We start from the raw sequence: 56,067 nt of genomic DNA on the forward strand, positions 1-56,067 counted from the left end.
GCGCGGACGCGTTCACGGGCGCCAGGGCGCCCTCCACTTCGGGAGGGATACGTCCGCGCGCAGGAGCCTTGCCACCACGCTCGACATCCGTCTCACGGTCCCCGATACCTCGCCACCGCAGCCATGGGAGGCATTGCCGGCTCGTGGGCGGGGCGTGATGGGATGGCCTGGTGACTGAGACCTCCGAGCCCGAGCAGCCCGCGCTGCTCGGGCTCGACGACGTCCCGGCCCCGCGCGACTCCGGGTCGAAGGGCCGCCGCAAGACCGGGAGGACCGGGAAGGCGGGCAAGGCCGCCCTGGGGGCGACGCCCGTGGCCGACGAGCTGCCGGTGGCACGGGTGGTGCTCGACCTGCAGCCCGCGCACCTGGACCGCCCGTACGACTACCTGGTGCCCGCCCCCATGGCCGACGACGCCCGGCCGGGGGTGCGGGTGCGGGCCCGGTTCGGGCCGCAGGAGGTGGCGGGCTACGTCGTGGAGCGTCGGGAGACGTCCGACCACGACGGGCGGCTCGTGCCGCTCAAGCGACTGGTCTCGGCCGACCCGGTGCTGTCGGAGCCGGTGCTGCGGCTGGCCCGCGCCGTCGCGGACCGGTACGCCGGCACCCTCGCCGACGTGCTGCGCCTCGCGGTGCCGCCCCGGCACGCGCGGGTCGAGAAGGAGGTGCTGGCCTCCCTGGCGGAGCCCGTCGAGGAGGCGGGACAGGACGGCACGGACGACGCGGACGACGCGGGTGAGGCCCGGGACCGCCCCCAGGACGCCTCTGACGGCGCTCAGAGCGACTCCGGGGCGCCCGCCGGAGACCTGGCGGTGCCGCGGCCCGTTCGTCCCGTGGCGGCGGGCTCCGTGGCGGCGTGGGAGTCGTACCTCGGCGGGGAGGCGTTCTGCCGGCACCTGCTGGCCGGGCAGGCGCCGCGGGCCGTCTGGACGCCGCTGCCCGGTCTGGCGCCGCCGACCGACGACGGGCCGGCCCACGTGCCGCACTGGGCGGCCGGCGTCGCGCAGGCGGCCCGCGCCACCGTGGCCGGAGGGCGGCGCGCCCTCGTCGTCGCCCCCGACGCCCGGGACGTCGAGCGCGTCGTCGACGCCCTGGGCGAGGCCGGGCTCGACGACGTCGTGCGTCTCCTCGCCGACGACGGCCCCGCACCCCGCTACCGCGCGTTCCTGCGCGCCCGGCACGGCCTGGCGGACGTCGTCGTCGGGACCCGCGCCGCCATGTTCGCCCCGGTGCCGGACCTCGGGCTCGTCGTGCTCTGGGGCGACGGGGAGGACACGCTCGCGGAGCCGCACGCCCCCTACCCGCACGCCCGCGACGTGCTCGCCCTGCGCAGCGACCTGGAGTCCGCGGCGTACCTGCTGGCGTCGCCGGGCCGGACCGTGCAGGCGCAGGCGCTGCTGGCGTCCGGGTGGGCGCGCGAGATCGCCGCGCCCCGCGACGTGCTGCGCGCCCGCGCACCCCGCGTGCGCGCGCTCACGTCGGTCGAGCTCGCCGCCGAGGGGCCGGGCGCGGCCGCGCGACTGCCGACCGCCGCCTGGCGGGCCGCCCGCGACGGGCTGACCCGCGGACCCGTCCTCGTGCAGGTGCCACGCACCGGCTACCTGCCCGTCGTGGCCTGCGCGCGGTGCCGGACCGCCGCCCGGTGCGCCGCGTGCCACGGCCCCCTCGGCATGACCCGCACCGGCAGCGCACCGCAGTGCTCCTGGTGCGGCCGCCTCGCCGGCGGCTGGCGCTGCGAGGAGTGCGGCGACACCCGGCTGCGCGCCGTCCGCGTCGGGTCGGACCGGACGGCGGAGGAGCTCGGCCGGGCGTTCGCGGGCACGCCCGTGCGGGTGTCCGCGTCCTCCGCGCCCGCCGGGGTGCTCGACCGGGTCGGTGGGGAGCCGGCGCTCGTCGTCGCGACGCCCGGCGCGGAGCCCGTCGCCGACGGCGGGTACGCCGTCGCGCTCCTGCTCGACGCCGCCGTCGCGACCGCGGGCACCGGGCTCGCCACTGCCACGGAGGCGCTGCACCGCTGGCTCGCCGCCGCGGCCCTCGTGCACCCCGCCCGCGCCGGCGGGCAGGTGCTCCTCGTCGGGGACGCCGCTCCCGCCCCGACCGGGGCGCTCGTGCGCTACGACCCCGGGGGCCTGGCCGACCGGGAGCTCGCCGAGCGCCGCGAGCTCGCGCTGCCGCCCGCGGTCCGCGTCGCGGCCGTCTCCGGCGACCGGGGGGCGGTGGACGCGGTCGTCGGCCGCGTCGCGCTCGCGGGGCCCGACACCGTCCTCGGCCCCGTCGAGCAGCCTGACGCCGACCCGCGACGCGGAGCCACCCTCGAGCCCCAGGTGCGCACCGTGCTGCGCGTCCCCCTCGCCCAGGGGGGCGAGCTCGCCGCCCAGCTGCGCGCCTCCCTCGCCGTCCGGTCCGCTCGGCGCGAGGGTGGCGTGGTCCGCGTGCAGGTCGACCCGAAGGAGATGCTCTGATGGCCCTCGCCCCCGCCGGGGCCCCCGTCGACACCGTGGTGCTCGACTTCGGCAACGTGCTCGTCGGGTGGGACCCCTACGGGGCGTTCCCCGGCCGGCCGCGCGCCGAGGTGGCCGGCTGGATGGCGGAGATCGACTTCCCGGCGTTCAACCTCGCCCAGGACGCCGGCCGCAGCTGGGCCGACGCCCGCGCGACCCTCGACGACCGTCCCCACCTGCAGCCCCTCCTGGACGAGTACGTGGCGGGCTTCCCCGGGACGCTGACCGGCCCCGTCCCCGGCTCGGCGGAGCTCGTCGAGGAGCTCGGTGCCGCGGGCGTGCGCCTCCTCGGGCTCACCAACTGGTCCGCCGAGCTGTTCCGGCACGCCGCCGGCGCCGCCCCCGCCACGACCCGCCTGGAGCACGTCGTCGTCTCCGGGCGTGTGGGGCTCGCGAAGCCCGACCCGGCGATCTTCCGTCACCTGGCCGCGACGCACGACGTCGATCCCGCCCGCGCCGTCTTCGTGGACGACGGCCCCGCCAACGTCGCCACCGCCCGGCAGCTCGGCTTCCACGCCGTCCGCTTCACCGACACTCCGGCGCTGCGCGCCGCGCTGCGCTCCCTCGGGCTGCCCGTGCGGCGGTAGGCGGGCGCGTCCCGCCCGAGCCACGGCGCGTCGCCGCCCGACTACGATCGGGTGGTGCGCCTGCTCTTCGCCGGAACCCCCGACCCCGCCGTCCCGTCCCTGCGTGCCCTCCTGGCGTCGCGCCACGAGGTCGTGGGCGTCCTGACCCGGGCGGATGCGCCCGCCGGACGCGGCCGCCGCCTCGTGCCCAGCCCGGTGCGCCTCGAGGCCGAGGAGGCCGGGATCCCGGTCCTCACCGACCGCCCCCGCGGGGAGGAGTTCCTCAGCGTGCTGCGCGAGCTCGACGTCGACGCCGCCCCCGTCGTCGCGTACGGGCACCTGCTGCGCCCCGACGTGCTCGCCGTCCCGCGGCTCGGCTGGGTGAACCTGCACTTCTCCGTGCTGCCCGCGTGGCGCGGGGCCGCCCCCGTGCAGCACGCCGTGCTCGCCGGCGACGAGGTCACCGGCGCCACGACGTTCCTCCTCGACGAGGGCATGGACACCGGCCCGGTGCTCGGCACCGCCACCGAGACGATCCGCCCCCGCGACACCTCCGGCGACCTGCTCGGCCGCCTCGCGACCAGCGGCGCGGAGCTGCTCGTCGCCACCCTCGACGCGCTCGAGGACGGCACCCTCGCCCCCCAGGCGCAACCGGCCGACGGCGTCTCCCTCGCACCGAAGGTCACGACCGACGACGCCCGCGTCCGCTGGGACGACCCTGCCCTCGCCGTCGACCGCCGTGTCCGCGCCGTCACGCCCGCCCCGGGGGCCTGGACCACCCTGCCCCCCACCTCGGGGCTCGACGCCGCCCCCGGCGCCCGCCTCGGCCTCGGTCCCGTCACCCCGCGACCCGACGTCACCGACCTCGCCCCGGGCGAGGTGCGCGCCGGCAAGAAGGAGGTCCTCGTCGGGACCGCCACGCACGCCGTCGCCCTCGGGCACGTGCAGCCCGTGGGCAAGAAGCCGATGCCCGCCGCCGACTGGGCCCGCGGTGCGCGCGGCCTCTTCACCGGTGACGCCGGTGACGCCTCCCTGCGGCTCGGGCAGGACGCCCGATGAGCGCGGACCGCCGGGACGAGCGTCGCGACTCCGCCCGCAACAGCAAGGGCCGCCAGCGCGGCGCCGCCCGCTCGCGCGGCGAGACCCACCGCAGCGCCCAGGCGCCCGGCGAGCGCCGGCGTCGCACCGACCCCGCGCGCACGGCCGCGTATGACGTGCTGCGCCAGGTGGACGGCTCCGACGCCTACGCCAACCTCGTGCTCCCGCCCCTGCTGCGCGAGCGCCGCATCGCCGGCCGCGACGCAGCCTTCGCCACCGAGCTCGCCTACGGCACCCTGCGCCTGCGCGGTCGCTACGACGCGATCCTCGCCCGCTGCGTGACCCGCCCCCTGGACCAGCTCGACCCCGAGGTGCTCGACGTGCTCCGTCTCGGCGCGCACCAGCTCCTGGGGATGCGGGTGCCGTCCCACGCCGCCGTCTCCGAGACGGTCGCCCTCGCCCGTGACCGCGTGGGCGCCGGGCCCGCCCAGATGGTCAACGCCGTCCTGCGCGCCGTCGGGCGCACGTCCCTCGACGACTGGCTCACCCGCCTCGCCGACGAGGCGCCCGACGCCGTCACCGGCCTCGCCACGGTCGGCTCCCACCCCGTGTGGATCGCCCGCGCCCTGCGCGAGGCGCTCGCGGGCCACGGCCGCAGCCCGGACGAGGTCGCCGACCTCCTCGACGCCGACAACACCGCCCCGCGCGTCACCCTCGTCGCCCGCCCCGGCCTCGCTGGCCCCGACACGCTCCAGGAGCAGGCCCACGACGCCGACGTGCGGCTCGAGCCCGGCCGCTGGGCACCGACCGCGCTCGTCCTCGCCGGCGGGAGCGACCCCGCCGCGCTGCCTGCCGTCGCGGACGCCCGCGCCGGTGTCCAGGACGAGGGCTCCCAGCTCGTCACCCTCGCCCTCGCGGACGCCCCGCTCGAGGGACCTGACGCCCGCTGGCTCGACCTGTGCGCCGGTCCGGGCGGCAAGGCCGCGCTCCTCGCGGCGCTCGCGGGGGAGCGGGGCGCCACCCTCGTCGCCAACGAGGTGCAGCCGCACCGAGCGCGGCTCGTCGAGCGGGCCCTGCGCGCCGTGCCCGGCGGCGTCGTGGAGCGCGTGCGCACGGGCGACGGGCGGGAGGTCGGCACCGAGGAGCCCGCCGCCTACGACCGGGTGCTCGTCGACGCCCCCTGCACCGGGCTCGGCGCCCTGCGCCGTCGCCCCGAGTCCCGGTGGCGCCGCACGCCGGCGGACCTCGGCACGCTGACCGTGCTGCAGCGCGAGCTGCTCGGTTCCGCCCTGGACGCGGTCCGCCCCGGCGGCGTCGTCGCGTACGTCACCTGCTCCCCGCACCTGGCGGAGACGCGGCTCGTGGTCGACGACGTGCTCCGCCGCCGCGACGACGCCGAGCGAATCGACGCCCGTGCGGCGCTGCGCGGCGTGCTCGTCCCGGGGGCGCAGCTCGACCTGGGCGCCGGCGACGGGGGCGCGCAAGGGCTGGACGCCCAGCTGTGGCCGCACGTGCACGGCACCGACGCGATGCACCTCACGCTGCTGCGACGGGTCCGCTGAACCGCCGGTCGCTGTCAGAAGATCCTTGCAAACTCTGGAATGCCGGAATATCCTTCCTGAGAGTTCGGGAAGAATAATCCGACAACAGGAGCCTGACATGACGCAGCCCAGCCCCTGGACGCCGGCACGCAGCGCACGCGACCTCGGCCGCTTCGCCCGCACCGTCCGCCGCCGACGCGGCATCAGCCAGACGGCGCTCGCGGACGAGCTGGGGCTGACGCGGCAGTACGTCTCCGAGGTCGAGGCGGGCGTGGACAACCTGTACATCACGCGCCTGTTCGAGATCTTCGACGAGCTCGGCATCGACGTGCGCCTCGCGGAGCGGGGGCGGGACGCGTGACGGAGATCGACGCCTGGCTCTACGGGGCGCGGATCGCGCGCTTCGTCGCGCGTGACCTCGGGCGGGGGACGCCGCGGGTCGAGCTCGGGTGGGACGACGACGCGGCGCGGCGCTGGGGCGACGGCGCGCGGATCCTGTCGCACCTGCTCCCGATCGAGCCGGACGAGCGGCCCGCGCCGGCGCGCGTGGCCGCCTGGCTCGACGGCCTCATGCCGGAGGGGCGCGTCCGTGCCCACATGGCCATGGACGCGGGCGTGGACCCCGACGACCCGGTCGCGTTCTTCCGCGCCTACGGCGGCGACACGGTGGGCGCGCTGACGTTCGTCGAGGCGGGCGTCGTGCCGGAGGCGGAGTCGCGCCCCACCCGGCGTCTCGACGAGGCGGGCGTCGCCGCCCTCCTGCGCGAGAGCGTGGCCCGCGCCGGCGGGCAGGGGCGGGCGCAGCACCTCACCAGCTCCCTGCCGGGCATGGAGCCCAAGATCGGCCTCGTGCGCGACGAGCAGGGGTGGCTCCGGGCGTCACCCACCCAGCCCACGACGCACATCCTCAAGGTGGCGCGCGAGGCGGGCTCGCCCACGGCCGACCTCGTCGACACCGAGGCCGCCGCGCTCGACCTGGCCCGCCGCGTGGGCCTCACGTCGATCGACGCCGAGGTGGTCACGTTCGAGGACGTCCGGGCGATCGTCGTCTCCCGCTACGACCGAGTGCCCGACGCGGCCTCGCCGGGCGGCCAGCGGCGCGTGCACCAGGAGGACGCGGCCCAGGCCCTGGGCATCAACACCCGCGACCCGGAGCGCAAGTTCCAGCACGGCCGGACGCTGCCGTCGCTCGCCAGGATCGCCCGCGTGCTGCGCGAGGACGGTGCCCGGCCCGACCCGCTGCTCGCGCTCACCACCCTGAACCTGGCGGTCGGGAACACCGACGCCCACGCGAAGAACGTGTCGCTGCTGCGGCGCGAGGACGGCACCGTGGCGCTCGCCCCGGCCTACGACGTGTCCATGCACCTGCACCACGTGCACGCGTCGCGGGTCTTCGCGATGGACGTGTCCGGGGAGCGCGACATGGACCGCATCACGGCCGAGCACCTCGTCGCGGAGGGGGAGTCGTGGGGGCTGCCGCGCCGCCGCGCGCTGCGTGCCGTGGCGGCCACGCTCGACGGGTTGCGCACCGGCCTCGGGGAGATCGACCGCGACGCCCACCCGGGCGTGGGTCCGGACGCGTGGCGGACCGTGGAGGCCCGCACCGACGCGCTGCGCGCCGGGCTGCCCTCCTGAGGTGCCTCTCCTGAGGCGCTGTCCTGCTGAGGCGCGCGGCGCGCTCGTCAGGCGAGGGTGCGCTGGAGCAGCGTGGTGCTCACGGAGCGGCCGTGCTTGACGCCGACGTCACGCAGCACACCGGCGACCTCGAAGCCGAACCGGCGGTGCAGGGGGAGCGAGCCGGCCGCCGCGGGGTCGTCGGCCACGACCGCCACGACCTGCCGCACGCCGGCGCGCGTGCAGGCCTCCAGCAGCGCGGTCATGAGCAGCGAGCCGACACCCCGGCCCTGGGCCGCGGGGGCGAGGTAGATCGTGTCCTCCACCGTGTAGCGGTAGGCGGCCTTGGGCCGCCAGGGGGCCGCGTACGCGTAGCCGACGACGGCCCCGTCGACCTCGGCCACGAGGAAGGGCAGGCCGCGGGCGTCGAGGTCCACGAGGCGCTGTCGCCAGGCGGCGACGTCGGGGGCCTGCTCGTCGAAGGTCACGGCCGTGCCGGTGACGTACGGCTCGAGGATCGCCGCGACGGCGGGCAGGTCGCCGACGACGGCGGCACGCACGACGGGCGGTGCGGCGACCGTCGACGCGGTCGACGGCGACGGCTCGGCGGGGGAGGGGAGCGGTGGCACGGGGCGAGCGTAGTGGCTGCTCCGCCTACGCTGGGCGCATGCCTGCGCTGATCAACCCGAGCATCCTGTCGGCCGACTTCGCGAACCTCGAGCGGGACCTGGGCGCCATCGCCTCCGCCGACTACGCCCACGTGGACGTCATGGACAACCACTTCGTGCCGAACCTCACGCTCGGCCTGCCGGTCTTCGAGCGGTTGGCGCAGGTCTCTCCTGTGCCGCTCGACGCGCACCTGATGATCGAGGACCCGGACCGCTGGGCGCCGGCGTACGCGGAGGCCGGGGCGGCCTCGGTGACGTTCCACGCGGAGGCCGCCAACGCCCCGGTGCGCCTCGCGCGGGAGCTGCGGCGCCTGGGGTCACGGGCGGGCGTGGCGCTCCGGCCGGCCACGCCGGTGGAGCCGTTCCTCGACCTCCTGCCGGAGATCGACATGATCCTCGTCATGACTGTGGAGACCGGCTTCGGCGGGCAGTCGTTCATCGACGGGACGCTGCCGAAGATCCGGCGGGCCCGGCAGGCGGTGGGGGAGTCGGGGCTGGACGTGTGGATCCAGGTCGACGGGGGAGTGTCGCGCGACACCATCGAGCGGGCGGCGGACGCGGGGGCGAACGTCTTCGTGGCGGGTTCCGCGGTGTACGGGGCCGCCGACGTCCCGGCGGAGATCGAGGCCCTGCGCGGGCTGGCGTCGGGCCACGCCCACTGAGCACCTCTCGCGGCTCGGCACGCAACCGGCACCTCTCTCGACTCTCGGAAAAATAGTGTGCCAAGCGTCCTGAACACCCGGAGCTCGCCGTCCCGAGGACCGGAACCCTGCCCTGAGCCCGGGGTCCCGGCGTCTAGGCTGAGCGGGTGAAGACGTTCGACTCCCTGTTCGCCGAGCTGACCGAGAAGGCCACGACCCGCCCCGCCGGGTCGGGGACCGTGGCCGAGCTGGACGCCGGCGTGCATGCGATCGGCAAGAAGATCGTGGAGGAGGCGGCCGAGGTCTGGATGGCCGCCGAGCACGAGACCGACGAGGCCGCCGCGGAGGAGATCTCGCAGCTGCTGTACCACCTGCAGGTGCTCATGCTGGCCAAGGGACTGACGCTCGAGGACGTGTACGCGCATCTGTGAGCGCCCGGACCGGGGCCGCACCGTCACGGTGCGGCCCCGTCGTCCGTCGCGCGCGCCCTGCCGCCCGACACGTCCCGTCCTGATCAGAACGAGGTAACCGCAGTGCTCCGTATCGCCGTCCCCAACAAGGGCTCCCTCTCCGTCCCGGCCTCCGACATGCTGCGCGAGGCCGGCTACCGCCAGCGTCGAGACACCCGCGAGCTCGTGCTCGCCGACCCCGACAACGGGGCCGAGTTCTTCTTCCTGCGCCCCCGCGACGTCGCGGTGTACGTCGGCTCCGGCACCGTCGACGTCGGCATCACCGGCCGCGACCTGCTGCTCGACTCTGGCGCCGACGCCGTCGAGCACCTGCCGCTGGGCTTCGCCGCGTCGACGTTCCGCTTCGCGGCGCCGGCGGGCACGATCACCGACGTCGACCAGATCGCCGGCCGCCGGGTGGCGTCGTCGTACGACACCCTGGTCCGCTCGTACCTGCGCGAGCGAGGGATCGAGCCGTCGGCCGTGGTGCACCTCGACGGCGCGGTGGAGAGCTCCGTGCGCCTGGGCGTCGCGGACGTCATCGCGGACGTCGTCGAGACGGGCACGACGCTGCGCGCGGCGGGGCTCGAGGTGTTCGGCGAGCCGATCCTGCGTTCCGAGGCGCTGCTCATCCGACGCAGCGACGTGGGGGAGCCGGCCGGGCTCGACGTGCTCACCCGCCGCCTCCAGGGCGTGATCACCGCGCACGAGTACGTGCTCATGGACTACGACGTGCCGATGGAACTCGTCGACGCCGCGGTGGCGGTGACGCCCGGCTTCGAGTCGCCCACCGTGTCGCCGCTGCACAACGGCGAGTCGGCGGCGGTGCGGTCGATGGTGAAGCGCTCGGAGACCAACCGCGTGATGGACGCGCTGTACGAGGTGGGGGCGCGCGGCATCATCGTGACCTCCATCCACGCCAGCCGGCTGTGACCCGGCGGGTCGGCGCCCGCCGACCTGTCGAGCACGTGCGGGCGGTGGCAGCGTGGTGGGCATGAGCGCGTCACGCTTCCGCACCTTCCGGCCGCTGTGGGGCCAGGTCTCGGCCTGGTTCGTGTGGGTGGTCGCCGCGGTCGGCAGCGTGGTGGTCGGGCTCGGCTCGAACGGGCCGATGGGCGCGGCCGCGGTGAACAAGATCTCGTTCGTGGTCTTCGCGCTGGGCGTCACCTGGCTGCTGTGGCGGCTCGGCGGCGTGCACGCGGTGCCCTCGGAACAAGGGCTGCGGGTGCGCAACCTCGTACGGTCCCGGACGCTCGCGTGGCCGGAGATCGTCGAGGTCCGGCTGGGCCCGAACGACCCGTGGGTGCGCCTCGACCTCGCCGACGGCGGCACGATCGCCGTGATGGGCATCCAGCGGGCGGACGGGGAGCGCGGGATGGCGGAGGCGCGGCGCCTGCGGTCCCTGGTCGTGAGCCTCGGCGAGGCACCGGACCGCACCTGACCGCGCCCGCCCCTGCCGGGGACGACGACGCCCCGCGAGCCGTACGGCTCGCGGGGCGTCGCGGTGTCTCGGGCCGGTGCCCGACGTCGTCAGACCGTGCGGGCCGGACGACGGTCGGTGCGGGGCCGCTCCGTGCGCGGGGCGCGCCGCTCCGGGGCGCCCTTGTCGACGGAGATCCGGAGGGCCTTGCCCGCGACGTGGGCACGCCCGATGCGGTTCATGTCGGCGTCGTCGAGCGGTCGCGAGATGTCGACCAGCGAGAAGTTGCCGAAGATGTCGATCTTGCCGATGTCGCTGCCCGACAGGCCGCCCTCGTGGGTGAGCGCCCCGACGATGCCGCGCGGCTGCGCGCCGTGCGTGTGCCCGACGGAGATGCGGTAGCGCGTGCCGGCGGCGGGACGACGGATGCCGCGGCCACGGTCGTCGCGATCGCGGTCGGAGCGCGGGTGGCGGCCCGTGCGGTCGCCGTCCCGCTCGGTCCGCTCGGCGCGGTGGGTCTCGCGGGTGCGCCCGCCCTTGGCCTCGGCCCGCTCGCGCTCGTGCTCCTCCTGGGCCGCGCGCTGCTGGGGGCCGTCGTCCCCGACCGCGAGCGCCAGGAGGGCGGCCGCGACCTGCAGGGCGTCGTCGTCGGCCTCGACGGGGGCCGTCGTGCCGTCGGTGTCCTCGGCGGACGCCGCCGCGGTGGCGGTGCGCTCCTGGAGCATCCGGGTGTACAGGTCGAGGCGGCCGGCCTCGATGCGGGTGCCGACGGCGTCGAGGAGGCGGCGGGCGCGGTGCTCGGAGACGTCGCGCGGCGAGGGGATCTCGACCTCGGCGAGCGTGGTCCGGATGGTCCGCTCGATGTGCTTGAGCTTGCCGCGCTCGTGGGGCGTGACGAACGACAGGGCGCGGCCGGTGCGCCCCGCGCGGCCGGTGCGGCCGATGCGGTGCACGTAGGCCTCGGGCTCGCGGGGGATGTCGAAGTTGACGACGAGGCCGATGCGGTCGACGTCGAGGCCGCGGGCGGCGACGTCGGTGGCGACGAGCACGTCGAGGGCGCCGGACTTGAGGCGCTCGACGATCTTCTCGCGCTCCTTCTGGGCGACGTCGCCGGAGATGGTGGCGGCGGAGGTGCCGCGCTCGACCAGGGCGGCGCCGACCTCCTCGGCGTCCTTGCGGGTGCGGGTGAAGACGATGGTGGCGTCGGCGTCGGAGGTGGCGAGCACCCGGACCAGGGAGCCGATCTTGTGCCGGAAGGGCACGACGGCGTAGGTCTGCTCGACGGTCGACACGGTGGACGACTGCCGGGAGACTGCGATCGCGACGGGGTCGGTGAGGTGGGTCTCGGCGACGGCGCGGATGGCGGGCGGCATGGTCGCGGAGAACAGGGCGACCTGCCGCTTCGCGGGGGCCTGGCCGAAGATCGTCTCGACGTCCTCGGCGAAGCCCATGCGGAGCATCTCGTCGGCCTCGTCGAGGACGAGGAACTTGACGCCGTCGAGGGAGAGGGTGCCGCGCTCCATGTGGTCCATGACGCGGCCGGGGGTGCCGACGACGACGTGCACGCCGTCGCGCAGGGCGCGCTGCTGGGGCTGGTAGGGGGAGCCGCCGTACACGGAGGTGACGCGCACCCCGGGCAGGTGGGTGGCGAAGGACTCGACGGCCTCGGCGACCTGGAGCGCGAGCTCGCGGGTGGGGGCGAGGACGAGAGCCTGCACGTGCCCGCCCGCGACGGAGGCGTCCGGGTCGAGGGCGGCGAGCAGCGGGATGCCGAAGGCGGCGGTCTTGCCGGTGCCGGTCTGGGCGACGCCGGTGATGTCGCGGCCGGCGAGGAGCTCGGGGATGGCGCGCGCCTGGATGGGCGAGGGCGTCGTGAACCCGAGGTCGTCGACGGCGGCCTGCAGCGGTGCGGGGAGGCCGAGGTCGGCGAACGTCGGGTCCTGCCCGGTGTTCTGCTCGGTGGGCAGGGTGGAGTCAGGGGTGCTCAAGAGCGGTCACCGTTCTGTGGGTGGTGGGGGAGGAGTCCTGCACCGCCAGGGGCGGCGGGGCGGTCGCTCGGTCCCGGACACACACCAGCCCCGCTCTGAGCGGGGCACAACGAACACGCGGGAGGCACGACGAACTCCGAAGGTGCCCCCAGTCTACCGGCCGGTGCCGGATGAGGTCCGGCGGGTGCCGGTGAGTTCGGCCACTGGGCGCAGGGCGCGTGCGTAGGATGTGCCCCGTGCAGGAGGGCCAGGAGATCAGCAGCCGGGTCTTCACGATCCCGAACCTGGTGAGCTTGCTGCGCCTGGCGCTGGTGCCGGTGTTCGCGGTGCTGATCGTGGTGGGCGAGGACGTGTGGGCCCTCGCCGTCCTGGCCTTCTCCGGGTTCACGGACTGGCTGGACGGCGTGCTGGCGCGGCGCCTGCACCAGGTGACGCGGCTGGGCCAGATGCTGGACCCGGCGGCGGACCGTCTCTTCATCTTCGTCACGCTGGCGGGCCTCGCCTGGCGGGACGTGGTCCCGCTGTGGTTGCTGGTGCTGATCGTGGCGCGTGACGTGCTGCTGATGTGCCTCCTCCCGGTGCTGGCGCGGCACGGGTACGGCCCGCTGCCGGTGAGCTTCGTGGGCAAGGCCGGGACGTTCGCCCTGCTGTACGCGTTCCCCCTGCTCCTCCTGGCGACGATGCCGGGCGTGGTCGGCGCGGCGGCGCACGTCGTGGGCTGGGCGTTCACCTGGTGGGGCGTCGGCCTGTACTGGGTGGCGGGTGTCCAGTACGTGCGGCAGGCGCGCGCCCTGCTGGGGGCCGCGAGCGCCGGGCCGGACGCTCGGGGTACGGAGGGCGAGGCGTGACGGCGCCGGTGCGCACGCCGGCGCGCCGCCGCCCGGACGAGTCGATGACCCTGCTGGTCGAGGTGATGGAGAAGCCTCTGGACCCGGGGTACGCGGAGGAGGCCGAGCGGCGCGCCGAGGCGGCGCGGGCCGGGCGCCCGGCGGGGCGCCGGGGGCTCTCCGTCGTGCTCCTGCTGGTGCTCGCGGCCCTGCTGGGGTTGCTGACCGTGTCGGCGGCACGGCAGCTGCGAGCGCCCCAGGCCGAGGTGGCGGCGGCGCGCGAGGTGCTGGAGAACCAGATCGTGGACCGGCGCGGGGAGGTGGACGCGCTCCAGGCCCGGTCGGTGGCGCTGAGCGACGAGATCGAGGCGCTGCAGCACACAGCGCTCGCCAGCGAGGACCCGGGACTGTTGCAGACGCTGCAGCGCGACGGCGTGGTGAGCGGGTCGGCGGCCGTCAGCGGCCCCGGTCTGGTGGTCTCCCTGTCGGACGGCGACGCCGCGCAGTCGGAGTCGGATCCCGACGCGAGCGCCCGGGTGCGGGACGCGGACGTGCAGACCGTGGTGAACGCCCTGTGGGCGGCGGGCGCGGAGGCGATCTCGGTGGACGACCAGCGGCTGACGTCGCTGTCGGCGATCCGTAACGCGGGGGACGCCATCCTGGTGGACCTCGTGCCGCTGCCGGGGCCGACCTACGCGATCCGCGCGATCGGCGACCCCGACGACCTGCAGACCGCGTACGCTCGCTCCGGCGCCCCGGCGTACCTGCAGCTGTTGGGGTCGCGCTACGGGATCCAGTCGAGCGTGACCCCGCAGAGCGACCTGTCGCTGCCGGGCGTGGGGAACCAGACCCTGCGGTACGCGTCGACGTCGGGTGCGGGGGAGTCCTCGCAGCCGGGCGACGACGCCCAGGGGGCACCGCAGAGCACACGAGAGAGCACATCGCCGGGGACGTCGCAGGGGACGTCGTCGTCCGACACCGAGGAGGAACGCTCATGATCGCCGCGATCGGGCTCGTGATCGGCGTGATCGCCGGTCTGGTGCTGCAGCCGACCGTTCCGGTGGCGTTGCAGCCCTATCTGCCGATCGCGGTGGTGGCCGCCCTGGACGCCTTGTTCGGGGGCCTGCGCGCCAAGCTCGACGGGCTGTTCGACGACAAGGTGTTCCTGGTGTCGTTCCTGTCGAACGTGGTCGTGGCGGCGTTCATCGTGTTCCTCGGCGACCAGCTGGGCGTGGGTGCGCAGCTGTCGACCGCGGTCGTGGTGGTGCTGGGCATCCGGATCTTCTCGAACGCGGCGGCGATCCGCCGCCACCTGTTCAAGGCGTGAGCGGCGGATGAGCGACCCGAAGGGCGACCGCCCCGACACCCCCGAGTCCGCTGAGACGCCTGAGACGCCCGACGTGGTGTCCGGCGAGGGCGACGAGGACATGACCGCCGGGGCTGCGTCGTCGGCCGTCGAGGACGACGCCGCGGTGGCTGCCGCGAGCGCCGGGCCCCCGCAGGCCCCAGCCCCGCAGGAGGACCAGGCCTCGCAGGAGGAGCCTGTGCCCCCGGAGGCGCCCTCCCATGGCGTCCCGGCCGACGGTGACTCCACCGATCGGGACCTCACGGGCGAGGACTCCCCGCAGGGCGAGGCGGCCACGTCCTTGGAACCTGAGGGCGAGGCGGTGGGCCACTCCGAGCCGGCCGCCACCACGGAGCCGACCCGTGCGGGCGACTCGGACGACGAGCTCGAGCCGCCGGGGGAGCCGCTCGCCGTCGAGCCTGCGCCCGCGCCTGCGCCCGGACCGCCGGACGACGCCCCCGGTGACTCCGAGGACTCCGTGGATTCCGAGGACTCCGAGGACTCCGCAGGCACGGACGACCCCCCGGAGTCGGACGCCCCCGAGCCGGCCAGTGGCGAGCCGGCCGGCGCTGAGAACGGTGTCGACGACACGACCGAGCACGCGACCGCGAGCGCCGGGGCGGCGTCCGCCGCGCCGAGCGGGTGGCGCCGGCTCGGGGCGGCGCTGCGTCCCCGGGCGAGCCGATCCCAGGTGCTGGCGGGCGTGCTGTGCGCGGCGCTGGGCTTCGCGCTGGTGGTGCAGGTGCAGCAGTCGGCGTCGGACCAGCTCTCGTCCGCGCGCCAGGAGGACCTGGTGCGCCTGCTCGACGAGGTCACCGACCGGGCGCAGCAGCTCGGGGACGAGGTCTCGGGGCTGGAGGCGACGCGCGACGAGCTGGAGTCCGGTTCCGGGCAGGCGCGGTCGGCGCTCGAGCTCGCGGAGCAGCGTGCGGAGTCGGAGGGCATCCTGTCGGGGCGGCTGCCGGCGCAGGGCCCGGGGGTGCGCGTGACGATCCAGGACCCGGCCGGCGCGCTGAAGGCGTCGCAGATGTTCAACGTGCTGGAGGAGCTGCGCAACGCGGGCGCGGAGGTGGTCGAGCTCAACGGGGTGCGCCTGGTCACGTCCACCTGGTTCGAGGACGAGGGTGGCGCGATCGTGGTCGACGGGACCTCCCTCTCCTCCCCGTACGAGTGGACCGTCATCGGCGACCCGGAGACGATGGACCGCGCGCTGGAGATCCCCGGCGGCGCGCTCGCGACGGTGCGTACGGCGGGGGCGGAGGCGTCGACGGCGCGCGAGGACGAGGTGAAGATCACGGCGGTCACGCCACCGGGCGAGCCCGAGTACGCGCAGCCGGAGCGCGCGCGCGACTGACAGCGCGACCGACAGCCTCGCGAGGCGCGTCGGGACTGGTCCGACGGGCCGGCCGCCGGTGAGCGGGCTTCCCGCCCGTGCCCCGGTCGGGGTAGGTTTGTCGGACGACGGCGCACGTCGGACGCACAGTCGGCCATCCGGGGCCACCGGCTTCCCGGGCCCGGTCGGCAGCGTCGCCCGACCCACCGGCCCGACCTCACAGGAGGACTGATGACGGACCCCCGCCCTCTCCCGCCGCACCAGGCGGCCGCGGACACCACCGCGCACCTGGGGCGCGTGGGCGCGCCCGCGGAGGAGCAGGCGTTCCGGATCCCGCTCACCGCGGAGGAGGCCGCCGCCGTCGCGGCCCTGCCCCGGCACTCGGCGCTCCTCGTGGTGCAGTACGGCTCCGGCGCCGTGGGGGAGCGTTTCCTGCTGGACTCCGACCGCGCGGTCGCCGGCCGCAGCGAGCAGGCGGACATCTTCCTGGACGACGTGACCGTGTCGCGCAAGCATGCGGAGTTCGCCCGCGAGGGCGACCGGTTCGTGGTCCGGGACATCGGCTCCCTCAACGGCACGTACGTCAACCGGGAGCGCATCGACGCGGCGCCGCTGGTGACGGGTGACGAGGTGCAGATCGGCAAGTTCCGCATGTCGTTCCACGCCAGCCCGCAGGCGCCGCGGGACCCGCAGGCGCCCGCGTCGTGACGGCGGCGCAGGCCGCGCAGGGCGAGGAGCCCGCCGGCGCGCCGGAACCCTGGCCGCGGGGCATCTCGCGCCAGGCGACGATGCGGATCTCCGACGTGCTCGCCCAGCTGGGTCCGGAGTTTCCGTCGGTCTCCCACTCCAAGCTGCGGTTCCTCGAGGACCAGGGCCTGATCGACCCGGTGCGCACCCCGTCGGGCTACCGGCAGTACAGCCCCGCCGACGTCGAGCGCCTGCGGTTCGTGCTGACGGAGCAGCGGGACTCGTACCTGCCGCTGAAGGTCATCAAGGAGCGTCTCGCCGAGATGGACGCGGGGGAGCCCGCGCCCGGACCGGCGCCACGGCTCGCCGACGCGGGTGCCGCGGCCGAGGTGTCGCGACGGCGCTGGACCGTGGAGACCGTCGCGGAGGCGACCGGCACGACGGTCCGCTTCGTGCAGGAGCTGGTGTCCGCGGGCGTGCTGCAGTCCCGGGCGGGGAGCCGGTTGGACGACGGCGCCCCCGACGTGGTGCGGATCGCGGCCCGGCTCGCGGAGCACGGCATCGAGCCGCGCCACCTGCGGTCGTTGCGGGCGTCGGCGGACCGGCACGTGGGCCTGGTGGACCAGCTCGTGGCGCCCTACCGCAGCCAGCAGACCCCGTCGGCGCGCGCCCAGGGTGCGGAGCTCGCGGCGGAGGTGGGCGAGCTGCTCGCTCGCCTGCACTCGACGTGGGTGCGGCAGGGGACGGGCGACCTCGTCTGACCGGCCCTTCGCGATCCCTTCGCGTGCGGTCCCGATCCGGCGGGCCCCCCGGGCGACGTGCGGCACCTTGCGGACGTACCGTGGATCGGTGGAACCCGACGACGCGAGCGACGCACCGATGGTCCCGGTGGAGGTCCTCGGGGTGCGGCAGCAGCAGCACGACCAGGAGATCGTCGTGCTGCTCCTGGACGCCGCCGCGAACCTCGCCGTCCCCATCGTCATCGGGGCGCGCGAGGCATCCGCGATCGCGATGGCGCAGGCGGGTCTCGTCACCCCGCGCCCGATGACGCACGACCTGCTGCGGGACCTCCTCGGCGCGGTGGGCGTGGAGCTCGAGCGGGTCGAGATCGTCGCGCTCGACGGCGGGGTGTTCTTCGCCGAGCTGGTCCTGTCGAACGGCACCCGGCTCGACTCGCGCGCCTCGGACGCGATCGCCCTCTCGGTGCGGACGGGGAGCCCGGTGCTCTGCTCGGCGGAGGTGGTGGCCGTCGCCGGCGTCGAGGTGGTGGACGTCGAGCAGCAGCGCGAGGTGGAGAAGTTCCGCGACTTCCTCGACCACGTGAACGCCGCCGACTTCACGGCCCCCGGGGGGCCGCACGAACCGGGCACGCCCCCGAACGGCGGCGAGCGGCCGGACGACGCCCCTCCCTGACGTCGCGGGCCAGGACCGGGGCCGGCGAGCGACGCCCGCCACGCCCGGACGGACCCTCGACCTCCGGTCGAGGGTCAGACTCGGTTACCGTAGGAGCCGAACCCTCAAGTCGTGGTCGACGGTTGAGGGACGGGCGTGAGGCCCCGTCGTGGGGACAGGTTCGTGGGGGCAGGGCGGCGCGACACGCGGTCCCGCTCGGCGCCGACGTCGTTGACGACCCCCCGGGGGCGTCCTAGCGTGGAGTCCAACACCAGGAGGCACAGTGAACAGCAGCGGTGAGGCAAGCGTCCCCACGGGTGCTTCGGTGCCGCACGGCGCCCAGGGGCTCCTCTTCGGTGAGGACCTCACGGAGCAGGACGCCGCCACCGGGTACCGCGGCACCACGGCGTGCCGGGTCGCGGGGATCACCTACCGCCAGCTCGACTACTGGGCCCGCACGGGCCTCGTGGAGCCGTCCATCCGGCCCGCGACCGGCTCCGGGACCCACCGCCTGTACAGCTTCCGCGACATCCTCGTGCTCAAGGTGGTCAAGCGGCTCCTCGACACCGGGGTGTCGCTGCACCAGATCCGCAGCGCCGTCACCCACCTGCGGGAGCGCGGCGTCGAGGACCTGGCGCAGATCACGCTCATGAGCGACGGCGCGTCGGTGTACGAGTGCACGTCCCCCGACGAGGTCGTGGACCTCGTCCAGGGCGGCCAGGGAGTGTTCGGCATCGCCGTCGGCCGCGTGTGGCGCGACATCGAGGGCACCCTGTCCGAGATGCCGACCGAGTCCCTCGAGGACGAGGAGCCGGCCACGCACGAGGGCGACGAGCTCGCCGCCCGACGTCGCGCCCGTACCGCCGGCTGACGCCCCTCAGAGGAAGGGGCGCAGCGGCGACATCAGCCGCTCGGCGACCTTCGACAGCGGGTGCCGGCGCTGCCACTCGTCGCGGGTCAGCTCGCGCGAGTTCGACTGGTCCATGCGGAACGCGTCCTCGAGCTGCCCCGCGAGGCCGACGTCCACGACCTCGAGGTTGATCTCGTAGTTGCCCGTGAGGCTCAGCCGGTCGATGTTCGCGGTGCCGACCGTGGTCCAGCGCCCGTCGATGGTCGCGGTCTTGGCGTGGATCATCGCCCCCTGGTACAGGAAGATCCGCACGCCGCCGCGCAGCAGCGTCGAGTAGTGGCCGCGGGCGAGCCAGTCGGCCACCACGTGGTTCGACCGCTCCGGCACGAGGACCCGCACGTCGACGCCGCGCGCCGCGGCCGCGAGGAGACCTGCCTGGATGTCCTCGTCGGGGATGAAGTACGCCTGGGTGATGTACACGTGCGAGCAGGCGCGGTCGATCGCGTCGAGGTAGATGCCCCGGATGGGGAAGACCAGCTCCGAGGGCGCGTTCCGCGCCGCGCGCAGCTCGGGCAGCCACAGGGGGGAGCCGACGTCCTGCAGGACGGGCAGACGGGGGTCGCGCCACCGGTTCCAGAAGTCGACGAACGCGTTCCGCAGCTCCCACGCGGACGGGCCCGTGAGGCGCAGGTGCGTGTCCCGCCACTGCGTCGCATAGAGGGAACCGATGTTGTAGCCGCCGACGAACGCTGTCTCGTCGTCGACGACGAGGATCTTGCGGTGGTCGCGGCCCGAGCGTCGGACGTCGAGCATCAGCAGCCCGGGACGCATCGCCGGGAAGCGCAGCACGTGCACGCCCGGCAGGTCGTAGAAGCGCCGGGAGATCACCAGGTTCGCGAAGCCGTCGTAGACGACGTAGACCGCGACGCCGCGGGCGGCCGCCTCCACGAGGGCCTGCTTGAACCGGCGGCCGACCTCGTCGTCCTTCCAGATGTACGTCTCCAGGAAGATCTCCCGCTGCGCACCGCGGATCGCCTCGAGCATCGCGTCGTAGAGGTCCGCGCCGTACGTGTAGAGCGTCGCGGTCGTGTCCTCGATCTCGGTGGACGACGGCGGGGCCGTGGGGAACGGCTCGTCGAGCGGGTACTGGTGCCGACGGAAGCGCTCGAGCCCCATCACCGTGGCGGCAGCAGCCACCGGGACCGCCGCGGCGAGCACCGCGCCCCGGGTCGTGTACCGGCGCAGGGCGGGCCAGTCGATCTGGACACGGACGGGCTTGCGGAGACGGGGGAAGCGAGGCGGCACGAGGCTCACGGTAGCCAGGCCCCGTCACCACCGCGCGCCGAACTGTCGGGTACGTCGGTGATGTCACCCGCCGGGGCGGCCGGAGCCTCGGCCGCGGTCGTCGCGGGCCCGGCGAGGCCCGCCGACAGCGGGTGCGACCGGATGGCCGCGGCGAGCTCGCCCTCGATCCGGTCGAGGTACACGCCGGTGGTGGCGATGGACCGGTGTCCGAGCAGCTCCGCGACGACCTTGACGTCCCAGCCCTCGGCCACCAGGAGCGTGGCGGTGGTGTGCCGGAGCGCGTGGGGGGTCGCCGGCCGACGGTAGGGGGCGGGCATCCGCTCGACGGCACGCGCGAGCAGGGCGCGCACCGCCTGCGTGTCGACGCGGCGGCCGCGCCAGGTGAGCAGCAGGGCACGCTGCGCGTCCGGGTCGTCGGGCCGCCGGGCGGCGAGCCGGGGCCGCAGCTCGGTCAGGTACTCCTCGAGCGCCGCCGCCAGGGGTGCGGAGAGCGCGACCGTGCGGATCGACCCGCCCTTGCCGACGATCCGCCACCGCGTCTCCTCGGGCTCGCGCGTGAAGTCCGCGACGTCGGCGCGGGCCAGCTCCGAGACGCGCGGACCGAGGACCAGGAGCAGCGCGACGACCAGGCGGTCGCGCAGCGCCAGCGCCTGGTCCGACCGTGCGGCGCGTGTCCCGGCCCCCGCGGTGGCCGCGGGGGCGTCGGCCACCGCGGACGCCTGCAGCAGCGCGCCCGCCGCCGACGCCGACAACGCCGTGCGCTCCACCCGCAGGCGGTCCCGCGAACGGGCGGGGGGCGCCGCCCACTGCATCGGGTCCGCCTGGACCCAGCACTGCCGGGCCGCATGCGCGAAGAACCGGCTCACCGACTGCCGGAACCGGTTGACCGTGGCGACCGACCGCCCGGGTGCGCCCTTGCGACCCGGGTCGCTGTACCGCCCGTCGGGGCTCGCCTGGTAGCGCACGAGCGCGTCGTCGACGTCCTCGCCGGTCACGTCGTCGAGCACGCGGTCGTCGCCGACCAGGGCCGCGAACTCCCGCACGTCCCGCTCGTAGCTGCGCGCCGTGGCAGGGGACAGGACTCCGCGCACGCTCTCCACCTGCACCGATGCGAGGTAGCGGTCGGCGGCCGCGGCCACGGTGAGGCGGTTCAGGCGGGGAGGGGCGACCACGGGGACAGGCTAGGCGGGCGCACCGACACGACCGTCAGGCGGCGACCGCCGCGCGTGCCCGCAGGGCGCCGAGCAGGGCCGCGAGCGCCGAGGGGTCGTCGGGCAGCACGTCGCCGCGCCAGGCGACGTGCTGGTCCTGGCGTGCGATGGCGTAGCGCGTGACGTACGACGCGGGCACGAGGTCGTCGGGCACGACCACCAGCTCGATCGGCAGCCCGGCGGACCGGGCGGCGGCCACCCAGTGGTCCCACCCGGCGTCGGGCGCGCCGGTGCGCCCTGCCACGACGAGCGTGTACCAGGGGCCGAGCCGGTCGTAGAGGGAGACGCCGTCGTCCAGCCAGACGTGCGGCAGGCGGCAGCCGGGGACGGTCGAGGGGGTGTAGCTGCCCATCGTGTAGTCGGGCGCGTCACCGTCGGGGACGATGATCGGGGACCCGGTGTAGGAGTACCCGAAGTTGAGCCCTGCGGCGGCGAACTGCTGGACGTTCAGGCGGTACGCCAGCTCGCCGAGCTCGCGGCGCGCGGCCTCGCCCGCGGCGTCGTCGGACTCGAGGTGGGCCGGGAGGTCGGTGGCGCCGATCTTGCGCAGGTGCCCCATGGCGAGGCGCGACACCTGGTCGGTGATCGGCTGCCGCTCGGCGGCGTAGGCGTCGAGGACCGCGTCGTCGGCCCACCCAGTCACGACGGCGCCGAGGAGCCACGCCAGGTTGAGCCCGTCGGCGATCCCGGCGTTCATGCCGTACCCGCCGTACGGCACCCACAGGTGTGCGGCGTCCCCGGCGAGGAACACGCGACGGTCGCGGAAGGTGTCCGCGACGAGGCGGCGGGCGACCCAGTCCTCCTTCGAGAGGACCTCGTACGCGACGTCGTCGCCCAGCCCGAGGATGTCGCGGACGGCGCGGTCGCGGTCGACGGAGTCGTCTGCTGCCTCCTCGGGGGTCAGGTAGGTGTGCACGAGGAAGACGTCCCGACCGTCGATCGCATAGACGTGCCCCTGCCGGCGAGGATTGAAGACGTACACCCCCCACGCCGGCTCGGCGTCGACCTGGTCCGCCAGCCCGGGGACGCGGACGCACGTCGACTGGACCTGCTGGAGCACCGGGTCGCCGTGCAGGCGCGCCCCGATGGACTTGCGCACGAGGGAGCGGCCGCCGTCGGCTCCGACGAGGTAGCGCGCGCGCACGGTGACCTCCGTCCCGCCGTTCGGGCCCCGGAGCGTCGCCGTCACGCCGTCGTCGTCCTGGGCCACGCCCGTGCAGCGCGTGTCGTTGCGCAGGTCCACGTGGGGGAGCGCGGCGACGTGACGCTCGAGGATCGGCTCCAGGTAGCGCTGGTTGACCCGGTGCGGGGGCTCGGCCGTCTCCCATGTCGTGTCGGGGCCGGCCCCGACGCCCCGGCGCCGGGCGGCCGCCGACGGGATCTCGATCCGGCCGAACTCGATCCCGGTCGCGGCGGTGCGGAACGCCACGTCCTGCGGGTGGTCGGCGGGCAGGCCCGCGGAGCGGACGGCGTCGGCGAGCCCCAGGCGGCGGAACGCCTCCATCGTGCGGGCGGAGACGTGGTTGCACTTGACGTTCGGCGGCTCCAGGAAGGGGCGGTCCTCGACGACGACCGTCGAGACGCCACGGGAGTCCAGGTCGGCCGCCACCAGCAGGCCGACGGGCCCGCCGCCGACGATGACGACGTCCACGTCGTAGGGCTCGGGGAGCTCGGGGGAGCGGGTCATTCTCGTCCTCACTTTCCGGCGGCCGCGTCGATGGCCGACAGGTCGCGCTTGCTTCCTTCAGGGGCGAGCAGCAGGGCGCCCGCGCACACGGCCAGCACGGCGATCCAGACGCCGGCGAGCAGGGGGAGCCCGCCTGCGGACGAGGCGAGCGCCCCCGCGATGATCGGGGTGAAGCCGGCGCCGATCGCCGACGCGCCCTGGAACGCGAGCGACGAGCCGGTGAAGCGCACCGACGTCGGGAACAGCTCGGCCAGGAACGCCGCCAGCGGGCCGAGGATGACGCCCTGGATCGCCTGGCCGCCCACCACGGCGACCGCGAAGCTGACGTTGTCCCCCGTCGCCACGAGCATCACGAGCGGGTAGGCGAACAGGGCCGCGGCGACGATGCCGACCGCGATCACCGGGCGCCGGCCGAACCGGTCGCTGAGCCGCGCCGACAGGACCGTGCAGACGAACAGCGCCACCGCCGAGAGCACCTTGGCGTTGAGCGCGAACGTCGGGTCCGCGCCGTGCGCCGTCGCGTAGCTCAGGCCCCAGACGCTGGCCATCCCGGAGATCGTCAGCTGCGACATGGCGACCAGCAGGCCCAGCACCAGCACCCACGGCGACCTCGTCAGCACCTGCACCAGCGGCACCCGGCGGTCCTCCGCCTCCTGGTCGAAGCGGAGGAACAGCGGGCTCTCCACCACCTTGAGGCGCACGAACAGGCCGATGAGCACGAGGACGACGCTCAGCAGGAAGGGCACCCGCCAGCCCCAGGCGAGGAACTGGTCCTCCGGCAGGAGGGTGAACAGGCCGAGCATCCCCGCCGAGAGGACCGACCCCGCGGGCGCGCCGAGGTTCGCGAACGAGGCCGCGAAGCCCCGCTTGCCGCCGGGCGCGTGCTCGAGGGCGATGAGCATCGCCCCGCCCCACTCGCCGCCCACCGCGAACCCCTGGACCAGGCGCAGCGCCACGAGCAGGAACGGTGCGGCGACGCCGATCTGCGCGTACCCGGGGAGCACCCCGATGAGAGCGGTCGCGGTGCCCATCAGGAGCATCGTCGTGACCAACACGCCCTTGCGGCCGAGACGGTCGCCGAAGTGGCCGAAGACGATCCCGCCGAGAGGCCGGGCGACATACCCCGCGGCGAGCGTCCCGAACGACGCGACGGTCGCCAGCGCCGGGTCCAGGCCGGCGAAGAACACCTGGCCGAAGACGATCGCCGAGGCGCTCGCGTACAGCATGAAGTCGTAGAACTCGATCGCGCTCCCGAGGAAGCTCGACGCGAGGATGCGCCGCATCTGCGGGGTCCGGAGCGATTCGCTCGGGCCGGTCCCGGTGGGCTGTCGAGAGGTGGTGGCGCTCATCCTTGAACTCCCTGGGCGGACTGTCGGAGCGCGGTCCTCGCGATCCGTGCCCGCCGGCGGTGGCGGACGCGGACGAGCCTGCCCTCCGGCCCGCTGTCGAAGCAATGACAAGTAATTGACGTTGTTGTTTAATCTTGCTCACATGGGTGTCGAGATGTCCGTCCGTCAGCTCGAGATGTTCAGCGCCGTGGTGGACCACGGCTCGATCACCGAGGCCGCCAGGGCGCTCATCGTGTCGCCCGGCGCCGTCTCGCTCGCCATCACCCAGCTCGAGGCCTCGCTCGGCGTCCAGGTGGCGATCCGCACCCGAGGGCGAGGGGTCCAGGTCACCGCCGCTGGCAGGGACGTGTACGAGCACGCGCGGGAGATCGCCGAGAGCCTGCAGGAGATCCGGAAGGTCGCGGCCGCCACGCGGGGCGGCCTCACCGGAGCGCTGCGCCTCGGCCTGTTCACCACGCTGTCCCCCTGGCTCTTCCCGCCCCTCGCCGAGCACTTCGACCGGTCCTTCCCCGACGTCGACCTCCAGCTCGTCGAGGGCGGCTCGGCCGAGCTCCAGGACCAGCTCGCAGAAGGACGGCTCGACGCCGCCCTCCTGTACGAGAACCACGTGAGCACACCCCTGGAGACGCGCCGCCTCGCCGCCGTACGGCTGCAGCTGGCGCTCGCGGCCGCGCACCCGCTCGCGGCGTACGACGCCGTGCCGCTCGCGGCCCTCCGCGACGAGGACGCGGTGCTCCTGGCGATGCGCCCAGCGAGCGACCACGTCGAGGAGATCCTGCGCGTCGCAGGCATGACGCCGCGGGTCCGCTGGCGCAGCACCAACGTCGAGACGATCCGCTCGCTGGTCGCGCGCGGCCTCGGCTACACGATCATCATGGGGCGGCCGTACGGGGACCTGACGTACGAGGGGATGCCCGTGGTCTACCGGCCGATCGCCGACGACCTGCCCGCGAACGCGCTGGTGCTCGTGACGCCCAAGGGCGGGCGGCCCACCGCCAAGCTCCGCGAGCTGGCCGCGTTCTGCGACGAGGCGTTCGGGGAGGACGTGGAGCCCGGCGTCCCCACCAGCCGGATGGGGAGGCTCTCCTGACCGTCGCGGGGGAGGGAAGGGCTCAGAGCTCGAAGAGGGTCGGGTGCCCGAGGTGCACGCCCTCGACCTCGAGCATGCGCAGCTTGGTCCGCCGTCCGCCGCGCGCGGAGAACCCGCCGACCTGACGGCCCGCGGCGAGCACCCGGTGGCACGGCACGATCGGCGGGAACGGGTTGCGACCGAGGGCCTGGCCCACCGCCTGCGCCGCGCCGGGGGAGCCGAGCCGTGCCGCCACCTCGCCGTAGGTGAGGGTGTCGCCGGCCGGGACGGTGCGCACGACCTCGTACACGCGACGGTCGAACTCCGGGACGGCGGCGAGGTCGAGATCGATCCCGGACAGGTCGCCGGCGCCGGTCTCGAGGAGGGCGGCCACGCCCGCCACGGCGGCGGCGACGGCGGCGCCCGGGGCGGCCTCGCGCGCGGCCGGGTACCACGTCTTGACGGCGTCGCGGGTGCGCTGCGGCGAGCCGTGGGGGAGTGCGGAGCCCACGACGACACCCGGCTCCCGCCACACGAGGGCGCAGTGCCCGATCGTGGTGGGGAAGACGCAGAAGGCGAGCCCGCCGGGGGGAGTGGCCATGTCGTCCACGGTAGTCACGCGGTCCGACAGCGCCCTGGGGGCGCGGACTCGTGCGCGGAGACCCGGTAACCGAGGTCATTCCGCCAGGAGCGAGCGGGCTCGCGGCCGTTCGTCCGAGACCACTGTGTTGTGTCATACACAATGGTTTGTCACGTATGTCCGAATCAGCCTATCGCGAGCCGGCGCGGATGGCGAGGCGTCGTCCGGAGCTCGCCGCTCGCCGTCCGGTCCGTCGAGTCGTGCCGGACGGGCGGCCTCGCGACCTCGGTGGGCGACTGCCCACGGGGGACCGGGCGAAGGCCGCGGGGCCGACCCGGGTCGTTCGAGGCTCAGACGGGGCCCGGGCGCGGCGAGATCAGGCGTGCGCGGGTTTCTGCGCACGCCGACGGCGGCCACGTGGTGACACGTCGTGCGACACGTTGCTGCGACATCGGCGTCAGGCGGCACGGACGGTCGTCGTCACCAGATTCGTGAGGCGACATTCGTGCGGCGGCGTCCTGTCGGATGTCGACCTGTGCGACGGCATCGTCGAGCCAGCACGGCTGACGACGCGCGTCCCTGCAGGAATCCAGCGCGGGGGCGCCAGGCGACAGTGCGCGACCGCGCGACGACGCCCGTCTCGAGACCTTGCGGTACCGCGTCGAGGGAGGGGCTTCCAGGCGCCTTCGTCGCTCGTAATGACATAATGTGCATTATCGGTTGGACGGGTGAGACGTCCTCGAGACCCCGATCGATGCCCAGGAAACGGCGCAGCGCGTCGGCGCCCTCGACCGCGATGTCGTCGCTCGGACGGACGAACGTCGCCGGCGTCACGACGACGCGTTGCTCGTCGACCCCGGCGACACCCTGCCGGGTGCGCTGCACGATCCGGTGCAGGCCGTTGTCCGTGTACCCGACCTTGCGGCTGACGGCCGCCGAGGCGTGATTCCCCACGACGTACCCCGACTCGCACCTGCTCGCCCCGAGCTCGTCGAACGCGAACCCGACCGCGAGCTGGCGCATCAGCGTGCCGGTGCCGATCCCCTGGTGCGCTCGCCCCAGCCACGAGCCGGTGGCGACGACCCCGGTCTCCGCGAGTCCCCTGGCGTGCAGGTCCTGCATGCCGACGAGCGCTCCGTCGCGACGGACCGCCAGGGCGAGGCGCCACTCGCCGGGCGCGAACGTCGCTCGTTGGGTCCACCACCACGCCAGCGACGTGGTCGGGAACCCGTGCGGCGCGCCGAGGGAGAACGGCTGTGCGTGCCAGTCCAGGAGGAACGGCATGGGCAGGTCGGGGTCCTCGATGCCACCACGGACCAGCTCGACGAGCTCGGGCAGGTCGTCGTCGCGCAGGACGCGAAGCTCCACCGGCCCGCAGGCGATCCGCAGGGCGAACGGCGGAAAGATCTCTTCCAGGGTGAGCATGGTGGATTGTCTCGGATGACGCCGCCTGCCGGCAGCGGATTTCCTGGCTCTGTCTCCCCGGGCGCGCCCGCCAGTGCCCGGCGACGGACGGCCGGCGAGGATCACGGGCTCCCCTCCCCCGCCGGCGCGCCGTCCGTGACGAGATGTCGACGGACGCCGACATCCGGCGCGATGTGAACGCTGAGCAACATCTCGGGAGATGTCACCGATCGGTGACATCAGGGTGGCGGTCTCCCCCGCCCCCGAGGCTCTCGAACCGCGCGAGCGGGCCGACCAGGATGCCGCCGTCGACGGGCAGCGTGACACCGGTGATCCAGGCGGCGTCGTCGGAGGCGAGGAACGCGATCGCGGCGGCGACGTCCTCGGGCTCCCCGATGCGGCCGAGCGGGTACAGGGCCGCGAGCCGGTCGGGGTCGGACCTCTGGTCCCACGAGCGGGTGCGGACGGTGCCGGGCGCGACGACGTTGATCCGCACTCCCCTGCCGCCGAGGCGCACCGCGAGGTTCTGCGCGAGCGACACGAGCCCGGCCTTCGCGGCCGAGTAGTCCTCGTCCCCGAAGGCCTGCAGGCCGTTCACGGAGCCGACCAGCACGATCGATCCCCCGCGCTCCAGGTGCGGGGCCGCGGCCCGGACGCAGCGGGCCGGCCCGGCCAGGTTGAGGTCGACACCGGCCGCCCAGGTGGCGTCGTCCATGCCGTCCAGGAGTCCCGGGTGCACGCCGGTGCCGCCCGCCACGCCGACGAGCACGTCGAGCCGGCCGTGCCGCTCCAGGCTCGCCGCCACGGCGGCGTCCACCGACGCCGTGTCCGTGATGTCGCACGCGACGGCCGAGGCGGACGCCGGGTCGTCGGGCAGGTCGTCGACGGTGCGGCGCGCCGCGTCCTCGTCGAGGTCGGCGACCACGACGGTGGCGCCCTCCGCGTGCAGGCGTCGCACCGCGGCCGCACCGATCCCGTGCGCGCCGCCCGTGACCAGCGCCACGCGGCCGGCGAAGCGTCCTGTCGAAGGTCCTGTCACGTCCGTCCTCCTCGTCGAGCGTTGATCGTCGATGCTCCCGTCAGCACGCGTCGGTGCACGTGTCAGAGCGTGAGCCGGTAGTAGCGCTCCTCGCCGTACCGCTCGAACCCCGCCCGGCGCAGGAGCCGGGCGGAGGTGCTGACCCGGCCCTTGACGAGGGCGAGCGACGCGCCCGCGGCGACCGACAGGCGCAGGCGTTCCTCCAGCACCGCGCGGTAGGCGCCGCGACCGCGGCGGTCGGGCACGGTGCCGGCGCCCCACAGCCGGGCGACGGTGCCCAGCTCGGGTCGTGGTGCCGCCGCGAGCGTGACGCCGGCGGACGCCACGGGCTCGCCGTCCTGGTACGCCACGACACGGATCTCGCGGCTGTCGTCCGCGAGCAGCGTGCGCGCGGCGTCGGCGAGCCGGTCGTCGTCCAAGGGCTGTTGGTCCCACACCGCGGTGTCGACGCGGTCGGCGTCGCGCAGCCCGTCCACGTCGGTCACCCGCCGCACGACGAGGCGCCCGTCGCGCTCCGGCGTCTGCGGGAGGCCTGGCCCGAGGCCGCGGGCGAGGACGTCCACGGTGTCCTCGAGCCGGGCGCCGCGGCCGAGCAGCAGGTCGGTGAGGTCGGGGGTGCTGCTGGCCGAGACCCAGACGCCGAGGGTGTCGCTGCCCCAGGCCCGCGCCTGCTCGACGGCGTCCCGCAGGACGTCCTGGGACGCGCGGGCCGACGCGAGCCCCGTGAGCACGACGCGCCCGTGCGCCCACGCGGGCCACCGGGTGAGGGTGACGTCGGTGACGACGCACTCCGCGTCCGGCGGCACCCACGACCACTCGGTGGCGGCGCGCAGCACGGTCGGCGGGTCCCAGGCGGCGCTCATGACGGCAACGTAGCGAACCGGCGAGCGGTCGCGGCGGTGCCGCGCGCGGGCGTCACAGGTCGGCGGCGAGGGCGCGGACGACGTCGGCCGCGGGCCCGGTGGCGGCGCTGCGGTGTCCGGTCCCGGCCCACAGGTGCAGCCGCTCGGCGTCCCCGGCGGCAGCCGCGCGGCGGCGCAGCTCACGGGTGAGGTGGTGCACCTGCGGGTAGGCGACCGGGGCGTACGGGTCGTGCCGGGTCAGGAAGCCGTTGACGAGCGCGCGGGCGGGGCGGCCCGTGAAGGCGCGGGTCACCGCCGTCGTCGCGTACCGGGGGTCGGCGAGGGCGTCGCGGTGGGTGCGGGAGGTGCCGGCCTCGTCGGTGCGCAGCAGCAGCGTGCCGACGGCGACGGTCTGCGCCCCGGCCCGCAGCAGCCGGGCGACGGCGGCCGCGCCGTCCACTCCCCCGGCGGCGACCACCGGGAGCCGCGTCCGTGCGACGACGGCGGCGACCGCGTCGGCCGTCTCTGCGTCGGTGACCGGCCGGCGCGGGTCCCACGTACCGCTGTGCCCACCCGCGCGCGGACCCTGCACGACGAGGCCGTCGGCACCGAGCTCCTCGGCGGCGAGAGCCTCCTGCGGGGTCGTGACGGTGACGAGGACGACGGAGCCCGCCGCGCGCAAGGCCGCGACGTCCGCCGCGGGCGGGGGCCCGAACGTGAACGACACCACGGGCACGGGGTCGCGGCGCAGCAGGTCGACCTTCGCCGCCCAGTGGTCGTCGTCGGTCGCGGGGACGGCCGTGAGCGCGGCGTCGAGGTCGACGTCGTGCGCCGCGGCGTCCGGCGCGATCCGCCGCGCGTAGGCCGCGAGCGCCGCGGGGTCGGGTCCGGGTGCGGTGGCGGGGACGAAGAGGTTGACGCCGAAGGGGCGGGCCTGCTGGTGGGCGCGGTGGATCTGGTCGGCGAGGGTGTCGGGGGCCTGGTAGCCGCCGGCGAGGAAGGCGAACGCGCCGGCGTCGATCGTGGCGGCGACGAGGTCGAGCGTGGTGGCGCCTCCGGCCATGGGGGCGGCGACGAGGGGCAGGTCGGTGCCGAGGAGGGTGGTGCGGGCCATGTCTCGCATCGTGCCACCGGGCGGGCGCGGTCTGCGCGTGACGGGTCGGCAGGACGGTCTCATCTGGCGCTCATGCGGGCCTGGCACGCTGGGCGCCCCGCCGGTCGGCGGTGCGGACATCGGTGTGGAGCTCGGTACGGGGATCGGTGCGGAGAGGGGTGGGTGCGCGGGATGACGGTGGTGGTGCGGGAGCGTGCGACGGTGCGGGGCGCCGAGACTGGGACGTTCGTGCTGGTGGGTGGTGTGCCGGGTGCGGGCAAGAGCACGGCGCTCGCGCGGGTGGCGGGGTTGCGACCCGGAGTGCGGGTGCTGGACAGCGAGACGGCGCGTCGTGACCTACGGGGGCGGGTGCCGCGCGGGGTCCCGTATGCGGTGTACCGGCCGGTGGTGCACGTGCGGCACCTGGCGGGGGTGGTGCGGGCGGTGCTGGGTGGCCCGCGGGACGGCACGGAGCTGCTCGTGGTGCACGACCCGGCGACGTCGCGGGTGCGGCGGTGGTGGTGGGCGTGCCTGGCGCGTCGGGCGGGGTGGAGTCCGGTGCTGGTGATGGTCGACGTGGAGCGCGGCGAGGCGTTGTCGGGGCAGGAGGTGCGGGGTCGGAGGGTGCGGGCGCGGGCGTTCGCGCGGCACTGGCGGCGGTGGGCGGCGCAGCGTGCGGGGCTGGTCGCGGCGTCGGGCGGTGCGGCGGGTGGATGGTCGCAGGTGCACGTGGTGGGCCGGCGGCAGGTCGTGGGGCTGCTGGTGGGGGTGGTGGACGCGGCGGTGCCGGTCCGGGTGCGTGGTGCCCGCTAGGGTCGCGCTCGTGACGTCGTCGGGTCTGTCAGGTGGTGCGCTGGAGCGGCTGGTCGGGCACGTGCGTGCGGTGGGCGACGGGGTGGTGTCGACGGTGGGCCCGGACGGTGCCCCGCAGGCGGCGTACCTGACGTTGGCGGTGACGGCACGGGGCGAGCTGGTCTTCGACGCGCGGGTGGGCTCGCGCAAGGTGGCGAACCTGCGGCGGGACCCGCGGGTGGCGGTGGTGGTGGGCGGCCCTGGCGGGACGACGCTGCAGGTGCAGGGCGTGGCGGACGTCCCGTCGGGGGACGACGCCGCCCGGTGCGCGGACGCGTACCGGGCGGCGTTCCCGCGGTTCGCGGCGTCGTTGGACGACCCGGGGATCGTGGTGGTGCGGGTGGTGGCGCGGTGGGCGCGCTGGGGCGACTACCGCTCCTCTCCCCCGGTGGTGGAGGACCTGGTGGGCGGGGCGGGCTGAGCCTCACCGCCAGCCGAGGGCGGGTGCCACGTGCTGGACGACGTTCTCGATGACGTGGGCGTTGTACTCGACACCGAGCTGGTTGGGCACGGTGAGCAGGAGGGTGTCGGCGGCGGCGACGGCCTCGTCCTCGGCGAGGTCCGCGACGACGTCGTCGACCTCTCCGGCGTAGGTCTTGCCGAAGCGGGCGCGGACGCCCTCGAGGACGCCGACCTGGTCGGTGCTGGCCGTCTCGAGGCCGAAGTAGGCGCGGTCGCGGTCGTCGGTGATCGGGAAGATGCTGCGCGACACGGACACGCGGGGCTCCCACCCGTGGCCGGCGGCGGCCCACGCGTCGCGGAAGCGTTGGATCTGCTCGGCCTGCAGGCGGTGGAACGGGACGCCCGTGTCCTCGGACAGCAGGGTGGAGCTCATGAGGTTCATCCCCTGGGCGGCGGTCCACTCGGCGGTGGCGCGGGTGCCGGCTCCCCACCAGATCCGCCGGCGCAGGCCCTCGGAGTAGGGCTCGACGCGCAGCAGGCCGGGCGGGTTGGGGAACATGGGGCGCGGGTTCGGCTCGGCGAAGCCCTCGCCGTCGAGCACCTCGAGGAACCGGGCGGTGTGGCGGCGGGCCATGTCGGCGTCGGACTCCCCTGCCTGGGGCTCGTGCCCGAAGTGGCGGAACCCGTCGATCACCTGCTCGGGCGATCCGCGGCTGATGCCGAGCTGCAGCCGCCCGCCGGCGATGAGGTCGGCCGCGCCGGCGTCCTCCGCCAGGTACAGGGGGTTCTCGTAGCGCATGTCGATGACGGCGGTGCCGATCTCGATGCGGCTCGTGCGGGCGCCGACGGCGGCGAGCAGCGGGAACGGGGACGCGAGCTGGCGCGCGAAGTGGTGCACGCGGAAGTACGCCCCGTCGGCGCCGAGCTCCTCCGCCGCGACGGCGAGGTCGATCGACTGCAGCAGCGCGTCGGAGGCCGAGCGGGTGGCGGACTGCGGGTGCGGCGTCCAGTGGCCGAAGGACAGGAATCCGAGGTGCTTCACGCCCTCAGTCAAGCCCACGGGTCGCGGGCCCGCCCGTCGCGGCGCCGACGTCGGCCCACAGGTCGCACCGGTGGTCGGCCGCGAAGAGAGTCGCGCCGATCCCGCGGGTGGAGAGCTCGACGACCGTCTGCCCGGGGCCGAACCGGGGCCAGTGCGGGCGCCCGGGCCCGTTGACGTCGCCGGTGCGCGCGAACGCCGCCCAGTAGTCGATCATCGTCGCGGACAGGCGCTCCTGGGCCGGGTCGAGCGGCGGAGGCTGGTGGCCCCCGACGAGGGTCCACAGGTATCCGAGCTCGAGGCCGTGGTAGGCGCCTTGGGGGAACCCGTCGTCGGGGTCGGGCCCGGCGTCCTCGGCGAACTCGTACACGTGCACGGGCTGGTGCGGTGCGGCGGCTTGCGCGGTGCGCAGCACGGGGCACGCGCCGATCTGGGCGCCCCAGTCGCCGAGGACGGCCGCGAGCGCCAGGGCCGGGCTGTCGTGGTCGCTGAGCGGGTAGGCGTCCAGGACGGTCCCGGCGTCGGAGCCGAAGGCCTCCGTCAGCGTCGTGCGGTAGCCCTCGGCGGTGACGCCGGGAGCCTGCCAGCGGACGAAGCTGCGCATCTCGTCGCGCGTGCCGCCCACCAGCAGCGGTACCCGTGCGGCGCTGCCCCGGCGCAGGGCGTCGATCGGCTGTCGCGGGAGGAACGGCGTGCCGGCGACGGGGTTCCACGGACGGTCGCCGGAGCGCTCCGTGAGGCCGAACCCGACGCCCGAGTGCGTGCCGACGAGGTCGGGCAGACCGGCGCGGCGCAGGCAGGCGGCGACGCCCGCCGGGCCGCCCTCGCCGGCGCACTCGAGGTGCTCGACGGCGCGGTCGCCGAACGCCTGCCCCTGGGCGCGGTCGGGGACGGGGTTGGCGCAGGCGCCGCTCTGCACGATCGCCCGGTCGAACAGCGTCCTCGACGTGGGTGCGGCGAGCTGCGCGCAGACGGACCGCGCCCCGCCCGACTGTCCCGCGAGGGTGACGTTGCGGGGGTCGCCGCCGAAGCTCGCGGCGTTGCGCTGCACCCATCGCAGCGCGGCGGCCTGGTCCATGAGCCCGTAGTTGCCGCGGTGGGGGCCGAGCGCCGACGTCGACAGGAAGCCGAGCGCACCGAGGCGGTAGTTCGCGGTGACCACGACCAGGCCGCCCCGGGTCGCGAGGCGGGCGCCGTCGAAGCGGGCCGCACCGCCGGAGTCGAGGCCGCCGCCGTGCAGCCACACGAGCACGGGCAGGCGGTCGCCGCGGCGGGCGTGGGCGGGCGCGACGACGTCGAGCGTCAGGCAGTCCTCCTGCCCGAGGACGTCGTCCTCGGCCTCACCGCGCTGCGGGCACAGCGGGCTCGGGGCGGTCGCGTCCCGGATGCCGGCCCAGTCGCGCGGGGGTGCCGGTGGTCGCCAGCGGCGCTCGCCGACGGGCGGGGCCGCGTACGGGACGCCGGAGTAGGTGACGTGGCCGGTGTCGGCGTGCCCGCGCAGCCACCCGGAGTCGACGCGCACGACGGCGCCGCCGTCAGACCGTGCCGCCGCTGCGGCCGGATCGGGTGCGGGTTCGGTCGCGGGCCTGGCACCGGCCCCGGGTGCCGCGGCGGCGAGCAGGGCGAGTACCGCGACGAGTGTGGCGACGAGTGTGGCGACGGCCCGCCGCCAGGATCCGGGACGGACGGCGGTCGTGTCGTCGGTGCTGGCGGCGGTCATGGCGGCGTTCATGGCATTCCTCCGCGGTCGGTCGGCGCGCGCCGCACGAGGGCGCGCAGGTGCCCGGCGAGGACGTCGGGCCGGTCGAGGGGCACGAGGGTCGCCGCGTGCGGGACGTGCGCCAGCTCGGCGTCGGGCAGCAGGCGGGCGAGGCGGGGGCCGTGCTCGGCCGGCATCATCCGGTCGTCGTCCGCCCAGGCGACGAGCGCAGGCCCGGTGAAGGCGCCGAGCCCGGCGGACCAGTCCCGGTCGGCCGGGACGGGGAAGCGGGCGCTGAACCGGCGCAGGTCGGCGCGCACGAGCGGGTCCCGGAAGGGCTCGAACCAGCGCCGCAGGAGCGCGTCGGGCACGGGGCGGGCGGCCATCGCGGAGGCGAGGCGGCGACGCACCGCGGGCAGCCGCGTCAGCTGCGCCTGGAGGGCGAGCGCCCCGGGGACGCGGGCGGCCCGGGCGAGCAGCCGTCCGGGCCGCCCGGCGGGGACGTTGTCGAACGCCTCGCAGGCCACGAGCGCGAGCCGCGCGACGCGGGTGTCGAGCCCCAGCTCGACGAGCACCTGCGCGCCGCCCCAGTCGTTGAGGACGAGCGTGACGTCGCGCAGGTCGAGGGCGGCCATCAGCTCGGCGACCATCCGCGCGAGGGAGGCGTTGGTGAGCTCGTCGCGCGGCGCCGGGTGCCGGTGGGCGCCCAGCGGCAGCGTCGGCGCGACGCACCGCAGCCCCGGCAGGCGCGCGACGACGGCGTCCCACACGGCGTGGTCGAGGAGCGGGCCGTGCAGGAGCAGCAGGGCCGGTCCGGTGCCCCCGGTGTCCGAGTAGTCGATCGTCGCGGTGCTCAGCTCGATCGTGCGCACCGCCGGCACGGTCCCCTCGTGGGTGCTCACGGTCCGGTCCTCAGCGCGCCCGCCGGTGGACCGTGACGAGCACGCCGTCCCCGTAGGTCGTGGCCTCGACCAGGCGCCACGCGGACTTGTCCGGGGTCGGGGGCCACAGGGTGCGACCGTGCCCGAGGACGAGGGGGAACGTCATCAGGTGGATCTCGTCGACGAGGTCGTGCGCGAGCAGGCCCTGCACCAGGCTGATGCTGCCGGGCACGGAGATCTCGCCGTCGACGTCCCGCCGGAGCCGGGCGACCGAGTCGACCAGGTCGCCCGGCAGGACGGTGGTCCCGGACCACCGAGGGTCGGTCAGCGTGCCCGAGACGACGTACTTCGGCATGCCGTTGTACTTGTCGGCGAGCTCGCCCTCGTACTGCGGCCACGCGTCGGCGAACCCCTCGTAGGTGCGGCGCCCCAGCAGGAGGGCGGACGCCCCCAGCGCCTCGGTCTCCTTGAAGCGTTCGCCCTCGGGCCCGCGGTCGACCTCGAAGCTCCAGTCCGGGTAGCGGAAGTCCTCGCCGCCGGGCGCCTCGACGACGCCGTCCAGCGAGATGAACTCGGTGACCACGATCGATCCCATGTCAGCGCTCCTCGAGCCGGAGCTGCTCGTGCCGGGGCTGCTCGTGCGGGGTCTGCGGGTGCGAGGGCTGGCCGGCGAACGCGCGCAACTCGGCGGCGAGCACCTCGGGCGTGGTCGTGTGGTCCTCCCCCGGCACGGGCCGCAGGGTGGCGGTCGGCAGGTGCGCGCTGATCGCGCGGGCCGCGGACGCGAGGAACGGCCAGGTGCCGGTGCCGTGCATGACCAGCACGGGGACGTCGACCCGGTCCCACAGGTCCGGGCGCAGCGGCCGGCCCGACATCGCGTCGCCGACCTGCCGGCCGTCGTAGGCGATGGTGGGCGCGACCGCCTCCAGCGCGGACCACGTCTCCGGGTCCTGCCGCACCTCGGCCACCATGTCCGGCGGCAGGCCCACGGCGGCGGTGAGGAACAGCGCGACGGCGTCCCCGGGCCGCCCGGCGGCGACGGCGTCGTCCAGCCGCGCGACGTAGTCCGCGGGCAGCGGCGGCCGGTCGTCGTCGACCACCGCGTTGGGCTCGAACAGCGCGAGACGCGCCACCCGCACGCCCGCCTGGGCGGCGTTCAGCGCGAGGTTGCCGCCGGAGGACCAGGCGAAGACGGTGGTCGCCGGGCTGCCACCGGCGACCTGGTCGATCACCGCCGCGAGGTCCTCGAGCTCCCGCTCGGGGGCGTAGGCCGCGGTGTCCCCGCTCTGCCCGCGGCCCCGGCGGTCGTAGTTGACCACGAGGTACTCGTCGGCCAGCAGCTCGGCCGTCGCGGCGTTCTCCGGGGTGGTGGCGCGATGGGCGGTCGCGCCGTCGATGATGACGATCGGGTCGCCGGAGCCCCACGTCGAGCAGGCGATCGGCGTGCCGTCGGCGGACCTGACGGTGGTCGTGGTCGTGCTGGTGGACGTCCTGCTGGTCCTGTCGGTGGACACTGCGGTGCCTCCCTGGCGGTCGCTCGCGGCGGGATCCGCGACACGGCCACGCTAGGAAGACGCGGGCTGCTCCGGCTTGTACAGGAGCGACATGGTGTCGGCCGGCGACTCGGCGCGCGCCGCCCGCAGCTGCGTCGCCGTGCGGCCGATGAATCGCCGCAGCGACCGGGCGAGGTGGGGCTGGTCGAAGTAGCCGAGCGCGTGCACGACGTCGAGCGGCGCCGCGCCGTCCCGGAGCAGCACGGCGGCCGTGCGGGCCCGGTCGATCTGCCGGATGGCGCCTTGCGTGAGCCCGGTGGTCGCGGCGACGCGGCGCTGCACCGACCTCGTGCCCACGCGGGCGGCCCCGCCCCGCACGACGTCGTCGACGAGCGGGTCCCGCACGAGCACGCCGGCCCGCACCAGCCGGTCGACGAACGCCTCGGCGTCGTCCGGCCGCGGGATCGGCCACTCCTCGCCGCGCAGGACGAAGCCGTCGGCCGTGACGTGCGGGCTCTCCAGCTCGCCGTCGACGAGGGCCGACGCCGGCAGGTGCGGCATCGTCGCGCCGTGCGCGAACGTGATGCCGAACGAGTCCGAGTCGCCCGCGATCCGGGCCGCCGTGGCCACGGTCTCGGGGCCGCGGACCGCGGCGTGCGTCCGGCGACCGTCGCGCCAGAACACCAGCTCCCAGTGCGACGTCGCGACCGAGGTCATGGTCCCGTCGCCCGACGCGCGGCCGCGCCAGACGCGCGCGACGTAGCGCGAGTCCGAACCGCGGTGGACGCTCTCGACCGGCATGCCGCTCCTTCGACGGGGCCGACCCCGTCCCGCCCCTCAATGTAGCGACGCGCGGGTCGCCACGCGCACGTGCATGGGGCGACCCGCCTGCGAGAATGTCCCGGTGAACGCCACCGCCGGGGACTCCCCGCGCCCGCTGCCGCCCCTGGCCCACGACGTCGCCGGCGACCCCGGAGCTCCCGCCGTCGTCCTCCTGCACGCCGGGGTGGCCGACCGGCGCATGTGGGACGCCGTCGTGCCCGCCCTGGCGCACACGTTCCGCGTGGTGCGACCGGACCTGCGGGGCTTCGGCGACTCCCCGCTGCCCACCGGCGGCGCCCCGTACACGAACGCGGGCGACGTCGCCGCCCTGCTGGACCGGCTCGGCGTCCCCGACGCCGCCGTCGTCGGGTCGTCCTTCGGCGGGAAGGTCGCGCTCGAGCTCACGACGGCGCACCCCGGCCGGGTGCGCGAGCTCGTGCTGCTGTGCCCCGCCGCCCCCGGCGTGCCCGACACCGACACGTCCGACGCGTTCGACGCCGAGGAGGCCAGGCTCCTGGGCGCGGGGGACGTCGAGGGCGCGGTGCGGCTGAACGTCACGACGTGGCTCGGCCCGGACGCCGACGACGCCGCCGCCGAGACCCTCGCCGTCATGCAGCGGCGTGCGTTCGAGGTGCAGCTCGCCGCCGACGCGGCCGCGAGCGCCGCCGGCCTGCCCGAGCCCGGCCCGGACGGCGTGGACGTGGACCTCGCGGGGATCCGGGTGCCCACGTTCGTCGTCGAGGGGGCGCACGACATGGACGTGCTGCGAGCGTGCGCGCAGCACGTGGCGGCGTCGGTGCCGGGGGCCGAGCTGTCCCTGCTGGAGTGGGCGGGGCACCTGCCGGTGCTGGAGCGGCCCGACGCGATCCTGGCGCTGCTGCTCGACGTGCTGCGCGACGACCCCACGGTGCACGCTCCCTGACCTGCGGTCGACGGCCCCGGGCGCCGCGGGTCAGGCGGCGAGCCACTGGTCGTGGGTGATCTTGGCGACGAGGGCGACGACGACGAGCAGCAGGACGGCGCGCACGAACCCCGCGCCGCGGGACAGGGCCGTACGTGCCCCGACGATGCCGCCCGCGACGTTGGCGACGGCCATGCCGGCGCCGAGCAGCCACAGCACGTGCCCGAGCGCGCCGAACAGGGCGAGTGCGCCGAGGTCGCTGCCGATGCTGACCACCTTGGCCATCGCGGAGCCGCGCAGGAAGTCGGTGCCGAGCGCGGTGACGCACAGGGCGACGAGCAGCACGCCCGTGCCGGAGCCGACCACGCCGCTGTAGAACCCGACGCCGCTCGCCCCCACGGCGAGCACGAGCGTGGGCCGCGAGACCGGCCCGCGGCCGGCCGGGGCGGCGTCGTCGGGGGCGTCGGGGGAACGGCCGGGGCGCGCGACGGCGGCCCACACGCCCACGCCGACGAGGGTGGCCGCCACGGCGAGGGTGATGGCCGCGCGCGGCAGGTGGGAGGCGGTGGCGGCGCCGACCATCGCGGTGGGCAGCCCGAGGGCGGCGGCCGCGAGCGCCCGGCGACGGTCGAGGCCGACACGGCGGACGTAGGTGACGGCGGCGCCCGACGTGCCGGTGATCGCGACGAGCTTGTTCGTGCCGAGCACGGTGGCGACGGGCAGCGACGGCAGCGCGAGCATGAGGGCGGGCACCTGCACCAGTCCCCCACCGCCGACGACGGCGTCGAGCCAGCCCGCGGCGAACGCGACGGCGATCAGCAGGCAGGCGGCGGTGGGGTCGACGTGCAGGCCCATGGCTGCTCCTCGGGTGGGGGCGGCTCGGGCGTCCCGGCGATGCCGGGGGTCGCGCCGCCGTACAGGGCAGGCAGAGGGGCGCGACGGGGGCGGCGAGACGGCGCGCGCGGACATTGCGCCTGGACGCAAACAGGGGGTGAACCCGGGTGGCGGGTGCCGGGGGCGACTAGCGTGGGCGGTGGACGACCCGAGTCGACCCCCGAGGTGGTGGCCCGTGCTCACGATCGACCTGTCGGCGGAGGACCTCACGCGCCTGCGCGCTCCCGGGCGCCCGGACCCGCTGTGGGACACGGTGCTGAGCCTGCACCTGCTGCAGAACCGGCAGGCGGCGCTGGCGTTCGACCCGTGGCGGCGGCAGGTGCGCGCCCGGATCGTGGAGGCGGGCCTGACGACGACGGTCGCGGCGCTCGCGCGCCTGGCGCCGTTCGCGTCGTACTTCCCGGACTTCCTCACCCCGACCCCGGTGGACGGGCCGCGTCCCGACGGTGGCCGCGGGGACGCGGGCATCGAGGCGGCCGCGGACCGGGTGGCGAGCACCCCGCGGCCCCGGCTCGCGCGCGAGCTGGCGATGACGTTCCGCTCGGGGGCGGCGCCCTGGGTGCGGCGCATCGCGGCCGGCGAGGCGGAGGCGATGCGCTGGCTCGCGGGCGCGCTGTGCCGCTATCACGCGCTGGCCGTCGCCCCGTACGCGCCGGTGACCCGCGCGGCGCTCGCGGCCGACCAGGAGGCGCGGGACGCGGCGTTGCGGCGGGGCGGGATGCAGGGGCTGATGGGCAGCTTCGACCCGCTGCTGCGCCGCGAGGGCGGCCGATGGACCGGCTGGTACCCCGTGACGCGGACGCTGCCGCTGCGGGGGCGTCCGCTCACGATGGTGCCGTCGGTGTTCTGCGTGCTGGCGCCGGTGGTGCTCGAGGACGACACGCTGGACCCGGTGCTGGTGTACCCGGTGGACCCGGCGCCGGGGTGGGTGGCCCGCGGGGGCGACGCGGCGGACGAGGGGGTGCAGGTCGCGCACCTCATCGGCCCCACGCGGGCGCGGGTCCTGGAGGTGCTGGACACGAGCCGCACGACGACGGAGCTGGCGCGGGTGCTGGACCTCACGCCGGCGACGGCGAGCCGGCACGCGACCGTGCTGCGGGAGGCAGGCCTGGTGTTCTCGGAGCGGCAGGGCAACCGGGTGCTGCACACCCGCACCCGGTTGGGGGACGCGCTGCTGGCCGGCCACGTGGGCTGACGCCCTGGCCTGGTGTGAAACGTCCGCGTCACACGCCGGCGCGAGGATGCGGGGGTGATCATCGCCCCGGAGTCCCCCGCCGCCGCCGACGTGCGCGCGCTGCTGGAGGAGCACCTCGCCGACATGTACGCCACCTCCCCTGCCGAGTCGGTGCACGCCCTCGACCTGAGCGGGCTGCTCGCCCCGTCGGTGACGTTCCTGACGGCGCGCGAGGACGACGGGACGCTGCTGGGGTGCGGTGCGTTGAGCGAGCTCGAGCCGACCACCGCGGCGTCCGGCGGTCGGGGCGAGGTGAAGTCGATGCGCACGGCCCGTCCCGCGCGGGGGCGCGGCGTGGCGGGCGCCGTCCTGGACCGGCTGGTGGCCCTCGCCCGCGAGCGCGGGTACGCGGCGGTGAGCCTGGAGACCGGGCCGCAGGAGTACTTCGCGCCCGCCCGGCGCCTGTACGCGCGGCACGGTTTCGTGCCCTGCGGGCCGTTCGGCGGCTACTCCCCCGACCCGTGCAGCGTGTTCCGCACCCTGGACCTCACCGGCGGGCGCACGGACCCGCGCACGGACCAGGTCACGGACCAGGTCACGGACGCGCGGGTGGGCCCCGCCGCGTAGCCTCGCGGGATGGCCGACACCCCGACCCGCGACGCGACGGGCACGGAACCCCCGCTGGACCGGCGGTTCGCGTGGCGGGGCCGTGAGGTCGCGTGGACGGCGTTCGGCTCCGGCCCACCGCTGGTGCTCTGCCACGGCACGCCGTGGTCGTCGTGGCTGTGGGAGCCGTACGCCCGCGCCCTGGCCGCCGAGTTCACCGTGCACCTGTGGGACATGCCGGGCTACGGGGCGTCGTCCAAGGATCCCGCGCACGACGTCGACCTCGGGACGCAGGGCGAGCTGTTCGCCGACCTGCTGGAGCACTGGCGGCCCGCCTGGTCCGACGGTGCCGACGGTGCCGACGGGTCCAGCGCTGCCGGCGAGGGCGTGCCGCTGCCGCACGTCGTCGCGCACGACTACGGCGGCGCGGTGAGCCTGCGTGCCGCGCTGCTGCACGGCGCCCGGTACGCGTCGCTGTGCCTCGTGGACGTGGTGGCGCTGCGCCCGTGGGGCTCGCCGTACTTCTCCCTGGTGCGCGAGCACGCCGACGTCTTCGCGGCCGTCCCCGCCGCCGTGCACCGCGGCGCGCTGGAGGCGTACGTGCGCACGGCCGCGCACCGGCCGCTGCGCGAGGAGCACCTGGCCGCGCTCGTCGGCCCGTGGACGGGCCAGGCCGGGCAGGCCGCGTTCTACCGGCAGATCGCCCAGGCCGACGAGCGGTACACCGCCGAGCTCGAGCCGCTGCTGGGCGGCCTCGACGTCCCGGTGCGCGTGCTGTGGGGCGAGGAGGACACGTGGATCCCGCCGGACCGGGCGCGGCGGCTGGCGGACGCGATCCCCGGCGCCGACGCGCGGCTGCTCCCGGGCGCCGGGCACCTGGTCCAGCTCGACGCTCCCGTCGCGCTGGCCGTCGAGCTGCAACGCTGGTTGTCCGCGACCCGCTGACCATCGGTACCAGGCTGACCGTCAGTACCAGCTCGCCCGCGCGTGCTGGAAGATGAGGTTGGTCTCGGTGAGCGCGACGTCCGGGTCGGTGGACAGGTGCTCGATGACGAACTCGTTCAGGGCGTCGGAGTCCGCCGCGGCGACGTGCACGAAGAAGTCGTGCGCGCCGCCCAGCAGGAAGACGTTCAGCACGCCGGGCAGCTCGGCGAGGCGCTGCAGGTAGCCGCTGAGGCGGGTGCGGGCCGCGCCGCGCATCTGCACCGCGATCATCGCCTGCAGGGGGTGCCCCGTGCGCGCCGGGTCGACGTCCGCGTGGAAGCCGCGGATCACGCCGCGCTCGCGCAGCTGCCGCACCCGCGTCAGGCAGGTGGAGGGGGCGATCCCGGCCCGCGCCGCGAGCGCGTTGTTCGGCAGGCGCGCGTCGTCCGCGAGCGCCGCGAGGAGCCGCTGGTCGACGTCGTCCAGCCGCGCGGGCGCGGGGCCACGCCGCTCCAGGCCCCACGACGGGTCCGGCCGGACCTCCTGCGTGCGGCCGTCCTGGCCGCGCCGGTCCGCGGATCGAACATCCTTCGCTCGAGGCTGCTGTGCGCCGGGCCGAGCCGGGCGTAGTGTCGACATCCTGGCAATCTACCGAAGGATGTACGGATTCGTGGTGCGGGACCGAATCGTCCCGTCAGACTGGGACGTGAGCGGGGTCACACGCCCCGCGCCACGCACCCACCGTTCCCCCGGCCACGAGCGGGGAACGGTGCCGAGCCACGAAGGCGGGCCCACCCATGCGCATCGGCGTCCCGAAGGAAGTCAAGAACCACGAGTACCGGGTGGCGATCACGCCGGCCGGAGTGCACGAGCTCGTCGCCCGCGGGCACGACGTCGTCGTGGAGGCGGGCGCCGGGGCGGGGTCCGCGATCACCGACGACGAGTACTGCACCGCCGGTGCGGGCGTCGTCGCGGACGCCGACGAGGTGTGGGCCGGCGCCGACACGGTGCTCAAGGTCAAGGAACCGGTCGCGCAGGAGTACCACCGGCTGCGGCCGGGGCTGGTGCTGTTCACCTACCTGCACCTCGCGGCCGACAAGGCGCTCACCGAGGAGCTGCTGGCCCGCGACGTGACGGCCGTCGCGTACGAGACGGTGCAGACCCCCGACGGGCGGCTGCCGCTGCTGGCCCCCATGTCGGAGGTCGCGGGGCGTCTCGCCCCGCAGGTCGGGGCCGCGACCCTGCTGCGGGCCGCGGGCGGGCGCGGCGTCCTGCTCGGCGGGGTGCCCGGCGTGCCCGCCGGGCACGTGGTCGTCATCGGCGCGGGCGTCTCGGGCATGAACGCCGCCCGGATCGCGGTCGGGCTCGGCGCGCGCGTCACCCTCCTGGACACCAGCGCGGACGCGCTCAAGGCCGCCGACCGGGAGCTCGGCGGACGCGTGCAGACCCTCGCCTCGAACAAGCTCACCCTCACCGAGGCCGTGCTCGAGGCGGACCTGGTGGTCGGAGCCGTCCTGGTCCCCGGCGCGAAGGCGCCCGTGCTGGTGGCGAACGACGTCGTGGCACGCATGCGGCCGGGCGCCGTCCTCGTGGACATCGCGATCGACCAGGGCGGCTGCTTCGAGGACTCCCGCCCCACGACGCACGCCGACCCCACGTTCCGGGTGCACGACACGGTCTTCTACTGCGTGGCGAACATGCCCGGCGCCGTGCCGCGCACCTCCACGTACGCGCTGACGAACGTGACGCTGCCGTACGCCGTGGCGCTCGCGGACCACGGCTGGCGCGAGGCCCTGCGCCGGGACCCGGTGCTCGCGCACGGCCTGAACGTGCACGCCGGCGCCGTCACCAACGCGGGGGTCGCGGAGGCGCACTCCCTCGACCACGTGGACGTCGCCGCCGTCCTCTGAGCCTCCCGCGCCGGTCCGACCGTGGTGGGCGCAGCGTCAGGGCGAGGGCGAGGCCGGGGTCAGGGCGAGGTCAGGGGCGGTGGCGCGGCGGGAGCGGGACGCGGTCGAGGTCGGCCGCGACGGTGAGGCCGCCGTCGAACACCTCGCGAGCCTCGCGCTCGAACGCGGCGGGCAGCTCGTCGGGCACCCGGTAGCGCTGGGAGAAGTGCGTGAGCACGAGGTGGCGCACGCCGGCGCGGGCGGCGACGATCGCGGCCTGCCGGCAGGTGAGGTGCGCCCAGCGGGCTGCCAGGTCGGCGTCGCGATGCAGGAACGTCGACTCGACGACCAGCAGGTCCACGCCGTCGGCGAGCTCCCCCACCGCGTCGCACAGCCGGGTGTCCATGACGAACGCGACCGACTGCCCGCGCCGCGGCGCGGACACCGCCTGGCGGCGCACGGTGCGGCCGTCGTCCAGGACCAGGACGCCGTCGCGCAGCAGCCGCCCCACCGCCGGGCCCGGCGGGACGCCCGCGGCCGCGAGCGCCGCCGGGTCCAGGGAGACGCCGTCCGGCTCGTCCAGGCGGTAGCCGACGGTGTCGACGCGGTGGTCCAGCGGGCGGGCGGTGAGCGTCGGGGCGTCGGGACCGGCGCCGCGTTCGCCGTCCACGCGGGGCAGGGTCACGACCTGGTCCTCGCCCCGGCGGGCGCCGGAGGTGGCGGGGAAGGCCACGGGCTGCAGGGCGACCCGTTCGTGGTGGTCGTAGGCGCTCGCGTCGAGCAGGTGGCGCACCCACGGCTCGCCGGAGGCGGGGAAGGAGATCGGCACGGTGTGGCGCACCTGGTCCCCCGACAGGCGCTGCGTGACGCCGGCCAGGCCGAGGGAGTGGTCGCCGTGCAGGTGGGTGATCGCGATGCGGGTGAGGTCGGTGGCGGACACGCCCGCGAACGTCATCTGCCGCTGCGTGCCCTCGCCCGGGTCGAACAGCACCGCCGCCTCGTCGAAGAACAGGACGTACCCGTTGTGGTTGCGCGTGCGGGTGGGCACCATGCTCGCCGTGCCGAGCACGACCAGCTCACGTCGTGACACGTCGGGACACGCCGCCGCGCTCAGCGGCCCAGGGCGCGCCCGACCACGCGCACCAGGCCCGTGGTCACGTGCTGCACGGGCCGCCACAGGTCGCGGTCGAACACCGCCGTGCGAGTCACCGGGCCGCGGCGCAGCCGCCCCGCGAGCCGGTGCGCCGACGGGGTGCTCGGCGCCGGCGCGGCGGGCGCGGGCTTCAGCGACGGCAGGCCCGCGAGCACCGAGGGCCGGTAGCGGGCACCCGGGTCCCACCGCAGGTCGGTCCGCGCGCTCGCGTCGTCGGGCATGGGGTCATCCTCGCCCGCCCCCGGGGGACCCGCAAGAGTGCGCCGGGGTGGTGCCGACGGGCGAGCTGGGCCGGGTCAGGCGTCGGGGAAGCCGCGGGGGTTCTCGGACTGCCAGCGCCAGGTGTCGGCGCACATGTCGTCGATCGTCTTGACCGCGCGCCACCCGAGCTCGGTCTGCGCCCGCGTCGGGTCGGCCCAGAAGGCGGCGAGGTCGCCCGCACGGCGCGGCCCGACCTCGTAGGGCAGCTCGCGGCCCACGGCCCGCTCGAACGCGTGCAGCATCTGCAGCACGGACGTGCCGGTACCGGTGCCGAGGTTGAAGGCACGCACGGGCTCGGCCATCGCGTCCAGGTGGTCCAGCGCGGCCACGTGCCCCGCGGCGAGATCCTCGACGTGCAGGTAGTCGCGCTCGCACGTGCCGTCGGCCGTCGGGTAGTCGTCGCCGAACACGACGAGCTTGTCGCGCTTGCCGACGGCGACCTGCGCGAGGAACGGCATGAGGTTGTTCGGGATGCCCTGCGGGTCCTCCCCGATCTGCCCCGACGGGTGCGCGCCCACCGGGTTGAAGTACCGCAGCAGCGCGACCTTGAGCCCGCCGACGGCGACCGCGGCGTCGGCCATGATGCGCTCGATCATCACCTTCGTCTGCCCGTACGGGGACGACGACGACAGGTACTCGTAGTCCTCGCGGTAGGGCACGGGCGCCTTCTCCCCGTACACGGTCGCCGAGGAGGAGAACACCAGACGCGGGACGTCGTGGCGGCGCATCGCCTCCAGCAGCGACAGCGTGGAGTCGAGGTTGTTGCGGTAGTACTCCAGCGGCTTGGCCACGGACTCGCCCACCGCCTTGAAGCCGGCGAAGTGCACGACGGCGTCGAACTTCTCGTGCGCGAACAGGAGCTCGGTCTTCTCCGCGTCCGTGAGGTCGATCGCGTGCACCGGCACGTGCGCCCCGGACAGCGACTCCAGGCGGCCCATCACCGTGGGCTTGCTGTTGGAGAAGTCGTCCACCACGACGACGTCGTGCCCGGAGGCCACGAGGGACAGGACGGTGTGGGAGCCGATGTACCCGGCGCCGCCGGAGACGAGAACGCGCATGGGCCCAGCCTAGGGCGTCGGGCACCGTCGTCGGACGGGCGTCCGCACCCGGGCCAGGCCCGTGCGCGCCGGTCGGGTCAGCTGCCGCCGAGCAGCTCCGTGAAGCTGGGCGTCGCGGCGAACGGGTCGACCGGACCCTCGTTCTCCCGCCGGGCGACCCGCTGCGCCAGGTCGCGCCCGGCGCGGGAGATGCGCTTCGGCAGGCCGGCGCCGGGGTCGTCGGCGCTCGCGGCCCAGTCGTCGGTGGCGGCGAACACGCTGGTCGGCACGACGTCCGCGCGCAGGTAGGTGAACAGCGGCCGCATCGTGTACTCCAACGCCAGGGAGTGGCGGGCGGTGCCGCCCGTGGCGCCGAGCAGGACCGGCATGCCGGTCACCGAGTCGGGGTCGACGACGTCCCAGAAGGACTTGAACAGCCCCGAGTAGCTCGTGGTGAACACGGGCGAGACGGCGATGAGCCCGTCCGCGCCGGTCACGGTCTCCAGCGCCCGGGCCAGGTCGCCGGTCGGGAACCGGGTGAGCATCGCGTCGACGACGGCGTGCGCGAGGTCGCGCAGCTCGATCGTCTCCACCCGGACCGTGTGACCGGCGTCCTCCAGCTCCCGCACGGTGGCGTCCGCGAGCCGGTCGGCCAGCAGGCGCGTCGACGACGGCTGGGACAGGCCCGCCGAGACGACGGCGAGCGTGCGCTCGCCGGCCGCGCCGGGCAGCGACCCGGCGGGGGTGAACGGGGTGGTCATGCGCGTGCCTCCTGCGATCCGGCGGGCTGGGTGCCCTCGGCAACGGTACCGGTGTACGGGTCCGAGGTGTCGCCGACGTGGGTGGCGCCGGCCTCGCCCGCCGCGCGGGCGGCGGCCACGCGCTCGGCGTGCGTCGGCGGGTTCAGCGGGACGTCGTCGGCGGGGCGCTTGGCCTCGACGATCTTGCGCAGCTCGGGCACGACCTCCTCGCCGAGCAGGTCGATCTGCTCGAGCACGGTCTTCAGCGGCAGGCCCGCGTGGTCCACGAGGAACAGCTGGCGCTGGTAGTAGCCCACCTCGTCGACGAACGACGCGTACCGGTCGATGACCTGCTGCGGCGAGCCGACCGTCAGCGGCGTCTCGCGCGTGAAGTCCTCCATCGACGGGCCGTGCCCGTACACGGGGGCCTCGTCGAAGTAGGGCCGGAACTCGTTCCACGCGTCCTGCGACCGCTTGCGCATGAACACCTGCCCGCCGAGCCCGACGATCGCCTGGTCGGCACGCCCGTGCCCGTAGTGCTCGAACCGCTGCCGGTAGAAGCGCACCATCTGCCGGGTGTGGTGCATCGGCCAGAAGATGTTGTTGTGCAGGAACCCGTCGCCGTAGAACGCGGCCTGCTCGGCGATCTCGGGGCTGCGGATCGAGCCGTGCCACACGAACGGCGGCACGCCGTCCAGCGGCCGCGGGGTGGAGGTGAAGCCCTGCAGCGGGGTGCGGAACTTGCCCTCCCAGTCCACGACGTCCTCGGTCCACAGGCGGCGCAGCAGCGCGTAGTTCTCGATCGCGAGCGGGATGCCCTGGCGGATGTCCTGCCCGAACCACGGGTACACGGGGCCGGTGTTGCCGCGGCCCATCATGAGGTCCATGCGCCCGTCGGAGATGACCTGGAGCATCGCGTACTCCTCGGCGAGACGCACCGGGTCGTTCGTCGTGATCAGCGTGGTCGCCGTCGACAGGGTGATGTGCTTCGTGACGCCGGCCAGGTAGCCGAGCATCGTCGTGGGCGACGACGCCACGAACGGCGGGTTGTGGTGCTCGCCGGTGGCGAAGACGTCCAGGCCCGCCTCGTCGGCGTGCCGCGCGATGGTGAGCATGTCGCGCACCCGCTCGGTGTCGTCCGGGGTGTGGCCCGTCGTGGGGTCGGTGGTGACGTCGCTGACGGAGAAGATTCCGAACTGCACGGCTGCGCTCCCTGCTCGTGGACTCTGCGGTGGAGCCTGGACCGAGGTCCAGGTCCATGCATTTGCATGTACATGCCGGTGAACCGCGGCCCTGGCCCGGTTGTTCCCGGCCCCGACCCCGGGGGGCGCGTGACGTCGCGCACAAAGGGTGCCCGCAGGGCGGTCTCGAGTTGCGCACGGCGCGCCGACTGGCCAGCCTGGGTGCAACCGTCACGTCCACCGCCATCCTGTCCGACCGTTCTCCCGGTCCGCGGCACCGGGTGTGGACCGTGCTTCACGGGACCTTCACGGCCCGCCGGAACATCCCCCGGCAGGGCCGCGTTGGAACCTCAGGCCCCTTCCCACCGACCTCCAGGAGGACGACATGCCCGACCGGTCCCTGCGCGGCATGAGCATCGGCAGCAAGAGCATGGAGTCCGACGAGGGCGTGGACTTCGCCCCGCGGTTCCAGGCCCACTACGACTGCCCCAACGGTCACACCATCATCCTCCCCTTCTCCACCGAGGCCGAGGTGCCGCCGGTGTGGGAGTGCCGGTGCGGCGAGGAGGCGCTCCTGCGCGACGCCGAGCGCCCCGAGGTGAAGCCCGGCAAGCCGCAGCGCACCCACTGGGACATGCTGCTCGAGCGCCGCACCGTCGCCGAGCTGGAGGAGCTCCTCGACGAGCGCCTCGAGCTGCTGCGCGCCGGCAAGCTGCGCCGCAGCGCCTGACGCGGACGATCACGAAGGGCGGGCACCCCACCGGGTGCCCGCCCTTCGTCGTTCCCTCGTCGTTCCCTCGTCGTCCCCCGCCGTCAGCCGCGCCGCGCCCGGGCCGCGGACACGATCCCCCCGACGACGAGGACGACCGCCGCCGCACCCACGGCCCAGCCGGGCCAGTAGCCCGCCCGCACCGCCGGCGTCAGCTCCGTGCGCAGCGGCAGGTCCGCCACCCAGTGGTCGGGCGTGAACAGCTGCGTGCGCGCCACGAGCGTCCCGTCCGGCGCGACGACGCCGCTCACCCCCACCGTGGAGACCTGCACCGCCGCCCGGCCCGTCGTGATCGCCTGCAGCCGCGTCATCGCGAGCTGCTGCGTGGACTCCGCCGTGTACCCGAACGACGCGTTGTTCGTCGGCACCACCAGCACCTGCGCGCCCCGCTGCACCGCGTCCCGCACGATCTCGTCGTACGCCACCTCGAAGCAGATCACGGTCGCCATCGGCACCGTCGCCTCCCCCGTGCCGTGCCCGATCGCCGCGCCGTCGACCGGAAGGTCGACCACCGCAGGCTCCGTGCCGGGGATCATGTCCGTCGTCACGCGGTCCACCTGCGAGCTGAACAGGCGCACGAACCCGCGGATCGGGATGTACTCCCCGAACGGCGCCGGGTGCTGCTTCGCGTACCGCTGGGTGACCCCCTCGCCCGGCTCCCACAGCAGCGCCACGTTGTACCGCCCGCCGGTGTCCGGCCACTCCTGCGCGCCCACGAGGATCGGCGCGCCCACCGCCGTCGCCGCGTCGTCGATCGCCGCGCCCACCTCCGGCGTCGTCTGCGGGTCCAGGTCCGAGCCGTTCTCCGGCCACAGCACCACGTCGACGGCGTCGCCCGGCTCGTCGCCGAACGCGCCCGCCGCCTGCTCGTCCGCGATCGCGTACGTGCCGTCCAGGTGGTTGTTCAGCACCTCCGCGCGGTTCGCGAACGACCCCTCCCCCGGCTCGGACACGTTGCCCTGCACCGCCCCGGCGCGCAGCACGCCCGCCTCGGCCGTGCCCGTGCCCGCGTCGACGACCGTGCCCGCGCGGCCCGGGTCGTCGGCGTCCGTCACCTCGCGCGTGCCCGGGTCGTGCGCCAGCGGCAGCAGCAGCGGCACGACGACGAGGGCGGCCGCGGCGACGACGAACGCGCCGGCGCTCGCGGCCGACCGTGCCCGCCGTCGGGCGTCCCGCCACGGCGTGCGCAGCAGGCGCCCGACCGCGAGCGCGAGCAGCACGCCCGCCACCGCGACGAGCAGGGACACGAGGGTGGTGCCGCCCAGCCAGGCGGCGCGCCCGGTCGGCGCGCCGGCCATCGCCCACGCGAGGCGGCCCCACGGGAAGCCGCCGAACGGGATCTCGGAGCGCCACTGCTCCACCGCGACGAAGACGACCGCGAACACGGCGGCCTGCGCGACGGCGTGCCGGCGCACCCAGCGCCACCGGCGCGCCCACGTCCACAGCGCCCCGAACGCGGCGAGGAACAGGGTCTCCAGCACGGACAGCGCCACCCAGGGCACCGTGTCCGTGGCGAAGTTCGCCCACCAGATGTGCGGGAGCCAGAACGTCAGTCCGGTGACGAGGCCGACGAGGAAGTTCCAGCCGGCCGCCCGGCGGCCCTCACGGCGCAGCGCGGCGAACAGCAGCGCGACGCCGACGAACGCGAGCGGCCACGCCCCGACGTCCGGGAACGACGCCCACAGCGCGGCTCCGGACGCCACCGCGAGCAGCAGGGTCGCGGGGCGGCTCGCCCACCGGTCGGCCGGCGTCGTCGCGCGCGGCACGGCGCCCTCGTCACGGCTCTCGTCACGGCCGTCCTCGACGCCGGGGGCGGCTCCCCCGTCGGAGGGCTCTTCGACCGGGCTGGGGCTCACGTGCGACACCCCCGCAGGGTACGTGACCGCGGGCCGTCGTCAGGCCGCCCGGCACCCTTCGAGCACGCGATCGGTTTCGGGAACCGGCCGGTTGTCGCGACGGATCGCGTGCTCGAAGGCATCTCCCGGTCCGGGTCAGTCGAAGGTGTCGTGCAGGACGACGCCGTCGCGCACGGTCTGCAGGCACACGGGGTCGGGCTCACCCTCGGACAGGTCGGGCAGGAGCGGCTGACCGGCGCGCGCCTCCGGGTTCCACGCCGACAGGCGGTCGCCGGGCGCCTGGACGGACAGGGTGTCCGCACGCCAGACCGCCAGGTGCGCGGGCGCGCCGACGCGCAGCTCGCCCGCGCCGGTGTGGTCCAGCCCGGCGAGCCGCCACCCGCCGCGGGTGTGGGCGCGGAACGCGGCCCGCGCGGAGATGCGCTGCATGGTGTCCTCGTGGGTGAGGGTGGCGCGCACCGCCTGCCACGGGTCGAGCGGGGTGACGGGGGTGTCGGAGCCGAACGCGAGCGGCACGCCCGCCCCGGCGAGGTCCGCGAACGGGGACAGGGTCGACGCGCGCCCCGGCCCGAGCCGCGTCGCGTACATGCCGAGGCTGCCGCCCCAGGCGGCGTCGAACGCGGGCTGCACGGACAGCGCCACCCCGTACAGCAGCAGCGCGGCGAGGGCGGACGCGTCCACGAACAGGGCGTGCTCGAGGCGGTGGTGGCCGGAGCGCAGCAGGCTCGCGCCGTGCTCGGTGGCGGCGAGCTCCAGCCCGCGCACCACCTCGTCCATGGCACGGTCGCCGATGACGTGGAACCCGCCCTGCGTGCCCGCGGTCGAGCAGGCGGCCAGGTGCGCGGCGATGTCCTCGCCCGTGAGGAAGAGGCGGCCCGTGGGCTCGGCGGCGCCCGGCGCGGCGAGCAGGTCGCTGTACGGGTGGCGCAGCGCCGCGGTGCGCGAGCCGATCGACCCGTCCGCGCACAGGTCACCGGCGATGCCGGTGAGGAACGGCAACTCGGCGAGCATCTGGCGCGCGTCGTCGGCCGTCGCGCACAGCTCGCCCCGGTACGCGACGACGTGCGGCAGCTCGCCCGCCGGGTCCGCGGTGAGCGCCACGAGCTCCGCGAGCCCCTCGCGGGTGTCCATGGTGGGCTCGCTCATCTCGTGCACGCCGACGATGCCGCGGGCGGCGGCGTCCGCGAGGGCGCGCCGGTACGCGCGGGTGCGGCGCGCGGGCGAGACCTGCCGCACGGCGGCGGCCGCGGCGTGGTGGGCGTCGGAGGTGACCATCCCGGACGCCTCCCAGCCGAGGGTCCGGTCGAGGCCCGCCGCGCGGGCGAACGACCCGGACACGACGGCGGAGTGGCCGTCGACCCGCGCCGCGTACACGCGCCGCCCGCCGCAGGCGGCGTCGACCTCGTCGGCCGTGGGGGCGCGCCGCTCGGGCCAGGTCTGCTCGTCCCACCCGAACGCGAGGAGCACCTCCTCGCCGCCCGGGTCGGCGGCGTCCAGCTCGCGCGCGCCCCGGGCGAGGGCGTCGAGCGCCGCGGCGAGCGACGTCACCCCGCCGGCGGCGGTGAGGTCGACGGACCCGGCCGCCAGGCCGGTCTCCAGCAGGTGGACGTGCGCGTCGACGAACCCGGGGGCCACGAGCGCGCCGTCCAGGTCGATCACGCGGTCCGCGCGGGCCGCGAGGCCGGCGGCGGTGTCCTCGGCGCCGAGCCAGGTCACGACGCCGTCGTCGACGAGCAGGGCCTCGGCGAACGGGTCGGCGGGCGAGTGGACGACTCCGTTGCGGTACAGGGTGGACGTCACGGCCTGCACTCTATGGCACCGCCCCGGGCGGGCGCCCACCGCACCCCCACACCGGCCGCACGGATTCCTCACATCCGCACGGGCCGGCAGCGGGTCGCCGCCGCCGGCCCGCTGCCGTCACACGCTGGAGTAGGCGACGACGCCGCGCAGCACGGCGGTCTGCGCCTTGCGCGCCGTGGCCCGCAGCGCGGGACGCGGGGCGGCCTTCGCCAGCTGGTCCAGCACGTCGAGCACCTGCTTGCACCAGCGCACGAAGTCCCCCGCCGCCACGTCCGTGCCGCGCAGCACCGCGTCGAGGTTCTTCCCGGACGCCCACCGGTGCACCGGGGCGACCAGGCCCAGGTCCAGGGGGCCCGTCGCCTCCAGGCGGTGCGCCGCCTCGAGGTCGGTCACCTCGGACCAGGCCCGGGTGGTGGCGTCCAGCGCGAGGGCGAGCCGCCCGTGCGGCCCGCCCGGCACGAACGGCTCGGACGCCTCCTCGCGGCGCCCCGAGTACACGACCGTCGACACCGCGGCCGCCAGCCCGGGCGCGTCCAGCTCGTCCCAGATGCCGCGGCGCAGGCACTCCGCGAGGAGCAGGTCGTCCTCCGCGTACAGGCGGCCCAGCCACCGCCCGTCGTCCGTGACCGCCAGGGTCCCCCGCTCCCCGCCGTCGTGGTCCGGCGAGGAGGCGTCCTCGCCGGTGCGGGCCAGGTAGCCCAGCCGCGTCAGCACGTCGCAGGTGCGGTCGAACGTGCGGGCGATCGACCCGGTGCGCCCCTCGACGCGGCGCACCAGCTGCTCGTGCTCGGCGCGCAGCCGCTCCCACCGCTCCGCCCAGCGGGCGTGGTCGTCGCGGTCCGGGCAGCCGTGGCACGGGTGGGCGCGCAGCGCCGCGCGCAGGCGCTGCAGCTCGGCGTCGGACGCCGCGTCACCGCGCCGTCCGGCCTGCCCACCGTCGCGCCGTCCGGCCTGCCCACCGTCGCGCCGCCCGGGGTGCCGGCTGGAGCCGCCGTCGCCCGAGAACGCGCCGAGCGCGTTGCGCATGCTCGAGGCCAGGTCGCGTCGCTGGTCGGGGCGGCGCGGGTTGAACCCCTTCGGGATGCGCACCACGCCGACCACCTCCACGCCGCCCGGCGCGTCCGCGAGGGTGAGCTTCTTGACCTGCTTCTCCTGGGTGAGCACGGTGGGCCGCGGCCCGTCGAAGCCCCGGTCGTCGCGGCCCGCGTCCAGGATGACGACGTACCCGCGCCGCCGCCCGGACGGCACCTCGACCACGTCGCCCCGACGCAGCTTCTCGAACGACGCGACCGCGTCGGCGCGCCGGGCCCCCGACGCGGCGCGCGACAGCTCCTTCTCGCGGTCTTTGATGGCGCGCCGCAGCCCCATGTACTCCGCGAAGTCGCCCCGGTCGCACGCCATCGCCTCGGCGTACCCCTCCATGGCCTCCGCGTGCGCCTGCGCCTGCTTCGCCAGGCCGACCACGCCCCGGTCGGCCTGGAACTGCGCGAAGCTCGTCTCCAGCACGTCGCGCGCCCGCTCACGGCCCACCTGGCCCACCAGGTTGACCGCCATGTTGTACGTGGGCCGGAAGCTGGACCGCAGCGGGTACAGCCGCTTGGACGCGAGCCCCGCCAGCGCCACCGGGTCGAGGCCCGTGTGGTCGACGACGACGGCGTGCCCCTCGACGTCGATCCCGCGCCGCCCCGCCCGGCCGGTGAGCTGCGTGTACTCCCCTGGCGTCACCGGCTGGTGCGCGGTGCCGTCCCACTTCACCAGCTTCTCCAGCACCACCGACCGGGCGGGCATGTTGATGCCCAGCGCCAGCGTCTCGGTGGCGAACACGACCTTCACCAGGCCGCGGGAGAACAGCTCCTCCACGGTCTCCTTGAACACCGGCAGCATGCCCGCGTGGTGCGCGGCGATGCCGCGCGACAGGGACTCGGCCCACGACCAGTACCCGAGCACGTCGAGGTCCTCGGTCGGGATCGTGGCGGTGCGCTCCTCCACCACCCGCCGGATCCGCGCCTCCTCCTCCGCGTTCGTCAGCCGCAGGCCCGCGCGCAGGCACTGCTGCACCGCCCCGTCGCAGCCCGCGCGGGAGAAGATGAAGTAGATGGCGGGCAGCAGCGCGTCCGCGTCGAGGGAGTCCACGACGGCGAACCGCGGCGGCGTGCGACGGTGCGCCACGGGCCCGCCGGCGCCCGGCCGGTTTCCGCCCCGGCCCCGGTACCCGCGGTCGCCGCGCCCCCGGTGCCCGTGCCGGCCGTGGCCCGACTCCGCCCGCGCCGACACGCGGAACATCGCCTGCAGGTCCGGGTTGATCGGCGGGTTCGTGCCGGGATCGGTCGGGTCCACGTGCCCCGCGTACAGGTCCATGAGGCGCGGCACGCCGCGCGGCTCCGGCGCCGAGACGACCACGTGCTGCCACAGCGGCACGGGCCGGCGCTCGCTGACGACCACGGCCGTGTCGCCGCGCACGGTGGCGAGCCAGTCGCCGAACTCCTCCGCGTTCGACACCGTCGCGGACAGGGACACGAGCTGCACGTGGTCGGGCAGGTGGATGATGACCTCCTCCCACACCGGGCCGCGGAACCGGTCGGCGAGGTAGTGCACCTCGTCCATGACGACGTACGCCAGTCCGTCGAGGGCGGACGACCCCGCGTAGAGCATGTTGCGCAGCACCTCGGTGGTCATGACGACCACGGGCGCGCCCGCGTTGATGGACGTGTCCCCGGTGAGCAGTCCCACGTTCGCGGCGCCGTGCCGGGCGACGAGGTCGGTGTACTTCTGGTTGCTCAGCGCCTTGATCGGCGTCGTGTAGAACGCCTTGCCGCCGCGCGCGAGGGCGAGGTGGACGGCGAACTCCCCGACCACCGTCTTGCCGGCGCCGGTGGGTGCGGCGACCAGCACCCCGCGGCCTTCCTCGAGCGCGACGCACGCGTCCACCTGGAACGGGTCGAGCTCGAACCCGACCTCCTGGCGGAACAGCCGCAGCTCGCCCTCGGCGTCGGCCTTGTCGCGCGCGCTGCGCTCCCGCGACGCGGCGTACCGCTCCGCGGGGGTGAGGGTGCCGGTGCCGTCGGGCGTGCCGGCGCGCGAGCCGGAGCCGGGACGGGAACGAGGGGTCATGTCATCAGCCTAGGCGTCGTCGACCCGGGGTCCGTGCGGCGCCCCGGGTGCGATTCGTGGCGCGCCCCCTCAGCGTGGTTCGACCAGCACCTGCAGGGCGCGGGCCCGCACCTCGACGCGCAGCGGCAGCGCCCCGAGCCGCTCGCC

The 56,067-nt window shown here is 75.5% G+C and carries 55 protein-coding genes (1 of these 55 only partly in view); 27 read left to right on the plus strand and 28 right to left on the minus strand.

The window, feature by feature from the left end; genetic code table 11:
* Positions 1–170 precede the first annotated feature (170 nt).
* The 6 genes from ACFQ8E_RS17625 to ACFQ8E_RS17650 all read left to right on the plus strand — a co-directional run bounded on the left by ACFQ8E_RS17625 (position 171) and on the right by ACFQ8E_RS17650 (position 7,278).
* Positions 171–2,459, plus strand: a complete 2,289-nt coding sequence (locus ACFQ8E_RS17625) for a primosomal protein N' (RefSeq protein WP_430551872.1) — start codon at positions 171–173, stop codon at positions 2,457–2,459.
* Positions 2,459–3,085, plus strand: coding sequence for an HAD family hydrolase (locus ACFQ8E_RS17630; RefSeq protein ID WP_430551873.1), 627 nt, complete (start codon positions 2,459–2,461; stop codon positions 3,083–3,085). Before ACFQ8E_RS17625 ends, ACFQ8E_RS17630 begins: the two co-directional genes overlap by 1 nt.
* Before the next feature lie 54 nt (positions 3,086–3,139).
* On the plus strand, positions 3,140–4,123 hold the full coding sequence (fmt, locus tag ACFQ8E_RS17635; RefSeq protein WP_430551874.1) for a methionyl-tRNA formyltransferase: 984 nt from the start codon (positions 3,140–3,142) through the stop codon (positions 4,121–4,123).
* Positions 4,120–5,664, plus strand: a complete 1,545-nt coding sequence (locus tag ACFQ8E_RS17640) for an RsmB/NOP family class I SAM-dependent RNA methyltransferase (RefSeq protein WP_430551875.1) — start codon at positions 4,120–4,122, stop codon at positions 5,662–5,664. Before fmt ends, ACFQ8E_RS17640 begins: the two co-directional genes overlap by 4 nt.
* Positions 5,665–5,761: 97 nt before the next feature.
* A complete protein-coding gene (locus tag ACFQ8E_RS17645; RefSeq protein ID WP_430551876.1) occupies positions 5,762–6,004 on the plus strand; it encodes a helix-turn-helix transcriptional regulator in 243 nt (80 codons plus the stop codon).
* Positions 6,001–7,278, plus strand: a complete 1,278-nt coding sequence (locus tag ACFQ8E_RS17650; RefSeq protein WP_430551877.1) for a type II toxin-antitoxin system HipA family toxin — start codon at positions 6,001–6,003, stop codon at positions 7,276–7,278. The genes ACFQ8E_RS17645 and ACFQ8E_RS17650 overlap by 4 nt, the downstream gene beginning before the upstream one ends.
* Positions 7,279–7,325: 47 nt before the next feature.
* Here ACFQ8E_RS17650 and ACFQ8E_RS17655 read toward each other — a convergent pair whose 3' ends face one another.
* Positions 7,326–7,886, minus strand: a complete 561-nt coding sequence (locus ACFQ8E_RS17655; RefSeq protein WP_430551878.1) for a GNAT family N-acetyltransferase — start codon at positions 7,884–7,886, stop codon at positions 7,326–7,328.
* 38 nt (positions 7,887–7,924) lie between these two features.
* On the opposite strand from ACFQ8E_RS17655, the gene rpe reads away from it, so the two are divergent.
* From rpe to ACFQ8E_RS17675, 4 genes are all read left to right on the plus strand, one after another.
* Complete coding sequence (rpe, locus tag ACFQ8E_RS17660) at positions 7,925–8,587, plus strand: ribulose-phosphate 3-epimerase (protein ID WP_430551879.1); 663 nt, start codon at positions 7,925–7,927, stop codon at positions 8,585–8,587.
* A 146-nt stretch (positions 8,588–8,733) separates the two neighbouring features.
* Positions 8,734–8,997, plus strand: a complete 264-nt coding sequence (locus tag ACFQ8E_RS17665; protein WP_079575216.1) for a phosphoribosyl-ATP diphosphatase — start codon at positions 8,734–8,736, stop codon at positions 8,995–8,997.
* 102 nt (positions 8,998–9,099) lie between these two features.
* Complete coding sequence (gene hisG / locus ACFQ8E_RS17670) at positions 9,100–9,948, plus strand: ATP phosphoribosyltransferase (RefSeq protein ID WP_430551880.1); 849 nt, start codon at positions 9,100–9,102, stop codon at positions 9,946–9,948.
* A gap of 61 nt (positions 9,949–10,009) precedes the next feature.
* Positions 10,010–10,456, plus strand: coding sequence for a PH domain-containing protein (locus ACFQ8E_RS17675; RefSeq protein ID WP_430551881.1), 447 nt, complete (start codon positions 10,010–10,012; stop codon positions 10,454–10,456).
* Between the two features lie 89 nt (positions 10,457–10,545).
* Here ACFQ8E_RS17675 and ACFQ8E_RS17680 read toward each other — a convergent pair whose 3' ends face one another.
* Positions 10,546–12,423: a DEAD/DEAH box helicase gene (locus ACFQ8E_RS17680; RefSeq protein ID WP_430551882.1), complete on the minus strand. Its 1,878-nt coding sequence runs from the start codon at positions 12,421–12,423 to the stop codon at positions 10,546–10,548.
* A 236-nt stretch (positions 12,424–12,659) separates the two neighbouring features.
* Between ACFQ8E_RS17680 and ACFQ8E_RS17685 the strand changes: the two genes are divergently transcribed.
* From ACFQ8E_RS17685 to ACFQ8E_RS17720, 8 genes are all read left to right on the plus strand, one after another.
* The gene (locus tag ACFQ8E_RS17685) at positions 12,660–13,271 is read left to right on the plus strand and encodes a CDP-alcohol phosphatidyltransferase family protein (RefSeq protein ID WP_430551883.1); all 612 of its coding nucleotides are present in this window, start codon (positions 12,660–12,662) and stop codon (positions 13,269–13,271) included.
* Positions 13,268–14,248, plus strand: a complete 981-nt coding sequence (locus ACFQ8E_RS17690) for a DUF881 domain-containing protein (RefSeq protein ID WP_430551884.1) — start codon at positions 13,268–13,270, stop codon at positions 14,246–14,248. The genes ACFQ8E_RS17685 and ACFQ8E_RS17690 overlap by 4 nt, the downstream gene beginning before the upstream one ends.
* Positions 14,245–14,577 (plus strand): small basic family protein, encoded by a 333-nt coding sequence (locus ACFQ8E_RS17695; protein WP_079575212.1) that lies wholly within the window; start codon positions 14,245–14,247, stop codon positions 14,575–14,577. The genes ACFQ8E_RS17690 and ACFQ8E_RS17695 overlap by 4 nt, the downstream gene beginning before the upstream one ends.
* A gap of 7 nt (positions 14,578–14,584) precedes the next feature.
* Positions 14,585–15,949: a DUF881 domain-containing protein gene (locus ACFQ8E_RS17700; protein ID WP_430551885.1), complete on the plus strand. Its 1,365-nt coding sequence runs from the start codon at positions 14,585–14,587 to the stop codon at positions 15,947–15,949.
* A 210-nt stretch (positions 15,950–16,159) separates the two neighbouring features.
* On the plus strand, positions 16,160–16,636 hold the full coding sequence (locus tag ACFQ8E_RS17705; protein ID WP_430551886.1) for an FHA domain-containing protein: 477 nt from the start codon (positions 16,160–16,162) through the stop codon (positions 16,634–16,636).
* Positions 16,633–17,376, plus strand: a complete 744-nt coding sequence (locus ACFQ8E_RS17710; protein ID WP_430551887.1) for a MerR family transcriptional regulator — start codon at positions 16,633–16,635, stop codon at positions 17,374–17,376. The genes ACFQ8E_RS17705 and ACFQ8E_RS17710 overlap by 4 nt, the downstream gene beginning before the upstream one ends.
* A 118-nt stretch (positions 17,377–17,494) precedes the next feature.
* Positions 17,495–18,028: a bifunctional nuclease family protein gene (locus ACFQ8E_RS17715; RefSeq protein WP_430552014.1), complete on the plus strand. Its 534-nt coding sequence runs from the start codon at positions 17,495–17,497 to the stop codon at positions 18,026–18,028.
* 262 nt (positions 18,029–18,290) lie between these two features.
* On the plus strand, positions 18,291–18,878 hold the full coding sequence (locus ACFQ8E_RS17720) for a MerR family transcriptional regulator (RefSeq protein WP_430551888.1): 588 nt from the start codon (positions 18,291–18,293) through the stop codon (positions 18,876–18,878).
* Between the two features lie 6 nt (positions 18,879–18,884).
* On the opposite strand, the gene ACFQ8E_RS17725 is transcribed toward ACFQ8E_RS17720, so the two are convergent.
* The 4 genes from ACFQ8E_RS17725 to ACFQ8E_RS17740 are packed head-to-tail and all read right to left on the minus strand — an operon-like array spanning position 18,885 to position 24,409.
* Positions 18,885–20,162: a phosphatidylserine/phosphatidylglycerophosphate/cardiolipin synthase family protein gene (locus ACFQ8E_RS17725; protein ID WP_430551889.1), complete on the minus strand. Its 1,278-nt coding sequence runs from the start codon at positions 20,160–20,162 to the stop codon at positions 18,885–18,887.
* A 5-nt stretch (positions 20,163–20,167) separates the two neighbouring features.
* A complete protein-coding gene (locus ACFQ8E_RS17730) occupies positions 20,168–21,334 on the minus strand; it encodes a tyrosine-type recombinase/integrase (RefSeq protein WP_430551890.1) in 1,167 nt (388 codons plus the stop codon).
* 34 nt (positions 21,335–21,368) lie between these two features.
* A complete protein-coding gene (locus ACFQ8E_RS17735; RefSeq protein ID WP_430551891.1) occupies positions 21,369–23,060 on the minus strand; it encodes an FAD-dependent monooxygenase in 1,692 nt (563 codons plus the stop codon).
* Between the two features lie 8 nt (positions 23,061–23,068).
* A complete protein-coding gene (locus ACFQ8E_RS17740; RefSeq protein WP_430551892.1) occupies positions 23,069–24,409 on the minus strand; it encodes an MFS transporter in 1,341 nt (446 codons plus the stop codon).
* Between the two features lie 154 nt (positions 24,410–24,563).
* Between ACFQ8E_RS17740 and ACFQ8E_RS17745 the strand changes: the two genes are divergently transcribed.
* A complete protein-coding gene (locus ACFQ8E_RS17745) occupies positions 24,564–25,499 on the plus strand; it encodes a LysR family transcriptional regulator (protein ID WP_430551893.1) in 936 nt (311 codons plus the stop codon).
* A gap of 22 nt (positions 25,500–25,521) precedes the next feature.
* On the opposite strand, the gene ACFQ8E_RS17750 is transcribed toward ACFQ8E_RS17745, so the two are convergent.
* The 5 genes from ACFQ8E_RS17750 to ACFQ8E_RS17770 all read right to left on the minus strand — a co-directional run bounded on the left by ACFQ8E_RS17750 (position 25,522) and on the right by ACFQ8E_RS17770 (position 30,457).
* Positions 25,522–26,079, minus strand: a complete 558-nt coding sequence (locus tag ACFQ8E_RS17750) for a methylated-DNA--[protein]-cysteine S-methyltransferase (protein ID WP_430551894.1) — start codon at positions 26,077–26,079, stop codon at positions 25,522–25,524.
* Positions 26,080–26,538: 459 nt separating this feature from the next.
* A complete protein-coding gene (locus ACFQ8E_RS17755) occupies positions 26,539–27,588 on the minus strand; it encodes a GNAT family N-acetyltransferase (protein WP_430551895.1) in 1,050 nt (349 codons plus the stop codon).
* Between the two features lie 97 nt (positions 27,589–27,685).
* Positions 27,686–28,501 (minus strand): SDR family NAD(P)-dependent oxidoreductase, encoded by an 816-nt coding sequence (locus ACFQ8E_RS17760; RefSeq protein ID WP_430551896.1) that lies wholly within the window; start codon positions 28,499–28,501, stop codon positions 27,686–27,688.
* 62 nt (positions 28,502–28,563) lie between these two features.
* Entirely contained in the window at positions 28,564–29,364 is an 801-nt protein-coding gene (locus tag ACFQ8E_RS17765; protein ID WP_430551897.1) for a hypothetical protein, read from the minus strand.
* 52 nt (positions 29,365–29,416) lie between these two features.
* The gene (locus ACFQ8E_RS17770; RefSeq protein WP_430551898.1) at positions 29,417–30,457 is read right to left on the minus strand and encodes a nitronate monooxygenase; all 1,041 of its coding nucleotides are present in this window, start codon (positions 30,455–30,457) and stop codon (positions 29,417–29,419) included.
* A gap of 171 nt (positions 30,458–30,628) precedes the next feature.
* On the opposite strand from ACFQ8E_RS17770, the gene ACFQ8E_RS17775 reads away from it, so the two are divergent.
* Both ACFQ8E_RS17775 and ACFQ8E_RS17780 read left to right on the plus strand, forming a co-directional pair.
* Complete coding sequence (locus tag ACFQ8E_RS17775) at positions 30,629–31,249, plus strand: AAA family ATPase (protein ID WP_430552015.1); 621 nt, start codon at positions 30,629–30,631, stop codon at positions 31,247–31,249.
* A 10-nt stretch (positions 31,250–31,259) separates the two neighbouring features.
* A complete protein-coding gene (locus ACFQ8E_RS17780; protein WP_430551899.1) occupies positions 31,260–31,709 on the plus strand; it encodes a pyridoxamine 5'-phosphate oxidase family protein in 450 nt (149 codons plus the stop codon).
* A gap of 3 nt (positions 31,710–31,712) precedes the next feature.
* Here ACFQ8E_RS17780 and ACFQ8E_RS17785 read toward each other — a convergent pair whose 3' ends face one another.
* From ACFQ8E_RS17785 to ACFQ8E_RS17810, 6 genes are read right to left on the minus strand one after another with little or no spacing between them, the layout of a single operon-like run.
* Positions 31,713–32,732, minus strand: coding sequence for an LLM class flavin-dependent oxidoreductase (locus ACFQ8E_RS17785; protein ID WP_430551900.1), 1,020 nt, complete (start codon positions 32,730–32,732; stop codon positions 31,713–31,715).
* A 4-nt stretch (positions 32,733–32,736) separates the two neighbouring features.
* Positions 32,737–34,461 carry a carboxylesterase/lipase family protein gene (locus ACFQ8E_RS17790; protein ID WP_430551901.1) on the minus strand — a complete coding sequence of 575 codons (1,725 nt, stop codon included), beginning with the start codon at positions 34,459–34,461 and terminating at the stop codon, positions 32,737–32,739.
* On the minus strand, positions 34,458–35,330 hold the full coding sequence (locus ACFQ8E_RS17795; RefSeq protein WP_430551902.1) for an alpha/beta fold hydrolase: 873 nt from the start codon (positions 35,328–35,330) through the stop codon (positions 34,458–34,460). The genes ACFQ8E_RS17790 and ACFQ8E_RS17795 overlap by 4 nt, the downstream gene beginning before the upstream one ends.
* 10 nt (positions 35,331–35,340) lie before the next feature.
* Positions 35,341–35,904, minus strand: coding sequence for a dihydrofolate reductase family protein (locus tag ACFQ8E_RS17800; protein ID WP_430551903.1), 564 nt, complete (start codon positions 35,902–35,904; stop codon positions 35,341–35,343).
* A 1-nt stretch (position 35,905) separates the two neighbouring features.
* Entirely contained in the window at positions 35,906–36,823 is a 918-nt protein-coding gene (locus tag ACFQ8E_RS17805; protein WP_430551904.1) for an alpha/beta fold hydrolase, read from the minus strand.
* A gap of 51 nt (positions 36,824–36,874) precedes the next feature.
* Positions 36,875–37,603, minus strand: a complete 729-nt coding sequence (locus ACFQ8E_RS17810; RefSeq protein WP_430551905.1) for a helix-turn-helix domain-containing protein — start codon at positions 37,601–37,603, stop codon at positions 36,875–36,877.
* 103 nt (positions 37,604–37,706) lie between these two features.
* Here ACFQ8E_RS17810 and ACFQ8E_RS17815 point away from each other — a divergent pair, with 103 nt between their 5' ends.
* Positions 37,707–38,546, plus strand: coding sequence for an alpha/beta fold hydrolase (locus tag ACFQ8E_RS17815; protein ID WP_430551906.1), 840 nt, complete (start codon positions 37,707–37,709; stop codon positions 38,544–38,546).
* 30 nt (positions 38,547–38,576) lie between these two features.
* Here the strand turns inward: ACFQ8E_RS17815 and ACFQ8E_RS17820 are convergent, their stop codons facing one another.
* Positions 38,577–39,380 carry a sulfite exporter TauE/SafE family protein gene (locus ACFQ8E_RS17820; RefSeq protein WP_430551907.1) on the minus strand — a complete coding sequence of 268 codons (804 nt, stop codon included), beginning with the start codon at positions 39,378–39,380 and terminating at the stop codon, positions 38,577–38,579.
* A gap of 214 nt (positions 39,381–39,594) precedes the next feature.
* Here ACFQ8E_RS17820 and ACFQ8E_RS17825 point away from each other — a divergent pair, with 214 nt between their 5' ends.
* The 3 genes from ACFQ8E_RS17825 to ACFQ8E_RS17835 are packed head-to-tail and all read left to right on the plus strand — an operon-like array spanning position 39,595 to position 42,144.
* On the plus strand, positions 39,595–40,614 hold the full coding sequence (locus tag ACFQ8E_RS17825; protein WP_430551908.1) for an ArsR/SmtB family transcription factor: 1,020 nt from the start codon (positions 39,595–39,597) through the stop codon (positions 40,612–40,614).
* A gap of 54 nt (positions 40,615–40,668) precedes the next feature.
* On the plus strand, positions 40,669–41,220 hold the full coding sequence (locus ACFQ8E_RS17830; protein WP_430551909.1) for a GNAT family N-acetyltransferase: 552 nt from the start codon (positions 40,669–40,671) through the stop codon (positions 41,218–41,220).
* 9 nt (positions 41,221–41,229) lie between these two features.
* The gene (locus tag ACFQ8E_RS17835) at positions 41,230–42,144 is read left to right on the plus strand and encodes an alpha/beta fold hydrolase (protein WP_430551910.1); all 915 of its coding nucleotides are present in this window, start codon (positions 41,230–41,232) and stop codon (positions 42,142–42,144) included.
* Between the two features lie 21 nt (positions 42,145–42,165).
* Here the strand turns inward: ACFQ8E_RS17835 and ACFQ8E_RS17840 are convergent, their stop codons facing one another.
* Positions 42,166–42,762, minus strand: a complete 597-nt coding sequence (locus ACFQ8E_RS17840; RefSeq protein ID WP_430551911.1) for an Lrp/AsnC family transcriptional regulator — start codon at positions 42,760–42,762, stop codon at positions 42,166–42,168.
* 158 nt (positions 42,763–42,920) lie between these two features.
* On the opposite strand from ACFQ8E_RS17840, the gene ald reads away from it, so the two are divergent.
* A complete protein-coding gene (gene ald, locus ACFQ8E_RS17845; RefSeq protein ID WP_430551912.1) occupies positions 42,921–44,033 on the plus strand; it encodes an alanine dehydrogenase in 1,113 nt (370 codons plus the stop codon).
* Between the two features lie 70 nt (positions 44,034–44,103).
* On the opposite strand, the gene ACFQ8E_RS17850 is transcribed toward ald, so the two are convergent.
* The 5 genes from ACFQ8E_RS17850 to ACFQ8E_RS17870 form a co-directional block, all read right to left on the minus strand.
* Entirely contained in the window at positions 44,104–45,102 is a 999-nt protein-coding gene (locus ACFQ8E_RS17850) for a ribonuclease Z (RefSeq protein ID WP_430551913.1), read from the minus strand.
* Between the two features lie 20 nt (positions 45,103–45,122).
* Entirely contained in the window at positions 45,123–45,386 is a 264-nt protein-coding gene (locus tag ACFQ8E_RS17855) for a hypothetical protein (protein ID WP_430551914.1), read from the minus strand.
* 75 nt (positions 45,387–45,461) lie between these two features.
* Positions 45,462–46,484, minus strand: a complete 1,023-nt coding sequence (galE, locus tag ACFQ8E_RS17860; RefSeq protein WP_430551915.1) for a UDP-glucose 4-epimerase GalE — start codon at positions 46,482–46,484, stop codon at positions 45,462–45,464.
* 77 nt (positions 46,485–46,561) lie between these two features.
* A complete protein-coding gene (locus tag ACFQ8E_RS17865) occupies positions 46,562–47,224 on the minus strand; it encodes an FMN reductase (RefSeq protein WP_430551916.1) in 663 nt (220 codons plus the stop codon).
* Positions 47,221–48,405: an LLM class flavin-dependent oxidoreductase gene (locus tag ACFQ8E_RS17870; protein ID WP_430551917.1), complete on the minus strand. Its 1,185-nt coding sequence runs from the start codon at positions 48,403–48,405 to the stop codon at positions 47,221–47,223. The genes ACFQ8E_RS17865 and ACFQ8E_RS17870 overlap by 4 nt, the downstream gene beginning before the upstream one ends.
* A gap of 364 nt (positions 48,406–48,769) precedes the next feature.
* Between ACFQ8E_RS17870 and ACFQ8E_RS17875 the strand changes: the two genes are divergently transcribed.
* On the plus strand, positions 48,770–49,114 hold the full coding sequence (locus ACFQ8E_RS17875) for an RNA polymerase-binding protein RbpA (protein WP_079575180.1): 345 nt from the start codon (positions 48,770–48,772) through the stop codon (positions 49,112–49,114).
* Positions 49,115–49,197: 83 nt separating this feature from the next.
* On the opposite strand, the gene lnt is transcribed toward ACFQ8E_RS17875, so the two are convergent.
* From lnt to ACFQ8E_RS17895, 4 genes are all read right to left on the minus strand, one after another.
* The gene (gene lnt / locus ACFQ8E_RS17880; protein ID WP_430551918.1) at positions 49,198–51,018 is read right to left on the minus strand and encodes an apolipoprotein N-acyltransferase; all 1,821 of its coding nucleotides are present in this window, start codon (positions 51,016–51,018) and stop codon (positions 49,198–49,200) included.
* A 126-nt stretch (positions 51,019–51,144) separates the two neighbouring features.
* A complete protein-coding gene (locus ACFQ8E_RS17885) occupies positions 51,145–52,809 on the minus strand; it encodes an amidohydrolase (protein WP_430551919.1) in 1,665 nt (554 codons plus the stop codon).
* 117 nt (positions 52,810–52,926) lie between these two features.
* Entirely contained in the window at positions 52,927–55,920 is a 2,994-nt protein-coding gene (locus ACFQ8E_RS17890; protein WP_430551920.1) for a DEAD/DEAH box helicase, read from the minus strand.
* Positions 55,921–55,989: 69 nt separating this feature from the next.
* Positions 55,990–56,067, minus strand: partial view of a diacylglycerol/lipid kinase family protein gene (locus ACFQ8E_RS17895; RefSeq protein WP_430551921.1) — the 3' end only. It continues 906 nt past the right edge of the window; the window shows 78 of its 984 coding nt (coding positions 907–984); the start codon falls outside the window, past its right edge; its stop codon occupies positions 55,990–55,992.

It is taken from the genome of Isoptericola sp. NPDC056573, assembly GCF_042793335.1.
Lineage (GTDB): Bacteria > Actinomycetota > Actinomycetes > Actinomycetales > Cellulomonadaceae > Isoptericola.

What these genes read in the sequence shown, in the direction of transcription:
- ACFQ8E_RS17630 (WP_430551873.1), top strand. Translation starts at nt 2,459, where the DNA reads ATGGCCCTCGCCCCCGCCGGGGCCCCCGTCGACACCGTGGTGCTCGAC.
- ACFQ8E_RS17640 (WP_430551875.1), top strand. Translation starts at nt 4,120, where the DNA reads ATGAGCGCGGACCGCCGGGACGAGCGTCGCGACTCCGCCCGCAACAGC.
- ACFQ8E_RS17645 (WP_430551876.1), top strand. Translation starts at nt 5,762, where the DNA reads ATGACGCAGCCCAGCCCCTGGACGCCGGCACGCAGCGCACGCGACCTC.
- rpe (WP_430551879.1), top strand. Translation starts at nt 7,925, where the DNA reads ATGCCTGCGCTGATCAACCCGAGCATCCTGTCGGCCGACTTCGCGAAC.
- ACFQ8E_RS17675 (WP_430551881.1), top strand. Translation starts at nt 10,010, where the DNA reads ATGAGCGCGTCACGCTTCCGCACCTTCCGGCCGCTGTGGGGCCAGGTC.
- ACFQ8E_RS17695 (WP_079575212.1), top strand. Translation starts at nt 14,245, where the DNA reads ATGATCGCCGCGATCGGGCTCGTGATCGGCGTGATCGCCGGTCTGGTG.
- ACFQ8E_RS17700 (WP_430551885.1), top strand. Translation starts at nt 14,585, where the DNA reads ATGAGCGACCCGAAGGGCGACCGCCCCGACACCCCCGAGTCCGCTGAG.
- ACFQ8E_RS17705 (WP_430551886.1), top strand. Translation starts at nt 16,160, where the DNA reads ATGACGGACCCCCGCCCTCTCCCGCCGCACCAGGCGGCCGCGGACACC.
- ACFQ8E_RS17715 (WP_430552014.1), top strand. Translation starts at nt 17,495, where the DNA reads ATGGTCCCGGTGGAGGTCCTCGGGGTGCGGCAGCAGCAGCACGACCAG.
- ACFQ8E_RS17735 (WP_430551891.1), bottom strand. Translation starts at nt 23,060, where the DNA reads ATGACCCGCTCCCCCGAGCTCCCCGAGCCCTACGACGTGGACGTCGTC.
- ACFQ8E_RS17740 (WP_430551892.1), bottom strand. Translation starts at nt 24,409, where the DNA reads ATGAGCGCCACCACCTCTCGACAGCCCACCGGGACCGGCCCGAGCGAA.
- ACFQ8E_RS17745 (WP_430551893.1), top strand. Translation starts at nt 24,564, where the DNA reads ATGTCCGTCCGTCAGCTCGAGATGTTCAGCGCCGTGGTGGACCACGGC.
- ACFQ8E_RS17750 (WP_430551894.1), bottom strand. Translation starts at nt 26,079, where the DNA reads ATGGCCACTCCCCCCGGCGGGCTCGCCTTCTGCGTCTTCCCCACCACG.
- ACFQ8E_RS17765 (WP_430551897.1), bottom strand. Translation starts at nt 29,364, where the DNA reads ATGAGCGCCGCCTGGGACCCGCCGACCGTGCTGCGCGCCGCCACCGAG.
- ACFQ8E_RS17770 (WP_430551898.1), bottom strand. Translation starts at nt 30,457, where the DNA reads ATGGCCCGCACCACCCTCCTCGGCACCGACCTGCCCCTCGTCGCCGCC.
- ACFQ8E_RS17775 (WP_430552015.1), top strand. Translation starts at nt 30,629, where the DNA reads ATGACGGTGGTGGTGCGGGAGCGTGCGACGGTGCGGGGCGCCGAGACT.
- ACFQ8E_RS17790 (WP_430551901.1), bottom strand. Translation starts at nt 34,461, where the DNA reads ATGAACGCCGCCATGACCGCCGCCAGCACCGACGACACGACCGCCGTC.
- ACFQ8E_RS17800 (WP_430551903.1), bottom strand. Translation starts at nt 35,904, where the DNA reads ATGGGATCGATCGTGGTCACCGAGTTCATCTCGCTGGACGGCGTCGTC.
- ACFQ8E_RS17810 (WP_430551905.1), bottom strand. Translation starts at nt 37,603, where the DNA reads ATGCCGGTCGAGAGCGTCCACCGCGGTTCGGACTCGCGCTACGTCGCG.
- ACFQ8E_RS17820 (WP_430551907.1), bottom strand. Translation starts at nt 39,380, where the DNA reads ATGGGCCTGCACGTCGACCCCACCGCCGCCTGCCTGCTGATCGCCGTC.
- ACFQ8E_RS17835 (WP_430551910.1), top strand. Translation starts at nt 41,230, where the DNA reads ATGGCCGACACCCCGACCCGCGACGCGACGGGCACGGAACCCCCGCTG.
- ACFQ8E_RS17840 (WP_430551911.1), bottom strand. Translation starts at nt 42,762, where the DNA reads ATGTCGACACTACGCCCGGCTCGGCCCGGCGCACAGCAGCCTCGAGCG.
- ald (WP_430551912.1), top strand. Translation starts at nt 42,921, where the DNA reads ATGCGCATCGGCGTCCCGAAGGAAGTCAAGAACCACGAGTACCGGGTG.
- ACFQ8E_RS17855 (WP_430551914.1), bottom strand. Translation starts at nt 45,386, where the DNA reads ATGCCCGACGACGCGAGCGCGCGGACCGACCTGCGGTGGGACCCGGGT.
- galE (WP_430551915.1), bottom strand. Translation starts at nt 46,484, where the DNA reads ATGCGCGTTCTCGTCTCCGGCGGCGCCGGGTACATCGGCTCCCACACC.
- ACFQ8E_RS17865 (WP_430551916.1), bottom strand. Translation starts at nt 47,224, where the DNA reads ATGACCACCCCGTTCACCCCCGCCGGGTCGCTGCCCGGCGCGGCCGGC.
- ACFQ8E_RS17875 (WP_079575180.1), top strand. Translation starts at nt 48,770, where the DNA reads ATGCCCGACCGGTCCCTGCGCGGCATGAGCATCGGCAGCAAGAGCATG.
- ACFQ8E_RS17890 (WP_430551920.1), bottom strand. Translation starts at nt 55,920, where the DNA reads ATGACCCCTCGTTCCCGTCCCGGCTCCGGCTCGCGCGCCGGCACGCCC.